General features: G+C 44.9%; 44 protein-coding genes and 1 pseudogene. 19 read left to right on the top strand and 26 right to left on the bottom strand.

From position 1 onward, the window contains the following. Positions 1–463: pseudogene (locus OSCI_RS20645) on the top strand (hypothetical protein); the annotation flags it as partial. 486 nt (positions 464–949) lie between these two features. Here the strand turns inward: OSCI_RS20645 and OSCI_RS20640 are convergent. From OSCI_RS20640 to ntcA, 13 genes are all read right to left on the bottom strand, one after another. After that, a complete protein-coding gene (locus OSCI_RS20640; RefSeq protein WP_007357070.1) occupies positions 950–1,627 on the bottom strand; it encodes an HpsJ family protein in 678 nt (225 codons plus the stop codon). A 42-nt stretch (positions 1,628–1,669) separates the two neighbouring features. Further along, complete coding sequence (locus OSCI_RS20635) at positions 1,670–2,347, bottom strand: cyanoexosortase A system-associated protein (protein ID WP_019487574.1); 678 nt, start codon at positions 2,345–2,347, stop codon at positions 1,670–1,672. Then, a complete protein-coding gene (gene crtA, locus OSCI_RS20630) occupies positions 2,341–3,192 on the bottom strand; it encodes a cyanoexosortase A (RefSeq protein ID WP_007357068.1) in 852 nt (283 codons plus the stop codon). The genes OSCI_RS20635 and crtA overlap by 7 nt, the downstream gene beginning before the upstream one ends. A 699-nt stretch (positions 3,193–3,891) precedes the next feature. Next, a complete protein-coding gene (rfbB, locus tag OSCI_RS20625) occupies positions 3,892–4,995 on the bottom strand; it encodes a dTDP-glucose 4,6-dehydratase (protein ID WP_007357066.1) in 1,104 nt (367 codons plus the stop codon). A gap of 159 nt (positions 4,996–5,154) precedes the next feature. Continuing rightward, positions 5,155–5,532 carry a response regulator gene (locus tag OSCI_RS20620; RefSeq protein WP_019487575.1) on the bottom strand — a complete coding sequence of 126 codons (378 nt, stop codon included), beginning with the start codon at positions 5,530–5,532 and terminating at the stop codon, positions 5,155–5,157. Then, the gene (locus tag OSCI_RS20615; RefSeq protein WP_007357064.1) at positions 5,525–9,199 is read right to left on the bottom strand and encodes a response regulator; all 3,675 of its coding nucleotides are present in this window, start codon (positions 9,197–9,199) and stop codon (positions 5,525–5,527) included. Before OSCI_RS20615 ends, OSCI_RS20620 begins: the two co-directional genes overlap by 8 nt. 9 nt (positions 9,200–9,208) lie before the next feature. Continuing rightward, positions 9,209–9,367, bottom strand: coding sequence for an ATP-binding protein (locus OSCI_RS32290; protein WP_234709964.1), 159 nt, complete (start codon positions 9,365–9,367; stop codon positions 9,209–9,211). Between the two features lie 46 nt (positions 9,368–9,413). Then, positions 9,414–10,187 carry an ATP-binding protein gene (locus OSCI_RS32285; protein WP_007357062.1) on the bottom strand — a complete coding sequence of 258 codons (774 nt, stop codon included), beginning with the start codon at positions 10,185–10,187 and terminating at the stop codon, positions 9,414–9,416. Further along, on the bottom strand, positions 10,184–12,829 hold the full coding sequence (locus OSCI_RS20605) for an MASE1 domain-containing protein (RefSeq protein WP_007357061.1): 2,646 nt from the start codon (positions 12,827–12,829) through the stop codon (positions 10,184–10,186). Before OSCI_RS20605 ends, OSCI_RS32285 begins: the two co-directional genes overlap by 4 nt. Before the next feature lie 236 nt (positions 12,830–13,065). Further along, positions 13,066–14,439 (bottom strand): ABC transporter substrate-binding protein, encoded by a 1,374-nt coding sequence (locus OSCI_RS20600; protein WP_007357060.1) that lies wholly within the window; start codon positions 14,437–14,439, stop codon positions 13,066–13,068. 159 nt (positions 14,440–14,598) lie between these two features. Beyond that, positions 14,599–15,546 (bottom strand): RsmB/NOP family class I SAM-dependent RNA methyltransferase, encoded by a 948-nt coding sequence (locus OSCI_RS20595; protein WP_007357059.1) that lies wholly within the window; start codon positions 15,544–15,546, stop codon positions 14,599–14,601. Positions 15,547–15,960: 414 nt separating this feature from the next. Further along, on the bottom strand, positions 15,961–17,625 hold the full coding sequence (locus OSCI_RS20590) for a DUF3084 domain-containing protein (RefSeq protein WP_234708783.1): 1,665 nt from the start codon (positions 17,623–17,625) through the stop codon (positions 15,961–15,963). Positions 17,626–17,689: 64 nt separating this feature from the next. Beyond that, positions 17,690–18,355, bottom strand: a complete 666-nt coding sequence (gene ntcA, locus OSCI_RS20585; RefSeq protein WP_007357057.1) for a global nitrogen regulator NtcA — start codon at positions 18,353–18,355, stop codon at positions 17,690–17,692. A 472-nt stretch (positions 18,356–18,827) separates the two neighbouring features. Between ntcA and fabI the strand changes: the two genes are divergently transcribed. The 5 genes from fabI to OSCI_RS20560 all read left to right on the top strand — a co-directional run bounded on the left by fabI (position 18,828) and on the right by OSCI_RS20560 (position 22,891). After that, positions 18,828–19,604 carry an enoyl-ACP reductase FabI gene (fabI, locus tag OSCI_RS20580; protein WP_007357056.1) on the top strand — a complete coding sequence of 259 codons (777 nt, stop codon included), beginning with the start codon at positions 18,828–18,830 and terminating at the stop codon, positions 19,602–19,604. A 193-nt stretch (positions 19,605–19,797) separates the two neighbouring features. Next, positions 19,798–20,436, top strand: a complete 639-nt coding sequence (gene hisB / locus OSCI_RS20575; RefSeq protein ID WP_007357055.1) for an imidazoleglycerol-phosphate dehydratase HisB — start codon at positions 19,798–19,800, stop codon at positions 20,434–20,436. Between the two features lie 416 nt (positions 20,437–20,852). After that, a complete protein-coding gene (locus OSCI_RS20570) occupies positions 20,853–21,749 on the top strand; it encodes a phosphatidate cytidylyltransferase (RefSeq protein ID WP_007357054.1) in 897 nt (298 codons plus the stop codon). 278 nt (positions 21,750–22,027) lie between these two features. Beyond that, positions 22,028–22,228, top strand: coding sequence for a hypothetical protein (locus OSCI_RS20565; protein ID WP_019487501.1), 201 nt, complete (start codon positions 22,028–22,030; stop codon positions 22,226–22,228). A 183-nt stretch (positions 22,229–22,411) separates the two neighbouring features. After that, positions 22,412–22,891, top strand: a complete 480-nt coding sequence (locus OSCI_RS20560) for an NAD(P)H-quinone oxidoreductase subunit N (protein ID WP_007357053.1) — start codon at positions 22,412–22,414, stop codon at positions 22,889–22,891. A gap of 70 nt (positions 22,892–22,961) precedes the next feature. On the opposite strand, the gene OSCI_RS20555 is transcribed toward OSCI_RS20560, so the two are convergent. From OSCI_RS20555 to OSCI_RS20540, 5 genes are all read right to left on the bottom strand, one after another. Then, complete coding sequence (locus tag OSCI_RS20555) at positions 22,962–23,471, bottom strand: transcriptional repressor (protein ID WP_007357052.1); 510 nt, start codon at positions 23,469–23,471, stop codon at positions 22,962–22,964. A gap of 29 nt (positions 23,472–23,500) precedes the next feature. Further along, entirely contained in the window at positions 23,501–23,770 is a 270-nt protein-coding gene (locus OSCI_RS28685; RefSeq protein ID WP_007357051.1) for a hypothetical protein, read from the bottom strand. Positions 23,771–23,967: 197 nt separating this feature from the next. After that, positions 23,968–25,443: a chlorophyll a/b binding light-harvesting protein gene (locus tag OSCI_RS20550; RefSeq protein WP_007357050.1), complete on the bottom strand. Its 1,476-nt coding sequence runs from the start codon at positions 25,441–25,443 to the stop codon at positions 23,968–23,970. 69 nt (positions 25,444–25,512) lie between these two features. Continuing rightward, entirely contained in the window at positions 25,513–26,592 is a 1,080-nt protein-coding gene (locus tag OSCI_RS20545; protein WP_007357049.1) for a chlorophyll a/b binding light-harvesting protein, read from the bottom strand. Positions 26,593–27,186: 594 nt separating this feature from the next. Then, positions 27,187–27,729, bottom strand: a complete 543-nt coding sequence (locus OSCI_RS20540) for a Dps family protein (protein WP_007357048.1) — start codon at positions 27,727–27,729, stop codon at positions 27,187–27,189. A 359-nt stretch (positions 27,730–28,088) separates the two neighbouring features. On the opposite strand from OSCI_RS20540, the gene OSCI_RS20535 reads away from it, so the two are divergent. Together OSCI_RS20535 and OSCI_RS20530 are read left to right on the top strand one after the other, a co-directional pair. Further along, positions 28,089–28,334: an Asr1405/Asl0597 family protein gene (locus OSCI_RS20535; RefSeq protein WP_007357047.1), complete on the top strand. Its 246-nt coding sequence runs from the start codon at positions 28,089–28,091 to the stop codon at positions 28,332–28,334. 60 nt (positions 28,335–28,394) lie between these two features. Beyond that, complete coding sequence (locus tag OSCI_RS20530) at positions 28,395–29,105, top strand: (2Fe-2S) ferredoxin domain-containing protein (protein WP_007357046.1); 711 nt, start codon at positions 28,395–28,397, stop codon at positions 29,103–29,105. Between the two features lie 198 nt (positions 29,106–29,303). Here the strand turns inward: OSCI_RS20530 and OSCI_RS20525 are convergent, their stop codons facing one another. Continuing rightward, a complete protein-coding gene (locus OSCI_RS20525) occupies positions 29,304–31,280 on the bottom strand; it encodes an iron uptake porin (RefSeq protein ID WP_007357045.1) in 1,977 nt (658 codons plus the stop codon). A gap of 641 nt (positions 31,281–31,921) precedes the next feature. Here OSCI_RS20525 and OSCI_RS20520 point away from each other — a divergent pair. Together OSCI_RS20520 and OSCI_RS20515 are read left to right on the top strand one after the other, a co-directional pair. Beyond that, positions 31,922–33,535, top strand: coding sequence for a glycosyltransferase family 39 protein (locus OSCI_RS20520; protein ID WP_007357044.1), 1,614 nt, complete (start codon positions 31,922–31,924; stop codon positions 33,533–33,535). Between the two features lie 7 nt (positions 33,536–33,542). Beyond that, entirely contained in the window at positions 33,543–34,484 is a 942-nt protein-coding gene (locus OSCI_RS20515; RefSeq protein ID WP_007357043.1) for a hypothetical protein, read from the top strand. Positions 34,485–34,787: 303 nt separating this feature from the next. Here the strand turns inward: OSCI_RS20515 and bioF are convergent, their stop codons facing one another. Beyond that, on the bottom strand, positions 34,788–36,032 hold the full coding sequence (bioF, locus tag OSCI_RS20510) for an 8-amino-7-oxononanoate synthase (RefSeq protein WP_007357042.1): 1,245 nt from the start codon (positions 36,030–36,032) through the stop codon (positions 34,788–34,790). Between the two features lie 65 nt (positions 36,033–36,097). On the opposite strand from bioF, the gene OSCI_RS20505 reads away from it, so the two are divergent. After that, the gene (locus OSCI_RS20505) at positions 36,098–37,033 is read left to right on the top strand and encodes a hypothetical protein (protein WP_007357041.1); all 936 of its coding nucleotides are present in this window, start codon (positions 36,098–36,100) and stop codon (positions 37,031–37,033) included. Positions 37,034–37,114: 81 nt separating this feature from the next. Here the strand turns inward: OSCI_RS20505 and OSCI_RS20500 are convergent, their stop codons facing one another. Next, the gene (locus OSCI_RS20500; RefSeq protein WP_007357040.1) at positions 37,115–37,345 is read right to left on the bottom strand and encodes a hypothetical protein; all 231 of its coding nucleotides are present in this window, start codon (positions 37,343–37,345) and stop codon (positions 37,115–37,117) included. A gap of 315 nt (positions 37,346–37,660) precedes the next feature. Here OSCI_RS20500 and ispG point away from each other — a divergent pair, with 315 nt between their 5' ends. Next, complete coding sequence (gene ispG, locus OSCI_RS20495) at positions 37,661–38,881, top strand: (E)-4-hydroxy-3-methylbut-2-enyl-diphosphate synthase (RefSeq protein ID WP_007357039.1); 1,221 nt, start codon at positions 37,661–37,663, stop codon at positions 38,879–38,881. A gap of 112 nt (positions 38,882–38,993) precedes the next feature. Here ispG and dnaG read toward each other — a convergent pair whose 3' ends face one another. Next, positions 38,994–41,018: a DNA primase gene (gene dnaG, locus OSCI_RS20490; RefSeq protein WP_007357038.1), complete on the bottom strand. Its 2,025-nt coding sequence runs from the start codon at positions 41,016–41,018 to the stop codon at positions 38,994–38,996. A gap of 116 nt (positions 41,019–41,134) precedes the next feature. Between dnaG and OSCI_RS20485 the strand changes: the two genes are divergently transcribed. Then, positions 41,135–42,352 carry a chromate transporter gene (locus OSCI_RS20485; RefSeq protein ID WP_007357037.1) on the top strand — a complete coding sequence of 406 codons (1,218 nt, stop codon included), beginning with the start codon at positions 41,135–41,137 and terminating at the stop codon, positions 42,350–42,352. Positions 42,353–42,583: 231 nt separating this feature from the next. Here the strand turns inward: OSCI_RS20485 and OSCI_RS20480 are convergent, their stop codons facing one another. Beyond that, positions 42,584–43,714: a leucine-rich repeat domain-containing protein gene (locus tag OSCI_RS20480; RefSeq protein WP_007357036.1), complete on the bottom strand. Its 1,131-nt coding sequence runs from the start codon at positions 43,712–43,714 to the stop codon at positions 42,584–42,586. 406 nt (positions 43,715–44,120) lie between these two features. Between OSCI_RS20480 and OSCI_RS20475 the strand changes: the two genes are divergently transcribed. After that, on the top strand, positions 44,121–45,059 hold the full coding sequence (locus OSCI_RS20475) for an NAD-dependent epimerase/dehydratase family protein (protein WP_007357035.1): 939 nt from the start codon (positions 44,121–44,123) through the stop codon (positions 45,057–45,059). A 254-nt stretch (positions 45,060–45,313) separates the two neighbouring features. Continuing rightward, a complete protein-coding gene (locus tag OSCI_RS20470; RefSeq protein ID WP_007357034.1) occupies positions 45,314–47,422 on the top strand; it encodes a serine/threonine-protein kinase in 2,109 nt (702 codons plus the stop codon). A gap of 124 nt (positions 47,423–47,546) precedes the next feature. Here OSCI_RS20470 and pgsA read toward each other — a convergent pair whose 3' ends face one another. From pgsA to OSCI_RS20455, 3 genes are all read right to left on the bottom strand, one after another. Further along, positions 47,547–48,062, bottom strand: coding sequence for a CDP-diacylglycerol--glycerol-3-phosphate 3-phosphatidyltransferase (gene pgsA, locus OSCI_RS20465; protein ID WP_007357033.1), 516 nt, complete (start codon positions 48,060–48,062; stop codon positions 47,547–47,549). Positions 48,063–48,233: 171 nt separating this feature from the next. Next, positions 48,234–48,941 carry a sugar transferase gene (locus tag OSCI_RS20460; protein ID WP_007357032.1) on the bottom strand — a complete coding sequence of 236 codons (708 nt, stop codon included), beginning with the start codon at positions 48,939–48,941 and terminating at the stop codon, positions 48,234–48,236. A gap of 370 nt (positions 48,942–49,311) precedes the next feature. Further along, entirely contained in the window at positions 49,312–53,940 is a 4,629-nt protein-coding gene (locus OSCI_RS20455) for a hypothetical protein (protein WP_007357031.1), read from the bottom strand. A 493-nt stretch (positions 53,941–54,433) separates the two neighbouring features. Between OSCI_RS20455 and OSCI_RS20450 the strand changes: the two genes are divergently transcribed. From OSCI_RS20450 to OSCI_RS20435, 4 genes are all read left to right on the top strand, one after another. Beyond that, positions 54,434–54,703 (top strand): hypothetical protein, encoded by a 270-nt coding sequence (locus tag OSCI_RS20450; RefSeq protein WP_039962685.1) that lies wholly within the window; start codon positions 54,434–54,436, stop codon positions 54,701–54,703. A gap of 126 nt (positions 54,704–54,829) precedes the next feature. Further along, on the top strand, positions 54,830–55,540 hold the full coding sequence (locus OSCI_RS20445) for a Crp/Fnr family transcriptional regulator (protein ID WP_007357028.1): 711 nt from the start codon (positions 54,830–54,832) through the stop codon (positions 55,538–55,540). Between the two features lie 67 nt (positions 55,541–55,607). Further along, the gene (locus OSCI_RS20440; protein ID WP_007357027.1) at positions 55,608–56,093 is read left to right on the top strand and encodes a universal stress protein; all 486 of its coding nucleotides are present in this window, start codon (positions 55,608–55,610) and stop codon (positions 56,091–56,093) included. Positions 56,094–56,154: 61 nt separating this feature from the next. Further along, the gene (locus OSCI_RS20435; protein WP_007357026.1) at positions 56,155–56,895 is read left to right on the top strand and encodes a DUF2232 domain-containing protein; all 741 of its coding nucleotides are present in this window, start codon (positions 56,155–56,157) and stop codon (positions 56,893–56,895) included. The last annotated feature ends 33 nt before the right edge of the window (positions 56,896–56,928 follow it).

Raw genomic sequence — 56,928 nt, 5'->3', positions numbered from 1 at the left:
AAAACTGATTACAATTGCCATTCTCGAAGCACTTTCTTACCGCTTAGGCCGAGACATTCCACTTTCGACTATGATGGGAGAATTACCCACGCCGGGATTTACAACATCTGCTTTAGAGAACTTTCTACCCGAAATACCGCTGACCCATCCCTTGAAAAGCCAACTGGAAAAAGAAGTACTCGACCTGTTAGCAAAAGGGCGCAATCAAGAATCACGTTACGATATTAAAAACTCCCCAGTTGCTACATTTATTATCAAATCCATCGGTTTTGCAGAAATTGAACACCTGTTGAAGAAAGCTAAAGATTTCTTTGCTGGTAATATGCGGTCTGAGGAATTTCTATCTTATTGCGACCCGGATGTAGTCGGGACAATTGCAACTGGAGTAATGAAACTTTTTGAGAGTCGTAAAATAGCTTTAGGTAAAGTTAAATTAACTGAGAAAGCACTTTCCTCGCAATAAGAGAAGGTAAAAAATAAGTTTGCCTCCCTTTATCTCAATTTCGTTGACAACAGAAAACTCCCTACCCACTTCTCAAAATGCAGTCTAGTAAAGAGCAGAGAACAGAAAATCATGACTGCTTTTTCCCTGAAACTAGAATGAATATGTGGTATTTATGTAAAAAGCTAGAGCAGGCGATTCACCTACTCTAGCATTACCCTGTGACCAGTAAACATAGCCAAAAAAAGCTGTAATCCTATACTTCACAGAGGTTGCAGCTTTTTTTGCCCCGTGAATTCTGAATCATCGGTTTGACCTACAACCTAGTGACTCAGAATTGCAGCCAGGGGTTCCCTAGCTTGCTTCAATAGGACTTCACAGGTCGTCGCAGAAACCGAGTTTTTGAGAGAATTTGTGCGCCAAAACGAAGTATTTTCGTCAAAAAACCCGGTTTCTTTAGTTGGGTGCGTAAGTCCTGTTCAAGCAACTTCTATCGCTAACAACAGCCTATCGAGCCCAGGATGTACCCTTCCAAAGGGTAAAAAACAAAACGCTAGAAATCAGGGCTCCCAGAACCCATTTAACAGAATTTTTCAGTAGTACCAAACGCTGGCTTGACTGCACTGTTTTACTTTGGTTCTCTAGCTGTTCCCTCGCCGGATTAATTCTGGAAAGAATTTGCTTTTTGAGCTCATCAGGATTTTCGCTATTTGTCTGTACGCCCAAGCGCGTCAATTCGGTTGCCAGATTTTTTAAATCTTCAGGTGTACCCTTATTTAGCCGCTCTTCAACTTGTTTCAATTGCGACAATTGCTGATTAGCTTGCTGCGTAATTTGCTGACTATTTTGGTTGTTAATTTTCACAGTATTAACAATTCCCAAGGGAATCATCAACAGAAAAAACAGCGACATGAGAATGCACAGCCAAGACAAAAACTTCAATACCAAATCTTCTAAGTCATAGCGGTCATACTCCTCACCAAAAAATATCAGCGCTAGTCCCAACAAAGGAACAGGAACTCGTTCAACCAAAGAGCCTATCGTCTGCAATTCCCAAACCGGGTTGAGAAAATTTGGGGGTGTAAAAGTCGCAATTATATCTAATAACGACAGTATCAATAGACCGTAGCCGACCCAACGAAGTCTATATATAGAAAAAGTTTGTTCCCCTTGAACTCCAGTCATAAAATTGGCACCTTTTGTAATAGAAATAGTTTTTGCCTTAATTTAAGGTGGTGGAAAGCGAGGCTGCCACCACTGATACCAGGAAACCCAAGTAGTTTCTAGGATTTTGTTAGCATCTGTCGGCGTTGTTTTATCTAAAGGAATGGATATTTGAGTCCACAAACAACGCCTGTCTTGAAGACGACTGACCTGACCTAACAGCATAGAAACGATCCGACTCAACTGCAAATCATAAGTATTGCGGTTGTATTTAAACTGCTCGCTCGTGACAGTAGAACCACCACGAGGGTTGATACAGGCACTCAGATATGCTCGATTTTGGTGCTGCAAAAGCCCGTGAAATCCGACCTCTTGATTGCTTACTATTGTTAGTTTACCAGGAGATGACTCAAAAACATTATGGGCTCTAATCAGGTTTTCAACATTGCCAATTGTGTCAACCACATAGCCCATTTTGATCTCCAAGGGGAGACTGTTTTGTTGATAGCGATATATCCTACCTGACTTGCTATCTGAATCCTCACTGATTACTAACGGGGTACTGTCAATCGCCTGCCATTCAGGTAAAGGTACTGACTGCGGGAACTCAAAGGAAGTCGAGCTAAGGTTGCTAGTGGGAGGATAAAAAATTGATTTTCCTGCCACTAAGAAAACGGCTCCCAAGGTGACAGTTAGAAGGGAACTCCTCAAATTTTTCCAGCGAGTAATGGCTATTAACATTTCTGTTCTTCCTTATTTTGGGGTTCTTCTCGCAGGACAAAAAACCAGCAGAATAAACCAAAAATTGCTACAGAAATCATTGAAAAAACCCATGAGCCGTTGCCTTCGTGCCAGTATTTGAAGGCTGCTTGCTGAGAAAAAGCCACGAGTATTGCCATCAAAGCTACCCGCGCTGAATTGACGATAAAGGCAATGATTACAGCTACGATGGGGACGATAATTTTCTGAGATCGCTTAGTCGGAAACATCAATAAGAAAATTAAAGTTAGCCCTAGTAACTGAAGGATAGCATTAATGCCTGAACAACCGTGATACACCTCTACAGAACCAGTAGGTAGCTTCAAAAGAACGCCGTCGCGAATTACGTTAAAGCCAAAGTAATGAAGGAGAAATGCTGAAAATTTAGCCGTGAGCAAAGCTACGTCAACTAAGGCTCCTATTAATCCGGGAGGGATGATTGTATAGCCAAGAATCAGAAGTTCCTGCCAATATTGTTTTAATCCTTTTACCCCAGAAGCGATAAGAGCTAGACTTAAACCCGACAGGAAAGGGGAAACTCTGATGAAAAATTCGTATTGAGAGACGGAGGCACTTTTAATTAGGATTAAAGCGATGAGGGCAATGCCAACAAAACTAGAGAAAATCCCGCTTTCAAAATTAATGCTTTTGTGCCTTTCCCAAATTAAAAATGCCGCTGCCCCCCAAAACAAAAACATTGTCCCTGATAAGTCAACATCGCCGGATCTCGAAGTTAGAGTAAGTTGCAGGGCGATTAAACCGGCTGCTATTCCTAATAGCAAATATTTAGGTTCTTGTAGATACTTCAGCCAGTTGGTTTCAGTCATTTATGCCTCCCGATTGTAGTTATAGCCTCCAAAATGGTTGTTATTAGCTCCTTTCACGCTTTACTGGTAACAGGTAGGGTTTTGTTTGCCCAATCCTGAATACCTGAGATTTTGAGCTGTTATTTACCTGTCAGGTTTAAGTCTCCTTTTTTACGCCGAGTTCTGATTTTTGTTACAAAATTTGACCTCAGTAACGCCGCCTTCTAAGCGGTTAAGGATATCCCCTAGAAAGCCGCGTTACTGAATATCTGGCCTCACTATCTTGGCGGTTACGATATATGGCAGTTTTAAATGTAGTAGGTACTGCTTTTAATCAGGCATTGGCAATTAGCCATTAGCCATTAGCCATTAGCCATTAGCCATTAGCAATCAGCCATTAGCCATTAGCAATCAGCCATTAGCCATTAGCCATTAGCCATTAGCCTACGATCGCGCCACTAAAAACTGCTATCTTTGTCTGATAGCAATAATTAATAGTATTCCCCTGTTGTGGAAATCTCGTAGACGAGCGATCGCACCCTTAAAAACAACAGCTTGTCCTTGAGTTCGGTAACTCTTTAACTGAGGGACTACATTCAAATTATCAGCCAGAATCACTCGATAATTCTACCCTTTGGATTAAGCTTCATTAAATCTTAATAAACTTGACAAATTAGAGAAAGGATGATAATAGAGAAGCAGATGATTATTTCTTCTTCTCTAAGCGTAAACCTGGCGATAATAAGCTTGATATTCCTCAGATAATAGCGGTTCCCACCAATCGCGATGAGCCAAATACCACTCTACAGTTAGCCTTAACCCTTCTTTAACTGTTACTGAAGGACTCCAGCCTAATTCTTCTTTAATTTTGGTGGCATCAATAGCATAGCGGCGATCGTGTCCGGGTCTATCTTTGACAAAAGTAATCAACTGTTCGCAGGGACGCGCTGGTAAATCACTCGCCAATTCATCCATTAATTGGCATAGCATCCTTACTAAATCAAGATTTTTTACTTCATTATTGCCACCAATATTATAAGTTTCCCCAGGTTTTCCCCGATGAATCGCACAATCCAAAGCGCGGCAGTGATCGATAACATAAAGCCAATCTCGCACATTCTGCCCATCTCCATAAACAGGTAGGGGCTTACCTAAAAGCATATTAATGCACATCAGGGGAATTAGCTTTTCTGGGAAATGGTAAGGGCCGTAATTATTTGAGCAATTCGTGATGATTGTGGGTACACCGTAGGTGTGAAAATAGGCTCTAGCGAGGTGATCGCTACCAGCTTTCGAGGCTGAGTAGGGACTATTGGGAGAATATGGTGTCGTTTCTGTAAAGGGTGGATCTTCTGGGTTGAGACTGCCGTAAACTTCATCAGTAGAAACGTGAAGAAAGACTCCCTGCGGCTTGTGAGGTGCGATGGAGAGACTTTGCCAATGGTGACGGAAAGCTTCTAAAAGGGTAAATGTGCCGACTACATTGGTGTGAACAAAGGCTGCTGGCCCTAAAATGGAGCGATCGACATGAGATTCAGCCGCAAAGTGGGCAACAGTATCGATGTTTTCTGTTTGCAGTAACGTATCTACCAAAGCGCGATCGCCAATATCGCCGACAACCAACCGAAAATTCTCGCCACCCTCCAAACTTGCTAAAGTTTGGCGATTGCCCGCATAAGTTAAAGCATCTAAGACTACTACTCTGTCATCAGGATAACTGCTGCACCAATGATGGACAAAATTCGAGCCAATAAACCCTGCCCCACCTGTAATTAATATCCGGCGTGGCGATCGCAATTTACCTTCGTTCCAACTGTCTGTCATATATAGTTAGGGGTTAGGGGCTAGGGGCTAGGGGCTAGGGAAGAAGAAAAGAAGGGAATAAGAATCAGCGGGCTTCAGCAATGAGCGAGTCTCTTAAAGGCCTTGGCGGTTGTTATATATAGATAGGATATCAGCGCGAATGCTTCGCCCCTACAAAAACTAATTTACTGCGCGGCTACTCAGTAACATCTCAATCTTCCCCAACAGACGGGGAAACTCCACCGGCTTAGTATCATAGTCATCGCAGCCAGCAGCCAAACACTTCTCCCTGTCCCCCGCCATCGCATGAGCTGTCAGGGCAATCACAGGAATAGTATTAGTTTCCGGCGTTGCCTTAATTTGCTGCGTTGCTTGCCATCCATCCAACACCGGCAGACTCATATCCATCAGAATCAAGTCCGGCACCTTCGAGCGAGCCATCTCCACTCCCTCAGCACCATCAACCGCAATTAACACCTCATGTCCTTTGCGAGCCAAGCGCCTAGAGAGCATATCCCTATTCATTTCATTATCTTCAACCAGCAGAATCTTAGCCATTAGTTTCCTCCTTCCTGGGCGTGCCCTGCCTGCGGCCAAGGCTGGCATTTATTAGAGCGCGAACATCCCGCAGGAGAGCATCTCGACTGTAAACTCCTTTCTGTAGGATCTGCTCCACGTAACCATTAAGGTGCAGGCGTTCTCCAGGCGTGAGGTCTTTAGCGGTGATGACGATGATTGGTATCGGGTCGTCACTTGCCGAGTTCTGAATTTCAGAAATAAACTGAAAACCATCCATTTCCGGCAGCATTAAATCGAGCAGGATCAGGTTCGGCGGCGCAAGAGCTAGCTGCTTAAGGGCAGCGCGGCCGCTGTCGGCTTCCGCCACTAGCCAGCCTTCTTTTTCCAGTATGCGCCGCAGCATTTCGCGGGTGGCAAGATCGTCTTCCACAATCAGAATTTGACCAGTTAAACTGCCGCTGGTAAAGTTTAGGTCGCGTCGGTATTTGCTCAAAAGATGAGCGAGGCGCTTGCCATCTACTGGCTTGGTGAGGTAATCCGATGCACCCAAGGCAAATCCCAGGCTTTTGTTGCCAACAAACGATAGCAGGATGACGGGAATATCGGCAAGATCGGGGTCAGCTTTGAGGGCTGCTAGCACCGCCCAGCCGTCCATTCCTGGCATCATCACATCCAGAGTAATTGCGTCTGGGCGCAGTTCTTTGGCTCGGCGTAATGCTTCGGTACCGGTGGCGGCGGCTTCGATCCGCAGTCCTTCACGAGTGAGCGATCGCTCGATCAGATCGCGAGCGATTTGGTCGTCGTCAACTACTAGCACTGTGCCAGAAGTAATCGGAGTTGGGGGCCGGTCGCTGGTTTCTGGTTCTGGGTTTTCGGCAAGGCGATCGCTAAATTCGCTGGGTAATACCACAGTAAAGACTGTACCCTCTCCCAATGCACTTTCTACGGCGATGTCGCCACCCATCATTTGGCAAAATCGTTGGCTAATAGCTAAGCCCAAACCAGTACCACCGTATTTGCGGGTGGTAGAAGCATCTCCTTGAGTAAAGGGTTGAAACAACTGCTTCAACTGTTGTGGATTCATGCCAATTCCTGTGTCAGCAACCCGAAAAATTAAAGAATCACAATCGTAAATTAAAAATTGCGAAAGTATATCTGGGTTTTGTAGAAGTCCTAGCAATGTCCCCTGACTTTGTTCGGGTATAAAATTGACCTCTGGGCTGGTCAATTTTTCATGTTTAACTCTTTCAACAGTAAGCGTAATCGTACCCTCCTGAGTGAACTTGGCGGCGTTGCTGAGCAGATTTAAAAGTATCTGCCGCATTTTAGTCACGTCCGCATACATAGTGCCGGTGCTGTTAGGGCATAATACTTTCAGAGTATTGCCGTTTTTCTCGACTAGGGGTTGGGCGGTGGCGACCACCCCATCAATTAAGGCAGGGATGTCAAAGTTTTCTAGGTAGACATCCATTCGCCCTGCTTCAATTTTAGAGATGTCTAGGATATCGTTGATCAAAGAGAGTAAATGTTTACCTGCGGTACGGATTTTATCAAGATCGGGGATGAAATCTTTGACTGCTAAATCTTCGGCTTCTTCAGCAAGCATTTCACTGTAACCGATGATCGCGTTCAAAGGCGTTCGCAGTTCGTGACTCATATTGGCGAGAAACGTACTTTTGGCACGGTTGGCGGATTCTGCGGCTTCTAAGGCTAATTGGCAGGATACTTCTGCTTTTTTGCGATCGCTAATATCTTCAACAGTGCCTTCGTAACAGGAGATCGCACCCCCCGATGCCCGAACTGCACGCGCGTTCTCGGAAATCCAAATAATACTACCGTCTCGGCGGTATACTTCTGACTCAAATCTCAAGATTTCATTCTGCGTCTCCATCGCTGCTAGAAATTCCTGGCGACGGTTTGGGTCTACATAAAGTTGGCTGCCAATATCTGTCAGTTGTGCCAGCATTTCTTCGGGGTTGCTGTAGCCGTAAATGTGGGCTAGGGCAGGATTGGCGCTGATGTATCGCCCATCGGCGGTACTTTGAAATATGCCTTCTACTGCGTTTTCAAAGATGCTGCGGTATTTAATTTCTGCTTGCCTTAGAGCTTCTTCTGCCCGCTTGCGCTCTAAGGCATTTGCCAGCATTTCTCCTACCATTTTAAATAGGGTTAATATTTCTGGCGATCGCGTTTTTGGGGATGGTTGGGCCTCGAATCCCAGGAACCCTACCAGTTCTTTACTACAGACTAAGGGAATAATAATTACCGATTGCATTTTTTCTGTAGCACTGTCCCAGGGAGGAGCAGAAAAAGTCTCTTCCCGATCGCGATCGCGCAGACAAGCAACTTCCGCTAAAATATTAGTCGGTTGGTTCTCTAGTTCGGGAATGTAAACATTTTCAAATCGATCGAGTTGTTCTACGATCCAGGGAATTTGCGATCGCCTCACTGTTTTGAGTCTGCCCTCTTGGTTCTCAATCCCCGCCGCGCACCATTCACACACATTTTCCAGTTGACTGCCATCATCAACAAATAGATATATATAACTGCGATCGACAGCACTTAATCTGCCAATCTCTTCCAGCGCTTGGTGAATGCCCAAATCTATCTCCTCTGGAGATAAACTAATAAAGTGGGTTGACAAATTAGTAATTAGCTGCTCAAATTGAATCCGATATTCCAGGTCTTTTTCTACTTGTTTGCGCTCAGTTACATCCCGAAATATCCATACCCGACCGACAATTTTTTTCCCGACTTGGGAAGGGTGAGAACTTACCTCTAAAATTCTCCCATCTTTAAATTCTAACAAATTGTTAATCTGTGCATCCGGCTCAGCCGACAATTTGATTGCAGTTTTGAGAAAAGCTTGGGGATATTTCAACTGGCGGATCACGAACGGGAGAGCTGTGGGCGGGCCATTGCCAGGTTGGGCTAAAAGCATGGCATTATCAACTAAACCCCACATTTCCACAAACTTTTGATTAAAATTACTAACTTTTCCCTGGCGATCTAGTGCGAGAATACCCGCATCTGTGGATTCAAATACTGCTTGTAACATCGAGAGCGATCGCTCTAACTCTCCCATCAAACGCTGGCGCTCTGCAATATCAAAAAACACTAAAACACCACTACCGTCTCCGCCTACAATCGGATTAAAAAAATAACAAACTGATAAAATCGTCCCATCCTGACAGAGGAACTTACCATCTGAGTTGCTGCAAGCCTGACCGATAGCGATCGCTTCCCTAAGAGATAATTGACTTTTCCGCGCCTTAATCTCACTCTCAGAGGCTCCTTCGTGTTTGTTTCCCCCTTCCCCTTGTACCCTCGTCCCCGCTTTCCCCAGCGTGACACCAATTCGAGCCAACAGAGGCGCACCCGCCAATTCTGAAAACCCCCACCCCAGTAAGCGTTCCCCTTCAGGGTTAATATAGAGCACATAGCCCCTAGTATCTAAAGTACAAAGTCCCACGCCTAAACTATCCAGTACCGCCGACAGTCCATCCACTTCCCACAAGCCAGAGGCTTCATAGTCCAGAGCCTCCGCCTCTGCATCGAGCGGTTTGGCATCAATTAACTCCTGTTCTTGACGGCTATAGCGATCGTTCACCTGCTCTAGAAATTGCTGCCACTGCTGTGCACCCAGAGGCGGGGACTCTAGGCTCAGGCCGAGCTCTTGAAGTTGGCGCTTGAGGTGAGGGTGCATAATTTATAGTTACGCTATATTTATTAATTTATTAGTTGTCAACTCATTTCTAGTTTTTAGAGGATAGTCCACATTGTCGGGAAAGAACAGGGTGAAAGTAGAGCCAACACCTACCTCACTTTCAACTATAATTTCATCCCCCATCATTTTACAGAACTGTTGGCTGATAGCTAGTCCCAGAACAGTAATTCCATACTTGCGGGTAGTAGAAGCGTCAGCTTGGGGAATGCTTGAAATATATGCTGGAATTGGTTATTAGCCATACCAATTCCAGATCGCGGACTTGAAAAATTATCAAGTTAGAGATGTAAGATGCGGAAATTTTGAGATAGTGGTGTTGGACTCCCAAGTCTTGGTAGTTGTGAGATGGCAGCGTTGCACTCGTAATGCTTCCCGGTTGAGACTGGAAAGAGCTTGGAGAAATTCCTTCAGTTTCCTTTGTTCCTGACAAAGTTAAACTTTCCGGGTAGGCTACGTCAAGGCGGTTTTGAGTGGGAAGAGGAAGCAAATTTCCCCCATCTCCCCGATTTCGCCGTCTTCCTATCTCCCCATCTCCCTGCTTTCTACTCCCTGAGAGCGTAATCGTACCTTCCTTACTAAATTTGGCAGCATTACTAAGCAAGTTTAGTAGCACTTGCCGCACTTTAGCTAACTCTAACTCTTGTTGTATGCGCTTGCGCTCGGTGATGTCTCGGATCGTGCTTTGGGTGGCGAGTTGACCTTGATAGGTGATGCGAATCGCGATCGGGTCGTAGTAATTTAAAAGCCCATAGCTAAATTTAAGTACGTCCTGGTTGAGAGTTTTATCCCACTCTCTAAGGTAAAGCAAGTTGCGCGTAAATGTCTGATCTTCTTTAAAATTAACTGCCAGGAGTTTCAAAAATATACAAGTTAAAATCAATACAAATCCGGCAGTAAACATTATTTGCTGCGGTCTGGTAAATTTAGTAAAGATATGATTGCAGAGGCGAACGAATAATAAACTCATAGAGATGCCTCTGAATCACCCATAGATGTTGATATTTGGTCTAGAGTAGCCGGTAGCCACATAGTAAAAGTGGAACCTTTATCTAACTCACTGTTAACACTAATATCTCCCCCCATCATCTGGCATAATTTTTTGGTAATCGTTAGCCCTAAGCCAGTACCGCCATATTTTTTAGTAGTTGAAGAATCTGCTTGCGTGAAAGGATCGAACACTCTTTCTAACTGTTCTGGGCTCATGCCAATTCCAGTATCGCTGACAGTAAAGACGATCCATTCTGTCAATTTGGGAGAGATACCTTCAGTTTGCTTCGTTACTCGCAAGCCTTCCTCCTTTCCCAAGCTGCGGGGTTTGGAGAGATTGCTTCCTTCCTCCCACAACTGCGGGGTTTGCAAAGATTGCTTCGTTCCTCCCAAAGCTTCGCCATGCTTAAGTGTGGAGTTAGAAGAAGAAATTCTCCTGCGTACCCCATCTTCCCCATCTCCTCCTCTCCGCATCTCCCCTGCTTCGCGGGTGACTCTCAGAGAGATCTCCCCAGATTTAGTAAACTTAGAAGCGTTGCTGAGGAGGTTAAGCAAGGATTGGCGAACTTTGGTCAAGTCTGAGTGGAGGTCGCCGATATCTTCAGCACAATTGATATTAAAGATATTGGAATTTTTGTCAGCGAGGGGTTTGACAGTTGCTACCACTTCCTGAATGAGCATAGGGATGCTGAAGGTTTCCCACTCTAGGCTCATTTTGCCTGCTTCTATTTTTGAGAAGTCGAGAATATCTTTAATAATTGCTAATAAATGTTTGCCTGCATTGTTAACTCTTAAAAGGTCGTCGGCGAATTCTTCTAAACCTTGTTCTTCGGCATCTTCTCGCATCAATTCGCTGTAACCAATGATGGCATTTAGAGGAGTTCGCAATTCGTGGCTCATATTGGCGAGAAACTCGCTTTTAGCACGGTTGGCGGCTTCAGCGGCTTCTTTGCCTTTGCGAAATTCATCGGCGCGTTTGCGTTCGGTGATGTCGCTTGCCATAATTAAGACGCACTGTTGTCTGCCGATGTAGATGGGTTCTACTGAGAGTAGCCAGTCCCGAATTTCGCCCGATTTTGTGTAAACGTTAACTTCCCAGTTTCTAGCGGAGTTTTGTTGTTGCAATTGTTGGGCGATGCTGTCGCGGTCTTCGGCATTGACCCACATTCGTAACTCCGTCCATGTACGACCGATGAATTCTTCGCGATGCCAGCCTAGTTGTCGCAGGAAACTGTCGTTAGCATCTACAAAACATCCGTCTTTGAGAGTGCTGATGCTGATGCCGACGGGACTGGAGTAAAAGGCTTTAGAAAATCTTTCTTCGCTCGATCGCAAGGCGGCTTCTGCTAGTTTTTGGTCGGTGATATCTTGGATGGTGCTGGCAATTCGGGCGCTGGTAACGGCGGCTTGTTCGCAGACTGTGCGATCGCTCCCGTCGGGCAGAATTAGTCGGTAGTCTATTCTATAAGCCTTTTTCTCGTAGATGGCGAGGTCGATCGATTGCCTGACTAATTCTCGATCGTCGGGGTGAACGTACTGTAAAAATTTCTCTTGGCTGGGTTTAAAAGCTCCAGGCTGTTGTCCAATAATCCGGTAAATTTCGTCTGACCACCGCAATTGGCCTGCTGTGATGTCTAAATCCCAGTTACCTAATTGGGCGATGCGTTGGGCGTTGGCGAGGCTGGCTTCATTGGCTCGCAGGGAGGCTTCTGCTTGTTGGCGTTCGGCAACGGTGGCGGCTAAAACGAGGGCGGTGAGGGCGATGACGGTGATGAAGGCTTGTAGGGATAAAATTGCCTGGGGTGTGCTGTTAGCGTGTTTGAGAAAGGGGCCAGAACCCCGGGCGATGCCCCAAATGGCAAAGGAGGAGAGGATCAGGTTGGCGATCGCGGTACTGCATTGACCAAAGCGGAAGGCTGCCCAAACTACTAGGGGAAAGGGTAGGTATTCTAGGGGATAGCGAGCGTAGGCGGCTCTGGTTCGGGAACAGAAGACGAGCCAGCAAATTGCTACTAGCACTAAAAACCAGATAACAGCTTCAACAGTGTGTCTGGGTTTTTGCGGGAGTTCGGGCCATTTCTGCCAAGTTAAGAGGACGGGGGCCACGAGTAAAATTCCCATTGCGTCTCCTAACCACCATGTCCCCCAAGTGCCGGCAAAATCGCTCCAATTAGATAAACCTAATAGACATTCGTTTAAAGTCCCGATACTGGAGTTGACGATCGCGGAGCCGAAGGAACCTAAGATCGCGAGTCCCAAAACGTCTCTGAGGCGATCGAGCTTAACTGAGAAACCGATATGGTGCAGCATGGCCACCCCAAACAGGGGTTGCAAGGTTCTACCGGTGGCTGATATTAATGCTGCTATCAAGTATCCGGGTTGCTCGGAAAGAGTGAATAGAAAGCCGCCGATTGCTACTCCCGGCCACAAGGAAGGCCCAAATAGCAGCAGTGCGGCCTGAGCAACTCCCGCCGCCGGCCACATGGGTGACACTTCTGAACTCAGCATCAGGCTGGAGATTGCAAATTTGGCAGCCAAAAAGTAGAGAGCGGCGATCGCGGCTACTGTTAGGAGGTATCGCCCAGTTTGTCCTTTAATAAAGTTAAGGAACTTTGTCTCCATTGGGATTTGCAGGAGGGGTAGGTCGTGGATGGGGCATCAAGAGCTGCGAGCCGCCCTGACAGCAGGGAAAAAATGCTTCTATAGCTGATGGTAGGCGATCTGTGGCCGATCGGGTAAGAACCGAAGGAAGAAGGAAGAGGGAAGAAGGAAGAAGGAAGAAGGAAGAAGCGCCCCCTTGAAACCCATCGCCAAAGTTTTGATTACAGTTACACAGTTAACAGTTAACAGTTAACAGTCTACCTATTGAAAATTAAGTCTAAACGCTTTTGAGAGTCCTTGAGGGCATCTTCCGGGCGGCGGCCTAAAAGGGTTGCTTCTATGGCACGACCTAAATTTTCGGACAGTCGAGAGTAACCGGAAATAATGGGTCGCGATCGCGCTGATTTCATCTGTTCTAGGAAAACTCGCAAAACTGGGTTGCGATCGACAAATGCCTGGTAGGTCTGACTTTCTCTTGATTTGAGATTAATTGGCAGATATCCAGTCCCTAAAGCCCAAGCTGTTTGGAATTCTTCACTTAGAACATACTCTAAAAATTCCCAGGCTGCTTGTTCTCTTTGAGGTGACGTTTTCATTAAATATAGGTTTTCTCCTCCCGTGACGGCCGCTGGGCGTTTGAGGATTGGTATCGGCAAAACGCCGTAATCTATGCCGCTTTGCTGCAATTGTAATAACGTCCAAGGCCCAGTAATTTGCATGGCAACTTTGCCGGCGATGAAACTATCGAGTTCGTAACCTCTCTCTGGGGCGGAAAGTGTTGCCGATCCATCTTTGAGGATATTTTGCCACAATTGCAAGGCCGCGATCGCACCAGGATTATCTATACTAGGAATTGCTAATTGGGTATTATCTACTTGTGTTCCCAGTTCTAATTTCCGATTAACAAATTCACCGCCAGCACTGAACATGAAGGGCAACCAAGTAAAAACTACCCATTCTCCTTTGCCTAGCGATAGCATCAGGCCGTATCGATCTTTACGCCCATCTTTATTTCGATCTTGAGTAAGAGTTTTGGCTGCAATTCTAAACTCTTCCCAAGTTTCAGGCAATTTTTTGATACCTGCTTGTTTAAATAAGCTAGGACGATAAAAAATAGCAGTATTGTTAGTACCCAATGGAATTGACCAAGTGTGGCCGTCGAGTTCCATTGACTCAAATAAAGCTGGATCGATTTCTACTTTCAGGGGAGATTTATCTAACCATTCTTCTAAAGGTCTAATTGCTTCTAATTCTACTAGCTGACCTGCAATTGTGGGATTGTACCAGAGTAAATCTGGTGGTGTATTTCCCACTACTGAGGTTAAGATTTTTGGCATCTGTTGGTCTGGTTGACCAACATAGAAGGCTTCGATTTTGATTTTGGGGTGAGTTTGATTAAATTTGTTTACGAGAGATTGAAATATGTCGCGATTTGGCGGCGGGTTGATGCCATGCCACAGGGTAAGATAAATAGGGTCGCTGTTTTTAGATTGGGAATTTGGATAATTTTGACAACCGCCTAAAATCAGTAAAGCGAGCGTCAAGATAATGGAAGAGATTAGTTTCCCTTGTCTTCGCCAGCGGCGAATGATTCGAGATTTAATTGTGCCAACAAATTGAGATAAAATCATTGTAAATCTTATTAGTCCGCGTAGGCGGACTTTGTTTGTCTAGCCGCGATTTCAATCGCCAGGATATTTTTAAAATTTGTAGTAAGGTGGGTGCTGCCATAATTTATATCTTACATTATATCTTACATTAAAAAATGTATTTTCCAAGCACCACCTACCCTACAACTTAAATCTGGTAGCATCTAAGAAATCTGCTGAGAGTTGATTTATCCGTCCTTCCTCTTGATTTTGAAATAGAACTGTAAAAGCACCTGCTCCTAGTCTATCTTGCGGCCACATCCGATAGCAATGTAAAGTTGTTAAATGAGATTGATGAGCTGCCAAATCAGGAACTTCAACTGGCTGAAATTGGGGAAACTTAGCGATAAACCATTCTGTGACTTGTTCATTTTCTGCGGGTGAGTAAGTACAAGTCATATAGGCGAGATATCCTTGCGGTGCTACTATTTTAGCCGAGTTCGCTAAAATTCTTTTTTGACGATTGGCATTACTATTTATGGTTACTGGATGGAAGCATCCGGGGGCTTTTTCTCCTTTAGCAAGTAATGATTGACCCGTACATGGGGCATCTACTATTACTAGGTTAGCAGTTTGAGGTATGATTTCTGCTAATTTTTCTGAATCGGCACTGGTGACAACGGATTGGCTAATTTGGCAACGCTTGAGGTTAGAGATTAACATTCCGATGCGTTTGCCAATAACTTCGTTAGATATGAGTAATTCTGGGTGTAATATTTTCCAAGCAAAGATACTTTTACCTCCCGGTGCAGCGCACATATCTAAGATTAGTTTAATTGGTTGAGATATAGTTAATAATAGGGAGGCGGCGAAGATTGAAGAAAAGTCAAGACAGTAGTAATGTCCGCTTTCATGAAGTTGATGTTTTCCTGGTTTGGTATTGATGGCAAGTCTATCTACAAATTCGGGTTGCCAAGTTGTGGGAGTTTCAACAGTAAAAGGGTGGATTATTGGTTTTGATTCTAGCCAAAGTATGCAGGGATTAAAGGGTTGAGGATTGACTATTGCTTGGATAAATCTTTCTTGTTCTGTGGTGTCGGTAAATAGGTTACGGGTGAGTTTTAGTAAGAGGTTAGAAGGTTTTTCCATATTTAAGAAGGTACGATCGTCTGTTAGAGATTTAAACTATTACTCTTAGAGGCAATCATTTTATCCTATCGCTATGAAACTACTCAATGGTAGGCAAGCTGAGATTTCCCTGCAAAAGCCAAACGGTTACTGTCTCAACCTAGAACATCTTAGAGGCAAGAATAAATAGGAATTACGCACCCAACTAAAGAAACCGGGTTTTTTGACGAAAATACTTCGTTTTTACCCAAAGATTCTCTCAAAAACCCGGTTTCTGGAGCCCCATGTGTAAGTCCTACTTAAGCTGAAGCCGCCAGGGGTTAAAACCCCTGTCTAATAAATGGTTAAAACCCCTGGCGGGTTTCAGAGTGAAGCAATCGCAGGGCCTAGAGATTGCTTCGCAGAACTCCCAATGACATTCTCATCCCATTAACATCATAGATGACTGTCAATCTTCTCAGCTCCCCCCTTCGCCGGCCCCACTGGCCCCGTACCAAAAAGTACCACCCCATTATCAATAGCCACCAAATTAATTTTCAGCGGCCCAGCCGTATAAGTCACATCAGCCGCGATCGCCTGCACATCCAAAGGCTGATCGTACTGCTGTAATTGCTCAATAAAAGCTAACAAAGTTTCAATCTTATCATCAGCAATTTGCACTCGCCCCCCAACAATCCCCATAAAATTAGCACGAAAATTGCAAGCATCGATCAACTTTTCCAGCTTTTTCCGCACATCTTCATCCGTCAAATTTGAGGGATTAATCGTAGTTCCCGCCACCACATCTCCCTCACGAAACACAACACGATTGATCTCCGCCTCCGCAAAAACCTGAATCCGTTTTTCACCCTGAAGATAATTCGCAGCCGCCAAAATTCGCACCACATAATCTTGACCATCCTTAATCTGAACCATCAACTGCTCAACCTCAGCCTTCGTAATATCAATTACCTGCTCATTGCCATTCGGTTTGCCAGGTTGAATCAACCGCACAGTCGCTCGATTAGCCTCCTGCAACAAGCGATCTACGGCTTGCTGGGCTACAGGTGGTTCCAGAATCCGCACCACGCCAGCGGCTAAAATTTGCCCCCGCCGAATCGCCACAGTACCGCTGCGAATTGCCTGAAAATCCCTCTCTAAAATTTGCACTTGCTGCTGCAAATAGGCTTGCTGATCCTCCAAAGAAGCTTGTTCTTCTCCCAACTTTTTCAACAGCGCTTCCCGTTCCGCAATTACCAAATCTCGCTCCGCAATCGCCTGTTCCCGTTCCTGCAAAAAGCGATCGCGCTGAGCAATTTCTGCATTACGCTCAGCAATATCGCGATCGCGCTGAGCAATATTCCGATCCTGTTGAGCAATAGCGCGATCGCGCTGAGCAATATCCTTCTCCCGCTGAGCAATATCGCGATCGCGCTGAGCAATTTGGGCCTTAACCCGTTCTCCCTGTTCCCTCAATTCTTCCTGTTCCGCTTGCAACTGAGCGATCTCCGCCCCCAGAGCCCTCTTTTGTTTAGAAACAGTTTTTAACTGACTCTGAGTTTGATTTAACTGCGACTCAGTGCGCGTCCTCGCAGCCTCCACCCTACTCAATTGTTCCTGAGTGCGGGATTTCGCATCCTCCACCCGATTCAGTTGAGTTCTCAGCGAATTTAACTTAGCCTCAGTCTCAGCTTGCTCAGCATTCGCCGCCTCCAAAGAACGATTAATCTCATCCAAACTCGCCCTTGCTTGTGCTTGAGCCTCCCTAGCCTTAGCCAGCTCAGCTTCCACTTGATTTTTAGCCTGCGTCGTTTGGTTGAGCTCCTTACGAGCAGTATTCAGCCGCTTCTGAATCTCATCAATTCCAAACACACCCGTTCGCAAAGGCTTACTCGCCGCGAACAAAATCCCCAGAGTAGTCCCCGACAAAATACTACCAGTCAGAACCGTAACCAAAACAGCCGTATTCCGGGGGCGGAGTTTGAAAAGACTAAGCCTAGCCTTACCAACTTTCGTACCTAAGCGATCGCTCAGGGTAGCGATCGCGCCCCCCAAAATTAGCATTACAATTACCAGGATATATCCGGCAGTCATCGAACCCTTAGATGAAGGAAGACCCAACTCTGAATAGATAAGCTATCGATTGATTCTAGAGAGCAGAAGTTCAGCCCTTCCTCCTTCTAATTTAAGTGAATTGCTGGCTTAGGGCTACCGGATTATGAACCGTGATCTTTTTCTTATGGATCGAGATCATTTTCTCTTGCCTGAGATCCCCAAGCAAACGAGTCACAGTCACCCGCGTCGAACCAATCGCCTCCGCGATCGCCTGGTGAGACAACTTCAAATCGATCGTAATCCCCTCCGCCCCCGGAACGCCAAAATCCCGGCACAGAATCAACAGGAAACTGACCAACCTCGATCCCATATCCCGGTGAGCCAGCGTCTCAATCATCATCTCAGTTTGCAAAATCCGCGAGGACAACCCCCGCAACATCACCATCGACAGTTCTGGATCGTCCTTAAGAGCCTTCTCCACCTGTTCAATGGGCACCGAGAGCAATTCCACCGGCGTAAAAGCCACCGCGTGGTAAAACCTGTCAGAACGATGTCCCGTAATCAGAGACAACACCCCAAACACACTATTTTCCCGTAGTAGAGCTACGGTAATTTCTTCCCCCGCCTCATAAACCCTAGAGAGCTTAACGGCACCTTTAATGAGAACATAGACGCGCTCAGCCGGGTCTCCAGGGAAAAATATAGTCTTCCCCCGTTCAAAGCTTTCGACAACGGGGGGAAACGCTCCGCCGCTAATTTGGCGGAACACGGCTGCTAGCGGTCTATCATGAGTCACGACTAGATCCTTTGTACTAACCAATGCAATTGATACTCACCCGAATCATCTTTCACTGACAGGATTTATCCTGCCCTTACCTTTTCTCCCCAAGCTGGACGCAAAGGGTGTTCAGGATATTTTGTTATAAAACGAAAGTTCCTTTGGACTCTCAGACATTATGTTCATAAAAAAGTTCGGTAAGTGGGAAACTCAGTGGCTTGAGCCCTGAGAGGGAAACGACGCGAATGATTTTAATTTAATATTAAATTAAACAAAACTTGTAATAACTTACACTTATCGGCTGTAATTTCACAAGAGACAAAGGTAACGAAGGTCTACCAGGCGATCGCGATCGCCATCGGGCGATCGCCTTCAGGTCAGCAGCCCAGAACTCAGTAACCTTGGATCGCGATCGCGAAACCTGTAACTGGAGTTAACAGAGGCAAACCACTTTTGATCATCGTACCAATTGCTTATAGAATATACTACTATGCTAAATTTGACTGGAAAAAACGCTCTTGTAACTGGCATTGCCAACAATCGCTCGATTGCTTGGGGCATTGCCCAGCAGCTCCACAAAGCTGGGGCTAATCTTGGGATCACTTATCTAGCGGACGAAAAGGGCCGACACGAAAGAAAAGTGGCGGAACTCGTAGAACCGCTCAATCCCAGTCTCTATCTACCTTGCAATGTCCAAGACGACAACGAAATCAAGTCTACTTTTGAGACAATCCGCGACAAATGGGGAAAATTAGACATCCTCATCCACTGTCTAGCCTTTGCTGGCAAGGATGAACTCTCAGGCGACTTCAGCAATACTTCCCGCAAAGGTTTCACTCAAGCTTTGGAAATTAGCGCTTACTCCCTAGTGCAGATGAGTGCGGCTGCTAAACCTCTAATGACTGAGGGTGGTAGTATTCTCACTCTGACTTATTTGGGGGGAGTGCGAGTAATACCAAACTATAATGTTATGGGTATTGCTAAGGCGGCATTAGAAATGAATGTCCGTTATTTGGCCGCTGAACTTGGCCCCCAAAATATTCGGGTGAATGCAATTTCTTCAGGCCCCATTCGCACTCTAGCTTCCTCCGCAGTTGGTGGCATTTTAGACATGATTCACCACGTAGAAGAAGTTGCCCCCTTGCGGCGAACTGTGACTCAAGTAGAAGTAGGAAATACAGCAGCTTTCCTATGCAGCGACTTGGCTAGCGGGATCACGGGTCAGATTTTATACGTGGACGCTGGTTACGAAATTATGGGAATGTAGTTAATTGTTAGTAGTTAATTGTTAACGGTTAACGGTTAACTGTTAACGGTTAACTGTTAACGGTTAACTACATTTGTGAATGATTATGCTTTAGTTAAAAGTAAGTAAAAATTTAAAATTTACAGGACTTACACACCAACAACTAACAACTAACAATTAACAACTAACAACTAACAACTAACAATTAACAATTATGCAAATTAGCGATCGCTCTTCTCTTCCTCCTGCCAACATCACCCACCAAGCTAGAGCCGCGTCCGTCAAACGCACCACTGGAGAAACAGATGTAACAGTCATCCTGAATCTGGACGGCATAGGCACTTGTAAGGCAGCGACAGGAATTCCCTTTCTAGACCACATGATGCACCAGTTATCTTCTCACGGCCTGATCGATCTAGACGTACAATCGATCGGCGATCTAGAAATTGACGACCACCACACAAACGAAGATGTGGGAATTACGCTGGGCCAGGCCTTGGGGAAAGCGCTAGGCGATCGCAAAGGAATTGTCCGCTTTGGTCATTTCATTGCCCCTTTAGATGAAGCTTTAATTCAAGTAGTATTAGACTTTTCTGGCCGCCCTTACTGTAGTTATGGATTAGAAATTCCAACTCAGCGGGTGGGTACTTACGACACCCAGTTAGTCAGAGAATTTTTCATGGCAGTATGCAATCATGCTCAAATGACATTGCACATTCGGCAGTTAGACGGAATTAATTCTCATCATATTATTGAAGCAACCTTTAAGGCTTTTGCCCGTGCTTTGCGGATGGCTGTGGAAATCGATCCCCGCCGTGCCAGTGCGATTCCAAGTTCTAAGGGAGTTCTGTAGATATATTGGTCAAAAATTTATAACCGCAAGAAGAAAAAAGAAGGATTTACGATCTAGAAGGGAAATGACCTCAAATTTTGGCCTTCTACTTTGTGAACTCTGCTTTGTGACCTCTGCTTTGTGACCTCTGCTTTGTGACCTCTACTTTTTACCCTCTGCCCTCTACCTTCTACATTTTGCCTGCTTTCCTAATTAAGTAGCTCCACCTAGTTAAACATAAGATAAGGATGGCTAAAAAGCTGACTGTATAAACATTCTTCCTTCTTCCTTCTTCCTTCTTCCTTCTTCCTTCTACTTAAAATAAGTGGCAAATGTAATTCTTAACCTTTTTTACGTTCATTTAACCTTCATACTAGATCTAAGAGCTTCAATAGCTGGATTGACCCGCCTAGCAGTCTGCAAGAGAAATTCGTTTTATGCCTTGGTCTCGTATCCTCAGTGGAATAGTTGCGATCGCCCTTGCGTTGGGAATGATTTTTTTAGGGGGATGGTACTTCACCATCGGCTTTGGGATTATTGTCTACCTCGGTCAGCAGGAATATTTTCAACTCGCCCGCGCCAAGGGTATTGCACCCGCTGGCAAAACTACCTTAGCCGTCAGTCAAGTTTTGCTAGTAACTGCGGCCCTGGCACCAAACCTGGTAGATGCCATGTTTGCCTTAGCAGGAACCTTAATCTGTTTTTACCTGTTGTTCCAACCCAAGTTGTCAACGATCGCAGACATTTCTTCCTCAATCTTGGGATTGTTCTACGGCGGTTATTTGCCCAGCTATTGGGTAAGGCTGCGAGTCGGGCTCGACCAAACTGCATCTGCCATGTCTCAGGCTGTGGCCAGTAATGCACCCATTAACGACTACTGGCCGGATTGGACAAATGCCCGCACTTTACCTTTAGGGTTAACGACGCTGCTATTAGCTTTCGGCTGTATCTGGGCCGCTGATATCGGCGCTTACTTCATGGGTAAATTCTTTGGTCGCACCTCCCTGTCCCACATTAGCCCCAAAAAGACGGTAGAAGGTGCTGTGTTCGGAGTGGGCGGTAGCGTTGCAGTAGCAGTAGCGGGATCTTGGTATTTGAACTGGCCAGGGTGGCCCTATACTGGCGTAGTTTTGGGTTTATTGATTGGCATCGCTAGTCTGTTGGGAGATTTAACGGAGTCCATGATGAAGCGAGATGCTGGGGTCAAGGATTCCGGGCAGTTGATCCCCGGTCACGGTGGTATTCTCGATCGCACTGATAGCTATGTTTTTACTGCGCCCTTAGTTTACTATTTTGTAACTCTGGCATTGCCGTTAATGGATTCTTTTTTCTGAACCAGAGCCCGATCTTGTTTAGGGTTGCGATCGCATCCTATTTTTCCAGCTCAGAGGATATGTTGGGATGTCTGATTTTGCTGCTAAAGTCACAGTCATTGATTTGTCTCACTCTTGATATTGACCCATATCACTCCGATCTTTTATTCCTATCACTGGCTATAAGGGACTTCCATCAGCCTTTAGGCAGAAAACTATCACATCGTCTTCATGATGGCAGTCACATACACTTTGCTAACTTTGCCCGATATTAAAGGCATAGATGTTTTTCACTGCTAATGACAACTCAAGCGTTTCTCCCAGAATTGATCATTTCAGAACTGTACTTTACAGCCTGGAAGTCAGGCGGTATTAATCGGAAGCACCGGCAACAACTTCAGTCGGCAATATTAACCAATTCCCTCAGCGAACCAGACCACAAAATTATTACTAGATTGCTGTACGCTGTACGTCGGGGATGGCTCTCAATAGTAGATTAACCTCAAATAGAGTGCTGGAAAAAAGATAATTACCAGCATCTCTACTTATAATTTTACTTATAATTTTATAGTACGATCTAAATTAAGTAGGGCGACTAGAGTTAAATTTAATAGGTTGTGTACAATATTTGCGTAGCTCGCAAGTAGCAACAGACAAAATTTAACAGAAAATAAGTCAAACCTATGACACTGATTATAACTGGCTCGAAGATGATTCGGGATTTAGAGAAGTCGGGTTCCCTGGCCGTCTACGTCCCCTTAGAGGGTGGATTTGAAGGGCGCTACCAGCGGCGACTTAGAGCTGCAAGCTACAGCACCCACAATATCACAGCGCGGGGTTTAGGTGACTTAGCTGCTTATCTAACAGGGGTTCACGGCGTAAGACCTCCCCACCTTGGTAAAAAAACTACTGGTAATGAGGCCTCAGTCGGCTATGTTTATTATCTGCCCCCAGTGGTAAATACTCAATTGGAGCACTTGCCCCCGAAAGCCAAAGGGTTGGTACTGTGGATCATTGAGGGGTTTGTTTTATCCCGTCAGGAAATTGAATATTTGACAGTTTTACCTAGTTTAGAGCCACGAGTGAAAGTAGTAGTGGAAATGGGAGGCGATCGCGCCTTTCGCTGGACTCCCCTAAAAGATGCCTTAATCGCCGCAGCTTAAACTCAAGCTGAATGCGATCGCGCCATTTTTAAAACAGTTGACAGTTAACCGTTAACCGTTAACTGTTAACTTAATTCTCCTGCCTTTGTGAGTGATGTCTCGAACACAGCCAATTGCTAGGAAGTAAAGAAGGCCAACCCTCCTGCAAAGCTTCTATACAAACTGTCCGAACCGTCAACTGGCAGTCAAGCAGTTCTACACCTGCTTTCTCAACCTGCTTATTACCAATCTTTAAAATTGATTCATCATTAAATTCAAACGTCTTATGACATTGAAGACAAACTAAATGATGATGGTGATGAGATTGAGGTAAATTCAGTTCATAATGTTTGTGACCCTCCGCCAGTTCTAGTTCCCGCAAAATGCCAATATTAGCCATTAAATGCAGAGTTCTATACACAGTAGACAAACCAATACTTTCTCCTCCCTCCTTCAAAATATTGTACAATTCTTCTGCACTTAAATGATTGCCTTCCGGCAAATTTTGAAATACATTCAAGATAGTTTCTCTCTGGGGAGTCAGGCGACATCCCCTTTGATTTAGTTCAGCTTTGAGTGAGTTAGTTTTGTAAAACGACATATCAAAATCCTCCAAACAAAATATTACGATTAAAACTTACTGCAACGTTGCTGACAAGCATTACAAGAACTGGTTCTTGGTTCAAAGTCAGAACAGCCAATCGCCTCCTCTGTACAAGCACTAAAAGGTCGCACCGTACATTTAAGGCGATAGTCATTAGTAAAAAACTCACAGTCAGAACAGGGAATTTTATGCAGCCGCGTGATTTGAGAAATACCCTCTCGTAATGCTTGCCAAACACTCCATAAAAATAGAACAAGTAGCGTCCAGGTACAGAAACAGTAAATTACAACATTCATAGATGAATTCTCTCAAGTTTATAAACAATTTCCATAAATCTTGATTAAGAAACAGAGTAAGGCAATTCGCCAAAACTCTGTTTCTGTAGCGGAAAACTAAAACAAGACTTACGTAAGCTTGACGTAACGCCGCCATCCTGGTGGTCAAGAAATCATACCTATTGGCGGCATTACGGATGATTTTTATAAGTCCTGTTTTAGTTCACAACGCCTCGCAAAATTGCATCAATACCCGCAAAGTTTTCTAGCAGTAAATAAGCTAAGAAAGCTCCACTAGAACCGCCAAGGACAAAACCACCCCGGAATAAGCTCCAATCTTCAGGTGTTTTTTGCCAATAGAAAACCTTGCCTTTTTCCCGCTTTCCATTCTCATAAATAGAAAGTAGTATTGACAAAATTAAGATTACTGCGAGGGCAGCAAGCAACCCAGCCAAAGGTGCTAAACTCTTTTGTTGCAAAGGAATCAATACTACAAAGATTCCCACTAGAAAATATCCGTGAGCTAAGCTTACTTCTAACCCTCTGACAATGGGAGATAAACCTTTGCGGTAAATCGGTAAATTCCGCAATAAAGTTACACTCACATCAGAAAAACTCATTGAACCCATTGCAGTTTCAACTTGAATATCGCTAGGAGATTGCTTCACAAACTCCCCAGAACGAAAATCAAATCCCACCGCTTTTGTCCGCACGCGCAGCGCGTGCCAAATGTGACCGCACAACACGACAACTGCTAAGACAAAGTGAGCAGTTGCCAGCCAAGTCCGCGAAGAAATTACAACCGCATCAGGGCCAGTTAAACCCACAGGGCCGTAGAAAACCTCTGGATAAACAGTGTTATTTACGGTTACGAAATAGGCTGCCAAAAAGCCCATATAAGCCAGAGCACCTAAGCTGTAAGAAAGATAGGCTTCACCCGACCAAAACAACACGCGCTCGGCCCAGCGAAAAGGCTTAGTAAAGATGTGCCAAAAACCGCCGCTAATACAGAGAATCCCCACCCAAATATGACCGCCGATGACATCTTCAAGATTGTTAACTGCGGCCATACCTTGCGAGCCCCAGAAACCGAAGAGATAGCCAAAAATCCGACCAGGATTGAGCGTAGGGTTAGAAATAACTCGGACATCTGCGGCAATGGGGTCATAAACACCGCCCCAAAACATTGCTTTCCCTACCAATAACCACGCACCTAAACCTAGCAGTAATAAGTGAATGCCAATGATAGTTGTCATCTTGTCTTTGTCTTCCCAGTCGTAACCGAAAGAGCCAAAAAAAGTATGATTTTTCGGCAAGATGCTAGGGCCAAGTAGGGAATGATAAAGGCCGCCAGCACCGAGAACAGCAGAACTAATTAGGTGCAAAACGCCGATGACAAAGTAAGGATAAGTATCGACAACTTGACCGCCCGCACTAACACCAAAGCCTAACCGCGCTAAGTTGGGAAGCAAGATTAAACCTTGATCAAACATCGGCTGCGCGGGGTTGAAATTGGAGAGCTCAAACAGAGTCATCGCCCCGGCCCAGAGTGTTATTAAGCCAGCGTGAGCTACATGGGCTCCTAAAAGTAGTCCTGAAAGATTGGTAAAACGGGCATTTCCCGCCCACCAGCCATACTCTTGTTCTGGGTTTTCTGTTGGTGGTACTGATGTTGAATCAGCTATTGCTTGCATTTGTACTAACTCCTAAATTGAGCAAAACTGAGGGATTATTGACCGCCCAGAATGGCGGCGTGACCATAGTTAACTGGCTGGATTCATCGCGACTTGGCGGCTTTCTGGCTGAATATCTTCGCGGGTGGCCTCGACAACTTTGCCTTGGCGGAAGTCAAATCCTGCGGCTCGCAAGGCGTGCCAAATATGCCCTTGTAACAGGAAGAAGGCCAGCCAGAAGTGGGCGTTTGCTAGCCAAACGCGAGAAGTGAGCATTTCGCCGCGATGGAAGTAAGGGAATTGCTCAAAACCGATATTTAAAGCCGGGCCAAAAAATTCTTCTGGGTAAACCAGGGTGTTAACTGAGACAAAATAGGTAGCGATAAACCCCATTAAGGCTAAGGCTCCCAGGCTGTAGGAAAGGTAAGCTTCCCCTGACCAGACAAACAGCCGTTTTGCCCAAGGGAAGGGTTGAGTGCTGATGTGCCAGAAACCGCCGCCAATGCAGAGGATGCTGACCCAAATGTGACCGCCGACAACATCTTCGAGGTTGTCAACTCCAGCAATCCAGTTTTTGCCGTTGACTCCGAAGAGGTAGCCGAAAATGGTGGCGGGGTTGAGGGTGGGATTGGAAATCACCCGCACGTTCTGGATTGTGGTATCATAAAGCCCACTAAAATACATGGCTTTGGCCACCAACAAGGCAGCACCTAGACCCAATAAAGTTAGGTGAATGCCAAGGATGGTGGTCATTTTGTCTGCATCTTCCCAGCGATACCCGAAGAAGGGGGTTCTTTCTTCTAGGGTTTCGGGCCCTTTGAGGGAGTGAAAGATGCCGCCGAAGCCGAGAAATGCTGAGCTAATCAGGTGTATGACTCCGATCGCGAAGTAGGAGTAGGTATCGACAATTTGACCCCCGGCTCCAACGCCAAAGCCCAGCCGTGCTAGATTCGGCAGCAGGATTAGGCCTTGTTCGTACATGGGTTGCTCTGGGTTGAAGCGGGAGAGTTCAAATAGGGTGTAGGCTCCCGCCCATAGGACGATTAGGCCTGCATGGGCAACGTGGGCTCCCAGCAGTCGGCCGGAAAGGTTTGTTAAGCGGGCATTCCCCGCCCACCAGGGAAAGGATTTTCCTTCGCCTGGAAAGGATTTTGCGACCATGTTGCTCATGGGTTCACCTCTTGAGTCAGTAGGTTTTAAGCTGGTTAAAGCTTATTGAAATTAATAATCAATAATTTCTTCTGGTTTGTCAAGGGCTATTTATAAAATATTTCATTAGTTATGGGGGAAATTAGCTGTAATATATTTTAACAATGGCTTTAATACTTATAGGCAAAGCATTTTAGAGCCGTAAATGCTGAGTAGGGGGTTTTTAAGGCAAAAAAAATTTTTAGAGGTTATTGACAAATAGTTCTAGTAAGTCTAGAGTGTTATTCAGATGGCTATGGATATGTTCCTCTCTGATAAGACAAGGTTAGAGAACAAGCTCGCTGCTGTTTGCGGTGGAAATTTTGCATAGGTGGGCAAACGGCTAGTTTTTCTAAACTTGGGAGTTAGGAAGCGAGAGTTTCGCGATCGCGGTTCCTTCGCTGTGGGCAGATGTTGCCAAATCCAGTTACATTTCCTTTCCAGCTCCAACACAAAAAGCCTGAGAGGTACAGCTCTCAGGCTCTTTTTTCTTATGTGTAACGCGGTTAGGACTACGTTTAACTTCTTGCTTGTTCCTTCTTCCCTTCCTTCTTCCTTCTTCCTTCTTCCTTCTTCCTAGTTCAAGCTCGACTGCACCAAAGTATCGGGCGCTAGGAAGTGAGCTAGATGATAAGCTCGCTCTTCTGTTTTGAGCAGGATTTTTTCGTATAAGTAGCGCGTACCGCGATCGCCTAAACTTTCCGCTTGTCCTGCTTGACGGCGTAACAAACTGATAATCGCTTGCTCCGCACTCAGATCGTGTTCGAGCATTTGGCGACAGGAATAAGCACCGTCAGCTTCCGGTTGGAAGCAGCAAAGTTCTGCTAACTTACTAAAACCAGCCGCAGGAATACCGCCCAAACCATTCAAGCGTTCGCCCAATTCGTGGACGTGATCTTGAGCATCGCCGTAACTGTCTTCAAAAAACTGGTGTAGAGAGTAAAATTCCGCTCCCTCAACAACAAAATGGTGCTTTTGATATTGCAGGTAAAGCGCCTGAAAACTTGCCAGCAGAGCATTCATCCCTTCACAGACTGGGGCTGTGACTGAATGTTCGAGCAAAATTGGATTGTCGGCAAGGTGGCCAAATGGGCGCACTGCACTGTGAGTTTCAGCCATAGTCTGTTCCCTCTCAATAGGCAGATTTATTGCCAATCCGCTTAGTTTACCACGCTAAATCACTGAGTCAAGCTCAGCCAAGCAGACTACTAGGAATACTTACAAGTTGGTAAATTTTTCTTGCAGGTCTATTGAGAATTACTCGCACTTGCGCTATAGTCTATAAAGTAACTATCTAACAGGCGTTCTGGAGAATCAGGACTTCATGGAAACCAAGAATATACAGGCAGAGAGTTAATTTTTTAAGATTTATACCTTCTTTCTTAACAATTCTCCCTCAGCTAAGCTCTTGTATGCCCTTGTTTTTCCTTTCTATCTTTGTCATCAGTCACAAAAATTAGTGCAAATGGATTTCATTTATGAATAAATCAGAGCTAGAATCAGAACCATGTCACATTGTTGAGGTTAGTTGGGTAGACCGCTGGCAAGTTTACCAGCGTTTGCAGGAGTTAGAGATTACCTGCTGGTGTGCTATTGATAAACCTTTGCGGGTGCAAATCAACAGTGCTCTGCAAGCTACTCAGTTAGAGAGTGTATTAAGGCAGTATAGATCCCCCCGTTGGGAGTTGGAAGCCTGTTTGGAAGGCTGCTGGAAAAGCAGCTAGTAGCGCTTGACTAGACGCAAGCAATTTGAAACGTTAACAACTTATAACCAATCTAGAACCATGTGTAAATCACGCAAAGAAGTATCAGAATTCAGCCTTGAGGGGCAGATCGTCGGTTCTATTCTTGAAGATGGTTACAAACTCTCCTACTTGCGAATTGCCGCAGCATCGGGGGAGGAGTATGTCGTCAAAATCTCTAAAGAGTTGCGTAAGCGTAGCCAGCCGGAGACATCGCCTCTGTTTCCAATTGCAAAGCGAGGTTTAGCGGTTCGGGTTGTAGGAGAGAAAAAACTCAACTTGGACAATGGCAAAACTAAACTGAAAGCTTATAGCATCACCCCCTTAATTGGTGGTAATTTCCAGGCTACCAAGCCTCGGAGTTTCGAGGATATATCTATTGAAAAACTGGCTTCGGCTTTGTCTGTTTCCTGTGGCGATCGCACTCCTATTATCCCTTACCAAGGGAGAGATGTTGACTCTGCCAAAAAGGTTACTCCCAAGGCAAATTGCCCTCAAGCTAAGGCTAAAATTTTGGTCTGTCAAAAGTCTGACTGCCAGAAGCGGGGCGGTAGAGCCATCTGTCAGGCCTTGGAAACGGCGTTAAGCGATCGCGGCTTGGAAGACCACGTAACTATTCAGGGAACGGGATGTCTTAAACAGTGCAAAGCAGGGCCAAACATTATTTTGATGCCAGATAAAACCCGCTATAGCCGCATCGAACCCGCAAAAATCCCTGGAATTATCGAAAAACATTTTGCTGTTAATGGTTAATAGTTAATTGTTAACTGTTAATTGTTAAACTGCCCGCGTTAGGACGTTAATTAATTGCTGCAATTCCTTGGTATTATTCCTTTTTTCTTCAGCTATATATGGCTAAATCTCAATAAAAAAGCGGCAATTTTCAGCCGCTTTTTTAATTTTAACTAGATCGGGACTTAAACATTCTCGACGTTTAGATACTGCTGATACCTAGAAACTAAAGGTAGTCCGCAAAACACCTACGAAAATTGTGTCACTGTCCTCACTGTGATTCGGATTAGTAATCACAAAAACACCGGGAGTAATTGAGATAAAATCATTTACTTGGAAACGATAGAAACCCTCAATGTGCAAGGAAGTTTCATCATCTTCTCGGTCGTCGCTATCCGTAACTTTTGGCGGTACGCCCACGACGAAACCTAATAGGTTGCCTCGCCGACCTAAATCTGGGAATGCTAGAGTAATAGCCGCGTTCATAATTGTGGCTTCATCGTTGCCTCCTCTTTCTTGGTTAGCACGGGTGTAGCCGAACCAACCGCCCAGATTAAAGCGCGTACTGGGTTTCCAATTAAATTGAGCGCCAAAGTTATCTGAGGAGGTAGCGCCGCTTCCAAAAGGCTGTTCAGCTAAGTTACTACCCGTACCGCCACCAACACCGACACTGCCACTTCGGAAGTATTTATGGGCGTAAGTCAGGCCCACGTCCAACCCTGACCCCAGAGAGAAGGCTAGCTGACCAAGCGCAGTGTAGGAACCAGTGAAAACTCCCCGACCTTCTTGGGGGTTAGGAGCATCCACATCATTAGCTAGGTAGGCTATCTGGGCTCGGAAGTTCCTGCTGAAAGCGTAATTGATACCCACACCAGCGCCTTCAGGGCCTCTGTACACGGCGGGGTTGCGCTGTCCAAATCGGGAAACAGAAGCGCTACCGCTACTGTTGAAGGGCGTGATCGTTTCGGCAATGTCGTCGATGGAGAGTCCTTTCGGGCCAAACCAGACTGTAGCGCGACCTGCGGGGAAACGATACCACGCTTGGTCGAGTGTAAAGTTGTTGCCATCGTCACCGTCAAAGCCTAAGCGGGCCATGTTGGTATTGTTCGCTCCGGGGCGATCGTATCGGGCAACGTTCCTGGCTTGCAAGCGGGTTCTCAATAAGTCTCGACCAGTAAAGCTGGTGTTGAGGTTGAGCCGCACCCGATAGCCCAGGTTAGTGCTGGTGCTGTCATCGTTATCGTCATCGTCGTCGTCATTGAGAGAAATATCTCCCGCGTAGCTATCGCTGACGGCAAAGATCGCTTCTCCGCTCAGCTTGGTGGTGGTGGAGAACTGATTGGCTTCGAGTTCAGTTGTCCGTGCTTCTAGTGCGTCCACCCGTCCGCGTAAGGTAGCCAGTTCAGCGGCAAATTCTTCTTGCAGACGTTGCAGTATGGCTAAGTCTTCTTTGGTGACAAAGTTACCAGTAGCTCCACCTATTAGCCGGGTAATCTGGTCTAAGCAAGCGTTCAAACCTGCGGCAAATTCGTAACGAGTTAATGCTCGGTTGCCTCGAAATGTGCCGTCGGGATAACCTGCGATACAACCGTAGCGCTCGACTAGGGATTGCAAGGCTTGGAATGCCCAGTCTGTAGGCTGCACGTCAGATAACTGGGAAACAGATGTCACCTGAGCCATACCGCTTGATGACCCAGATGCTTGACCGCTGGGCTGCATTGAGGGCGATGCTGGTAGGATGGGCCCGCCCATGGTAGAAGTTGGCGCAGCAGCGGGGACTTGAGCTATTGGTTCGGGGAAGGCGGTGGGGGCTGAAGTTGCCGGAGCCGTCTGGAGCGGGGTAGTTTGAAGTGAGAGCTCGGATGCTGGCGCAGTGGTAGCCGCATCTGGAATTAATTTGATGTCACTCCCAAGAATCTGGGCGTTACTGCTTGACTCTGTTGGTGCTTCGTTCTTAGTCTCTAGGGGGGTAACTGCTGCAATTTCCTCTGCTGGGGAAGCGCTGGTGTTTAGGGTCAGCGTTTCTGGGATGGCAATTGATTCAGCAACAGCGAGATCGGAAGCCTGAGCTGTCGCTACCTGGGTGGTTTCAGGGGTTGTGGGCGCTTCTTGCGCGATCGCAGCGGCACAGATGATTGAAGACATCCCCAACATGGCTGGAGATGCTAGTAATAGATTCCAAAAAGTTTTATTCATTATTCCTCACGCCCTCACACTCAACATCTAAATTTAGAATCAAGTTCCAACTGCTAGGTTGTCTTGATTTCTTACTTGATTGACAATATTCTTTTACTGCCTGGAAGGTAACGGTGTCAAGCTTTTTAACCTGAGCTTAAAGCTGACAGCAACTTAAGGGTAATTTTCTCCATTTTTGGGGGAGGAAGGGAGAAAATTTAATTCCCACCAATTGACAGGGTTTTATTTTGAGTACCAGCCGCGTTTTGCTTGCCCCCCTGTGCGTTGCGTGACTCCTACTCGCTAGTGCGATCGCCTATTTTTAGACTTCTGCACAGATGCCCTGACTCATAACTGGGTATTTTAACATAATTTTATTTTAAGTCAACGATCTGAATCGAGGTTAGCGTTCCTTTACTGTCTGCACCTGCTAGGATTCTGGAAGATTGGAGGCCAATGCTCGATCTAAAAGTAGGATGAAGGGATGGGGGCGATCGCGCTAGAAGTCAATGTGAGCTAGATTTAGACAAGATCGGCAACAATCGGTTTGGCTTTCTGCACCAATCTGCGGTTTTTGAGGACAACTTAGAACTTTCTATACTGGAAGGGACAACCAAGATTATTTGTGTTATACTTTTTCATAGTTATGTTTTCTAATAATTATGAAAAGCCAATTGCAGTTTTTCATCATTGTTTTATTGGTAATAGGAATATGTTTTCGGTTTACTAATCTTGGCAATAAATTTTATTGGTACGATGAAGTTTTTACTTCTCTGCGAGTATCTGGCTACACAGAAGTAGAAGTATTGAGCCAAGTAGCTAGCGGTCGCGTAATTCCTGCTAAAGATTTAATGCAATATCAGCAACCTAATTCTGAAAAAAACCTCGCAGATACAATTAGAGGTCTAGCAGTAGAAGAACCTCAACTCCCCCCGCTATATTTTATAATTACCCGATTTTGGGTACAAATATTCGGTAGCTCTCCCACCAGTACAAGAAGTTTCTCAGCTTTAATTAGCCTACTTGCTTTTCCTGGCATCTATTGGTTGTGTCAAGAATTATTTTCAGCCCCGAAAGTGGCATGGCTTGCAGTTGGATTAGTAGCCGTTTCTCCCTTCCATTTGCTCTACGCTCAAGAAGCACGTCCCTATAGTTTGTGGGCAGTAATAATTTTGCTATCCAGTGCTTCACTCCTACGAGCTTTACGGCTTCAAAATTGGCTCAGTTGGAGTATCTATGGAATAAGTTTAGCTCTAGGACTTTACACTCACTTATTTACAGGGTTAGTCGCCCTCGGTCATGGCATTTATGTATTTATTCAAGCTAACTTTCGCCTCACTAAGAGAGTATTAGCTTGGATACTATCATCTGTTATCGCTTTAATTACTTTCCTTCCCTGGCTAGTCACTTTAATTCGTAATAAATTGGCTGCTTCAGTGGCAACTGGTTGGTCAGAATTAGATACAGAAAGGCTGTTTTTAGTGAAGAATTGGGCGGGTAATATCGGTCGCGTTTTTATAGATTTTGGTCTAACATCTAAATCTCCTTTATTATATTTAATTCCGTTAACGGTAGCAACTTTTATTTTATTAATTATGGTGGGATATGGAATTTATTTCCTATGCCGTCAGACTCCAAAACGAGCTTGGCTATTTGTAGTGATATTGATTGGGGCTTGCGCTCTACCAGTAATGCTAGTAGATATAATAGAGCAAAGTATAATATCAACTAAGAGCCGATATTTGTTTCCGACTTACATGGGGATTGAAATCGCTGTTGCTTACCTGTTGGTAACTAAAATTACCATGCCATCTACAAAAGACTGGAAACTGCAAGTGTGGAGAGCAATTACTATTCTACTGCTAGGGAGCGGCTTGGTATCCTCTGCACTCAGCTTGCAAGCTGATAATTGGTGGAATAAGGAATCAGGCAGACAAAATCCCCAAATAGCTCGCATAGTTAATGAAACCCAAAAACCCCTTGTGCTTAGCGATACATCTAATATTTCTGTCGGTCAAATACTATCAATGAGTTATTTATTCGCGCCCAAAGTGAGTATGCAATTGTTTCACCTAAATTCCTCAATACCACGTAAAATTAAATTAGGAGAGGAACAAACAACTGCTAAAATCGTCAGCGCTTTTAGCGATGTGTTTATATACGGAAACCCTGACAAACTGCGCTCTGGACTTGAGCAAGAAGGTAAGTATAAGATCGAGGCTGTTGACTTGGGGGAAACCCAGAAAATATTGTTTTGGAAATTAGTAAAATCGTGAGGTATATATGGAAGACTTTGGCATTATCATCGCCTGTTGCGACCAAGATTATCTTTTTGCTAAAGGTTGCTGTGCCAGCATCCGGTATTTCTTGGGGGATGTTCCGATTTGTTTGCTGATTGATGGCTCGTTTTCAGTGGCCCCACTAGAAAAGTCCTATGGAGTGCGTGTTATCAATCACGATAACGTATCGAGCGAACTTCTGAGGAAGAGAAGTTTTGGCTGGGGAAAAACTAAAATGATTGCATTTTGGGAAAGCCCTTGGTCAAATTTTCTGGTGTTAGATGCCGATACAATTGTCTGGGGAGATATTCTTCAGTTTGCCGATTTTAATAATTTTGATTTTGTTATTGACCAGACTGAGGCCAATTACTCAGATGCAGATATTTCTAAGTTTTTCTTTGATGTTCCGGGGATTGAGAAGCATTTTCCAGATTTTCACTGGCAAGATTACCGCTCTCGCTATTTCTGCACGGGTACTTTCTTTGCTAAGCGGGGGATTTTCAGCTTGGATGAGTATGTAGAAATTTTGGATTTCATTGCTCAGTATCCAGGGATATTTAAGTATGGAGAGATGGGATTTTTGAACTTTATGATTTCGCGTGCGGCTCAGGAAGGTAGAGCGCGGGTGCAGAATGTAGATATGCAATTGTTAGTGCCCGATTTTGACCAGAATTTACTGAGAAAAAGGTTCCCAATTGAGGCGGCGGGGCCCGGAGGTGATGCTGCCGCGACTGTGATTCACTGGTGTGGGCCGAAGCCTACTCTTTCTACTTCTGAAGTTTACTCGGAACCGATGAATTTCTGTCGGCGTAAGTGCCAGGAGGATGCTTGGGGAAGGACTGGTTTAGAGGCGGAGATGGCTTTAACAACTGAGGATTTACAGCGGACTTTTTATGTTTATAAGAATAAGTTCAAGAAAAAGTTTCGCCAGTTGGTAGGTAAGTAGTATTGAGGCAGGAGGCAGGAGTTGGTGAGGGGGTAGGCACGGGGAACTACCATTGGTGTCAACTTAAGCCGAAAGCCCGCCAGGGGTTAAAACCCCCGTCTAATAGCTAAAGTCCTCTGAAGAGGACTAAAGAAAATTGTTAAATTCATTAGTCCTCTTCAGAGGACTTGATCTTTGAGACAGGGGTTTTAACCCCTGTCGGACTAAGGGTTTGAACCTAAGTTGACACCTATGGGGTACTACCCTACAAAATCGCGGTTTTTCCGAGAATGAAACCGCGCTTGGCTAGAGGGTTATATCTTTTCAAAAATGGGATACCCTCAAAGCTTCAACCAACTTTTCAATATGTACTGACTTATGAGTTGCCATCAGGGAGACGCGAATGCGACTAGAATTAACAGTTGGAGGTCGAATTGCGGGTGCGAAAATTCCCTGTTCTTTCAATTGCGTTCCTACTCCTAAAGCTTGAGCTACATCTTTTAATAAAAAGCAAAAAATTGGGGAATATGAATGGGTAATTGCTGATTGGTAATTTTCTTTGCTTTCGCTTTCTAAATTGGGGTGAAGATTCCAGTCGGTGTGATTTTTATCTGTATTTTTCCAGTTAGGAATCTGCCGATCGAGCAAGGTTTTAAGAGTTTCCACATTTTCCCATAATTTGTGGCGTAATTGTGGTTCTGCGCGGACAATATTTACAGCTTTTAAAGCAGCAGCCGTGTCTGCTGGTGTCAATCCTGTAGTATAAATCCAAGTAGGTGCTCGATTACGGAGAAAGTCAATTAACGAGCTAGAACCAGCGACATATCCGCCTAAACTTCCTAAAGCTTTACTGAGAGTTCCAACCTGAATTAATGGTTTTCCAGTACAACCGAAATGCTCGACGCAACCCGCACCATTATCACCAAAAACACCTGTAGCGTGCGCCTCATCTACTAATAGCATACAGCTAAATTCTTCAGCTATTGCCAATAATTGTGGTAAAGGACATAAATCACCGTCCATGCTGAAAACAGTATCGGTAATAATTAAACAGCGGCGGTAACGAGTGCGTTCCTCCAACTTTGTTCTTAAATCCTCAAGATCGCAATGATTGTACTCTAATACAGTCGCGCCGCTGAGGATCGCGCCGTTTTTAAGGCTAGAATGATTGTAGCGATCCGATAAAATCAAATCCCGCTTATTTACAAGAGATGCGATCGCACCTAAGTTAGCAAGATAACCCGAACTAAATACAATTGCATCTTCCGTTTGTTTAAAAGATGCAATCGCCAATTCTAAATCTCTATGTAACTGGCGATGTCCACTCAGCAATCGCGAACCAGAACTCCCCGTTCCCAATTCTTTAACAGCAGAAATTGCTGCTTGAATTAGCCTTTCATCACCCGCCAATCCCAGATAATCATTGCTGGCAAAGTTGACAAGTTCGCGACCTTCTAGCAAAATTGTAGCACCGGGGCGACCATGAATCGTTTGCACCGAGCGATACCATTCAGCTCGGTGAATAGTAGCCAGAGAATTGTCTATCCAAGCGTAAGCGTCAGAAGGCATAGTGGAAAAGTCCGGGAAATACGTTATATTATCTGATGTTAACTTCCCCCTCATCTGAGAAACTTATGCGAAGCCCTAAAAAATACAGGTTAGTCACCCGCAGCGATTTTGATGGTCTTGTCTGTGCCGTTCTCTTAAAAGAACTGGACATGATTAACGAAATTAAGTTTGTTCATCCTAAAGATATGCAGGATGGAAAAATTGAAGTGACAAGTAATGATATTACCACAAATTTACCATACATCGAAGGAGTTTATTTAGCCTTCGACCACCACCTCAGCGAAACTATCAGAAATCACGACATTCAAGATAACCACATTATCGATCCAGATGCACCATCGGCGGCGAGAGTATTGTATAGCTATTATGGCGGAAAAGAAAAGTTTACTGAGATTTCTGAAGCGATGATGGAGGCAGTTGATAAATCCGATTCTGCCCAATTTTCCCAAGAAGAAGTTTTGCATCCTGAAAATTGGGTGTTGTTAAATTTCTTGATGGATGCGAGGACGGGGTTGGGGAGATTTCGGGAGTTTAGAATCTCGAATTATCAGTTAATGATGCAGTTGATAGATTACTGCAAAGCTCATTCTATTCAGGAAATATTGCAATTGCCAGATGTGAAGGAGAGAGTTGACCTTTACTTTGAGCAAGAAGAGAAGTTTAAAGATCAAATCCCGCGATGTGCAAAGGCTTATCAGAATTTGGTCGTCTTAGATTTACGGAATGAAGAGGTAATTTATGCGGGCAACAGATTTACAATTTATGCTTTGTTCCCAGAATGCAATATCTCGATTCATGTACTTTGGGGACTGAAGCAACAAAATACAGTTTTTGCAGTTGGTAAGTCAATTTTTAACAAAACTTCTCAGACAAATATAGGGGAGTTAATGTTGAAATACGGCGGCGGCGGACATCAGAATGCAGGGACTTGTCAGATAGATAATGACAAAGCAGAGGAAGTCTTAAAAGAGTTGATCGCACAAATTAATCAGAATGGTTAATTAACATTGCTGGTAACGCCGCCCTCTGGGTAGTGAAACAACCGCCGGGACGACGGCGTTACAAAGTTGAATGAGTGAATTTTAAGATCCCTCATTTTCTGGCGAAGGTACGCTATTCCTAATTTCAGCACTCTTGCCTTTAACGGGTGGTAATTGTTCTACTAAACCCATGTCAAAAGCAGTATCTGGTAAATCTCCAACAATATATCTCCCTGGTTCAAACAATCGTCCCGGTGTAAAACAGGGCTGTTTGAGTTGAACTACTTCACCAGGGGCAAACATTCCTCGCCACATTTTCCGCTCAATTCCCATGATTTTGCACTCCTAAAATAATTAGCAATAGTAATAGTTGTAGCCGGAGGTTGGGTGTAACAAAGTGATATCCAATATCAGAATTGTAGCAATACTTTTCAGAATTGGGCATCGAATTGCAACAGTAAATCAAAATAAAAAGTTAATATCAGTAGATGAGATTACTGCGTGGCTAACAGGACTCAGAAAGTTGCGATCGCAATCTTACCTCTGTTTCTTCCCATCCCTGCGTCCAAACGGCCCCCTTCTATGGCACTCTAAAAAGCAGGAGACACAAATCAGAGATTTTCGCTACAAAAATCTACCCTGCATACCATGCAAACCTTACCCAACCCAACCAAACCCGCATCAAGCCAACCCACCTTTGACACCACCATCCACCGCCGCAAAACCCGGCCGGTCAAAGTCGGTAGCGTCACCATCGGCGGTGGCTACCCCATCGTCGTTCAGTCGATGATTAACGAAGATACCCTCGATATCGACGGTTCAGTAGCCGGAATCCGCCGCCTCCACGAGATTGGCTGCGAAATCGTCCGCGTCACCGTTCCCAGCATGGCCCATGCTAAAGCCTTAGCCGAAATTAAGCAAAAACTGCACGCAACCTACCAAGTAGTACCTCTCGTAGCCGATGTCCACCACAATGGCATGAAAATTGCCCTAGAAGTGGCCAAGCACGTAGACAAAGTGAGAATTAATCCGGGACTATATGTATTTGAAAAGCCGAAAGCTGATAGAAGCGAGTACACACCAGACGAATTTGACGAAATTGGCGCAAAAATCCGCGAAACCTTAGAGCCTCTGGTAGTTTCCCTCCGCGACCAAGGCAAAGCGATGCGAATCGGGGTTAATCACGGTTCCCTCGCCGAACGGATGCTGTTTACCTATGGCGATACCCCTGAAGGGATGGTAGAATCCGCCTTAGAATTTATCAAAATTTGCGAATCTTTGGATTTTCGCAATATCGTAATTTCTATGAAAGCCTCGCGAGTGCCTGTAATGTTGGCTGCGTATCGGTTGATGGCCCGCAGGATGGACGAGCACGGCATGGATTATCCTCTACATTTAGGCGTTACAGAAGCTGGCGATGGCGAATACGGCCGGATTAAGTCCACTGCTGGTATTGCTACATTGTTAGCTGACGGCCTTGGCGACACGATTCGCGTCTCACTTACGGAGGCCCCGGAGAAAGAAATTCCCGTTTGTTACAGCATTTTGCAAGCCTTGGGATTGCGGAAAACAATGGTAGAATATGTGGCTTGCCCTTCCTGCGGTCGCACATTGTTTAATTTGGAAGAAGTGCTGCACAAAGTGAGAGAAGCTACTAAACATCTCACAGGTTTGGACATCGCAGTAATGGGCTGTATTGTGAATGGGCCGGGGGAAATGGCTGATGCTGATTATGGTTATGTAGGGAAACAGGCGGGTTATATTTCTCTTTATCGCGGTCGGGAAGAAATTAAGCGAGTGCCTGAAGATCGAGGTGTAGAAGAGTTGATTAATTTGATTAAATCAGATGACCGTTGGGTAGATCCGTAGGTAAGAAATAGCTAGGGGCTAGGGAAAGATGGGGGAGCAACTTAATTAATCGGAGGGGAGATGGGGAGGATGGGTAATTAGCCATTACAGGACTTATGCACCCTGAGAAACCCTATACTATCCAGGGAACTGATACTAAATCATAAAAATTAACTCGGCGCAGCCGCTCTAATTCTTTAATCCATTCTTGTTCTACCCAAAATTGTTGATAATATCTATCGGCCTGTTCGCGCTGGGCAATTGCATCTGTCTTTTCCCACATATTCAAAGCCGCAACGCGGCGCTTTTGAGTAGTAATTTGCTCAATATAAGCGATCGCAGCTCGAATAGCTAATGGAGGTCGGAGAATGTGTTTCTCTGAAAGTTCATCTAAATGAAACAGGTGAGAAATTTGCTGTAGTTGCGTGGGGAATTCTAAATAATTATTTTGTAATTTTGATATTAACACAGATGCGTCTGCCTGTAAAGAGGTTTTATCCAACATTTTTAAATTCAAAAGTTGGAGCCACAAAAATCGATGATGAGACAGACTAAATTGTAAATCTCGTGCTTCTATAGCTTCTATTACAGCTTGACGATGTTCGGGAGAGTGGATATAAATACGCAACAAAAAAGCCTCTGGTTGTTCTAAAACGCTACGCTCTCGTGCCTGAGACAAAGCTTCTATTGATGATTTATTCTCACTTCCAGCGCGGCGCGACCTAACTTGCCTGCTTCCCTTGAGCTTATTTCTAATTAATGGTGGTAATGCTAAAGATTCATCCTGATTGAGTAATTTTGCCCAATAACTTACCACCTGATTTAGCAGAGTTTCTGCCAAGAATTTTACTCTTGTTGAATCTCCTTTACTGAGAATTTGAGCGCATTCGTAATTATAATGAGCTAGTTGATTATCATCGGTAATTTTAGTTAATAACTTTACCATTTCTTGAGTAACTTTGCCATACTGGTCGGCCTGCTTTAAATCGCAGTTAAGCAGGAGATTTTGAATCTGCCAATCCAGCCACAAAGGTGCATTTAGTAACAATTCGCTATACTTGTCAGCCGAATAACTTTTTAGGTATTCATCTGCATCTTTGCCATCGGGAATATTCAAAATCCGCAGTTGTACTTCTCCGCGACAAGCAAGTTTTTCTATTTCTCCAATTGCCCGTTCCGCCGCCTGAGTACCTGCTTTATCTGCATCGAAGTTAAGCACAATTTGCTTAGATTCAGTATACCGCAAAAGTTGCCGCACTTGATCTAAGCTTAATGCTGTACCCAGGGAGGCGACAGCATTAGCAATTCCGGCGGCGTGGAGGGCAATAGCATCGAAATATCCCTCTACTACTACGGCTCGATCTTGTTTGCTAATAGCAGTTTTAGCTTTATCCAAAGCATATAAAGTTTTCCCTTTATCGAACAATTCGGTTTCGGGAGAGTTAAGATATTTCGGCTGTTCGTCAGTCAGAGTTCTACCCCCAAAACCTATCACTCGCCCTTGCAAATCGCAGATGGGAATCATCAGGCGATCGCGAAATCTATCATAATAACCATTCCCTCCAGATTTTCGTGGTATAATTAATCCAGCTTGCTCTACCAATTGCAAGGGATAATGTTTCTGCTCCACCAAATAGCTATAAAGAGCTTCCCAACCAGAGGGCGCATATCCTAACTGAAATTGTTGGATAGTTTCTTCGCTTAACTTGCGCTCAACTTGTAGATATTCTAACGCTTTTTGTCCTTGCGACTGTCGCAAAGCGTGTTCGTAAAAACTAGAAGCTAAAGCCAAAATTTCATATAACTGCTCTCGTAAAGAAATTTGACGTTGTAATTCTTGCCGCTGTTCGGGTTCCAAAGTTTGTACAGGAACCTGATGTTGTCTGGCTAATTCTAGCACTACATCGCTGAAAGAACGCTTGCCTAATTCCATTAAGAATTTAAACGCATTTCCCCCTGCACCGCACCCAAAACAATAAAACATTTGCTTGCTGGGGCTGACAGTAAAACTAGGGGACTTTTCATCGTGAAATGGACATAAACCTACGAAATCTTTGCCTCTTTTTCGTAGTACAACGTGAGTGGAAATGACATCTACTATGTCAGCTCTTTGTTTAACTTCCTCAATTGTATCAGGATGCAGGCGGGGAATTTGCATATATCCTTCTGAGACGAATCAGAAATATTTATTTTTAATTTTACCATAACTACCAGGAACATCGAAAGTCGATATACTGGTTTTGTCAAGATTATAACAGATTTAGGAGCATCACTGTGACGGAAGAAAAAGAGGTTCACGAACAAAGAGAAGTGATTTCCTATAAGGCTTTGAATTCCCAACAACAACAGCAGCGATTAACGGAGCTGGTAGCGGTGTTTTTGCGACTAGGAACGATCGCTTTTGGCGGCCCTGCGGCTCACATCGCCATGATGGATAATGAGGTAGTAAATCGCCGTCAGTGGATGAGCCGCGAAAAACTCTTAGATTTGTTAGGAATTACGAATTTAATTCCCGGCCCCAATTCGACGGAATTAGCTATTCATATTGGTTACGAACGAGCCGGGTGGCGTGGTTTACTAATTGCAGGAAGCTGTTTTATTTTGCCTGCTATGCTCATTGTTTGGGTAATAGCAGTAATTTACGATCGCTACCAGACTGTTCCCCAAGTGGAATGGCTGCTTTACGGCATTAAACCTGCGATCGTGGCGATCGTACTTCAGGCTGTATGGAATCTGGGTAAAAAGGCAGCTAAAGACGTGCCGACAACGATTGCAGGGGTGGCTGCGATCGCAGGTTATTTTGCTGGAATCAATGAAATTTTGCTGCTAATTTTAATTAGTATTATTGTTATGCTAGTGAAAAATTGGCAATCCAGAGGACGCACAGTCGGAGCATTTTTATTGCCTTTCTCAGGATTTATAGCCCAGGTTAGCAATACAACAGCCGCAGTAACATCAGTCAGTTGGGTGAGCGTTTTTCTTTTCTTTCTTAAAATTGGATGCGTGCTTTATGGTAGCGGTTATGTATTGCTAGCATTTCTACAACAGGATTTAGTCGAGCGCCATCATTGGCTGACATCACAGCAACTTTTAGATGCCGTTGCCATCGGGCAAATTACACCTGGGCCTGTATTCACTACTGCCACATTCATTGGATATTTACTAGCTGGAAATGCAGGCGCGATCGCTGGTACTGTCGGCATTTTTTTACCAGCCTTTGTACTGGTATGGGTAGTTAATCCTTGGGTTCCTAAATTACGTCAATCTCCTTGGGCAAGTGGATTTCTAGATGGCATGAATGCAGCGTCTTTGGGGTTAATGGTAGGAGTCACTTATACTCTGGGACGAGTTGCATTGGTGGATTGGTTAACAATTATTGTAGCAATTTTGAGCGCGATCGCAGTGTTCCAATTTAAGATTAATTCAGCGTGGTTAGTGCTGGGAGGGGGGGCGATTGGATTGACTTCATACTTATTGGGATTTATGGGCTGAGGGGTAGCGTAGCCTTTTTTAGACATCACTCTTCAATACTCCGAATAGTTTTTGAGCAAGGACGCGATGCCTACGGTAAGCTTCGCTAACGCAACACAGGACAGAAGCAAAAATTTTTGTAATCGAAGTTGAAACTCATTTAGTTTATACATTATCTGTGCAAAAAGCTCCCTTTGCGATCGCGCCCATGCAAAGAAAACGGGTTTCTCTGAAAAATTGTTAGTTTCTCCACTAGATATCTAGCAAGTATTCCTTAACGGCTTCAATGCCTTGTTCGTAGGCAGCAGCGAGGTCAGGGTTTAGAGGGTTGTCATCAAGGTAAAGCTCTTGCAACTGGGAGAGAGAAGCGATCGCCTCTGGCACTTGTGTCAATTGGTTGTAGCTGAGGTCAAGCCCTTGCAAATGAGTGAGAGAAGCGATCGCCTCTGGCACTGCTGTCAATTCGTTGTCGCTGAGGGAAAGCCTTTGCAACTGGGTGAGAGAAGCGATCGCCTCTGGCACTGCTGTCAATTCGTTGCCGACGAGGTAAAGCTCTTGCAACTGAGTGAGGGAAGCGATCGCCTCTGGTAGTTCTGTCAATTGGTTGCCGACGAGGTAAAGCTCTTGCAACTGAGTGAGGGAAGCGATCGCCTCTGGTAGTTCTGTCAATTGGTTGTTGCTGAGGTTAAGTGAGCGCAACTGGGAGAGAGAAGCGATCGCCTCTGGCACTGCTGTCAATTCGTTGTCGCTGAGGGAAAGCCTTTGCAACTGGGTGAGAGAAGCGATCGCCTCTGGCACTTTCCTCAATTGGTTGTTGTTGAGGTAAAGCCATTCCAACTGGGTGAGGGAAGCGATCGTCTCTGGCACTTCTGTCAATTGGTTGTAGCTGAGGTTAAGCCTTCGTAACTGGGAGAGGGAAGCGATCGCCTCTGGCACTTCTGTCAATTGGTTGAAGTTGAGGTTAAGCGTTTGCAACTGGGAAAGGGAAGCGATCGCCTCTGGCACTTGTGTCAATTGGTTGTTGCTGAGGTAAAGCTTTTGCAACTGAGTAAGAGTTGCGATCGCCTCTGGCACTTCTGTCAATTTGTTGTAGATAAGGTTAAGCGTTTGCAACTGGGAGAGGGAAGCGATCGCCTCTGGCACTTCTGTCAATTTGTTGTTGCTGAGGTTAAGTATTTGCAACTGGGAGAGGGAAGCGATCGCCTCTGGCACTTTTGTCAATTGGTTGCAATCAAGGTCAAGCCTTTGCAACTGAGTAAGAGTTGCGATCGCCTCTGGCACTTCTGTCAATTCCATATAGCCAAGATCGAGTTTTGTTGCTCCCTCTTGCTGTGCTTTTTCAATGCACTGTTCAGCTTTTCGATATGCTTCATCCCGTGCCATTGCTAACTCCCTTTTACTGGATACGACAATCTTTAATAACTAACTAACAAGTAATAACTAACTAATGTGTGTTTCCTTCGTCTAAAATTCTGTATAATTATCTCACAAAAAGCTAGTAATGATTTATAGCAATACTTCGGACAGTTTGAGATTGCGATCGGCAGAATTTGGTTCAAAGGTACATTGTTGCGCTTCAGCGCTCTTTGAAGGCAAAGCCCAATAACTCTAACTTCCAGACTTTGCTAGGCTCGCGCCTGAGAAAACTGTCCGCAGTATTGTTATAATTCCGATGTAACTAGATTGATATCAGTCCTAGAGATGTTAAAATTATTGGCGATGAAGCTCACACAGCCGGACTTTCTTGGGAAAATCCAGCTCAATATACCAATAAGGAGAATCAAACAAAATGCGAATCTTAATGATGGGTGGCACTCGATTTATCGGCGTTTATTTAACTAAGATTTTAGTAGCCCAAGGCCATGAAGTGGTACTATTTAATCGCGGCAAAAAACCCGCGCCCGTTGACGGAGTACAACAAATTCATGGCGATCGCACCGATGCTTCCCAACTCAAAGAAAAATTATCATCAGAAAAATTTGATGCAATTTTTGACAATAATGGTCGCGAACTAAGCGACACTCAACCCCTAGCAGAGATATTTAAAAATCAAGTTAAACACTTCGTTTACATGAGTTCTGCGGGAGTTTATTTAAAGTCGGATCAATTACCTCATATTGAAGGTGATGCCACCGATCCAAAGAGCCGCCATTTGGGTAAATACGAAACAGAAACCTACCTCAAAGATGCTGGTTTGCCTTGGACTTCCATTCGCCCTACTTATATTTATGGGCCGCAAAATTATAACGATTTAGAAGCATGGTTTTTTGACCGGATTGTGCGCGATCGCCCTATTCCCATTCCTGGCAATGGAATGCACATCACACAACTCGGTCATTGTCAAGATTTAGCTAAGGCAATGGCTGCTGTCTTAGGCAATGAAAAAGCCATAGGGCAGATTTATAATGTATCAGGCGATCGCTACGTTACCTTTGACGGTTTAGCCCGCGCTTGCGCCGCCGCCGCTGGTAAATCCACCGATATAAAAATCGTACATTACGACCCCAAAAAATTTGATTTTGGCAAGCGTAAAGCCTTCCCCATGCGCGTGCAACACTTCTTTGCTTCAGTGAATAAAGCCATGAGTGAACTCAACTGGCAGCCAGAATTTGACTTAGTTTCAGGATTAAAAGATTCATTCCAGAATGATTATTTGACCTCTGGACGTGACAAAGCTGAGATTGATTTCTCAGTCGATGATGAAATCTTGCAAGCAGTTCAAAATTGACTTAATATTATGTAGGGTAAGATGGGCGCTGCATTGGTATCAACTTAATCTTAAACCGACCGTCTGGCAAGGGTTAAAACCCCCGCCTCACAGTTTAAGTCCTCTAAAGAGGACTATAAATTAGGACTTTTAAACTCATTAGTCCTCTTCAAAGGACTTAAGCTATTAGACGGGGACTTAAGTCCCTGGCAGTCTTTCAGCTTAAGTTGATACCAATACAGCACCCACCCTACAAGATTAACTAGGTAAATCTCATGCAGGGAACCACACTCGGCAGCCGCTACAACATTATCCGCCACTTGGGAGGCGGAGGATTTGCCCAAACTTACCTAGCTGAAGACAAACAGCTACCAGGTAATCACCGCTGCGTTGTCAAGCAACTTAAACCTCAAGCTACAGATCCCGCAACTTTACAAATAGCTAGACGTTTATTCGATACCGAAGCGCAAGTATTGTATAAATTAGGCGATCGCGATCGCATTCCCCAACTTTTTGCCTACTTTGAAGAAAATCAAGACTTTTATTTAGTTCAAGAATTCATTGAAGGTCATAATTTAAGCGAAGAATTAACCAAAACTTCCCTAAACCAAGGAAGGTTAAGCGAAGATGAAGTCATTTCTCTATTGCAAGAAATTCTGGAAATTTTAGACTTCGTACACCAGCAAAACGTCATCCACCGCGATGTCAATCCCCAGAATATTATCCGGCGAGATAGCGACGGAAAGTTATTTTTAATTGACTTTGGGGCTGTCAAAGAAATCACCACTCAAATCATCAATTCTCAAACAAATAATGGCTTGAGTGTGAGCATTGGTACTCCCGGTTATATGCCTAGCGAACAAGCTCACGGCAATCCCAAACCTAGCAGCGATATCTATGCAGTTGGCATGATTGGAATTCAAGCAATTACAGGGGAAGTTCCCCATCAATTACCAACAGATCCCGATACAGAAGAAATTATTTGGCAGACAAAAGTATCAGTCAGCCCTGAATTTACTAAAGTCTTAGATACAATGGTGCGCTATGATTTTCGGCAACGCTATGCTAATGCAGGTCTAGCTTTGCAAGCTATTAAAGAATTGAAAACTCCTCTTGGTGCTACTGCACCATTAATTCTACCTGCATCTTCGCCCAAGCCGACAAAAAAACGCGCCGATCTCTATTTAAAAAGCGGTCTAATTATTGGGCTAATTGGCCTCGGTATCGCTGCATCTGCTTATCTTGTTAATATCTTCAATTCTGCGAATGCTACTGAGTTACACACTAGAGGCAATACTCTTTATAATTTAAATAGATATGAGGAAGCGCTCGCAGCTTATAACCAAGCAATTAAGATCAAAGGAGACTATGCTGAAGTTTGGAAAGATAAGGCTAAGGCGCTCTATGAGTTGAAGAAATATAAGGAATCTAGAGAAGCTTGCGACAAAGCAATTCAACTCAATCCTGAATACTTAGAAGCCTGGACAGATCGGGGTTATACTCTCGATAAATTAGAGAAATATCAAGAGGCGATCGCATCTTTCGAGCGAGCTTTGGAAATTCAGCCTGACTATCCAGAAGCCTGGAAAGGAAAAGGGGACGCACTGTTAAATTTACAGCGTTATGAAGAAGCGATCGCCTCTTACGAGAAAGCTGTTAAATCTCAGCCAAATTTCTATGATGCTTGGTATAGTAAGGGAATAGCACACCAGAATTTAAAACAGTATCAACCCGCTTTTGATGCTTATAAACAAGCCGTAGAATTAAAGTCGGATAACTCTAAAGCTTGGTATAATTTAGGGAATGTTCAGCTAGAATTGAATAAAAATCAAGAAGCTGTAGAAGCTTATGAAAAAGCCGTGCGCTTTCAGCCTACTTATTATCAAGCTTGGTACAGTAGAGGTATCGCGCTGATGAAGTTAAGGCAATATGAAGATGCGGCAAAAGCTTATAAACAGGCGGTGACATTAAAAGGAAATTACTACCAAGCTTGGTATAATTTAGGCTGGTCGCTGCACCAATTGCGGCGTTATGAAGATGCGATCGATGCTTATAATAAAGTGCTAGATTTACAGTCAAGAGAATATCAGGCGTGGTATAATAAAGGGAATGCTTTATACAATTTGAAACGCTACGAAGAGGCGATCGCGTCTTATAATGAAGCCGTCTATGTCAAGCCAGACTATTATGAAGCTTGGTACAGTAGAGGTAATGGGCTGTTAGAATTAAAAAGATATCAAGATGCGATCGCATCTTACGATAAAGCAGTTAGGTATAAGCCAGACTACGGAGCAGCAATAGAAGGGAAAAAGCGGGCCGAAAGTCAGCTAAGTTTATCCGACATCACCCCCCAACCCCCTTCCGTACAAGGTTCCGAGGAGTAGCGAGATTATAGCAATCCTAAATCATTTGTGAATTTCTTACTCCCTCCCCTTAGCAAGGGGAGGGTTGGGGTGGGGTAAAAAATTTACGATTCATTTAGGATTGCTATAGGATAGTAAAATATAGTTAAACAGGCTCATTTTTTTCTGGCCATAAGTAAACTGCACCAGAAATCAACGTCAAGAGCACAGAAATCCAGAAAGCCACTAGAGAGGGAACTACCCAGACATCAGGTAGGGGAGCAATTAAAAGTGCGATCGCCACTATTTGACTCACTGTTTTTAATTTTCCCCAAATATTAGCCCCCGAAATTGCCGTTTTGCTCACCCGCCATCCCGCGATCGTCAACTCCCGTGCCAAAATTAAAAACACTCCCCAAGCAGGAACCTCCCCAAGTTGAATTAATACCAATAAAGGCGCAAGAACCAGCAACTTATCCACCAAAGGGTCTAAAAATTTACCTAAATCGGTAATTTGATTGAGTTTCCTAGCTAAGTAGCCATCCAGCCAATCCGTACCCGCCGCTAAGAGGAAAATCCCTAAACAAATCCAGCGAGTTTGGACAGTTGGTGACTGCAAACCATAGAGGAGAAAGGGGACTCCCAGCAAGCGAGAGAAGGTGATCCAGTTAGGCAAATTCATAGATTAGGGGCTAGGGGCTAGGGGCTAGGGGCTAGGGAAGAAGGAAGAAGGAAGAAGGAAGAAGGAAGAAGGGAAGAAGGGAAGAGAATTTAAGGAATTAGGAAACTACACTGTTCTAACTACCTTGGCGGTTGCTAAACAATTAAAATTGTTAACAGTTAACCGTACTTATTAACAAGCACCGCTTTTATTGAGCACAACCCAAACTGTTTTCCAAATCAAGCTGATGTCGTAAAGAACAGACCACTTATGCTGATAATCAACATCCATCCGTACAATGTCTTCAAAATCTTTCACAGTCGAACGTCCATTTGCTTGCCATTCACCGGTAATACCAGGCTTCACATTCAACCGCATCCAGTGGTGACTTTCATAATTAGCGACTTCATCCTGAGTTGGAGGCCGAGTTCCTACTAAACTCATCTCTCCCATCAGTACGTTCCAAAATTGCGGTAATTCATCCAAGCTAGTACAGCGTAAAAACCGTCCTACGCGCGTAATTCGAGGATCGTTCTCATTCTTGAAAATGTGACCCTTGGCTTCATTATTAACTAAATGCTTGAGCTTTTCGGCACCGACAACCATTGAACGGAATTTCCAAATTTTGAATAGCTGTCCGTTAAAACCGCAGCGAACCTGACTGTAAAACAGTGGGCCTGGGTTGTCGAATTGCATTGCGATCGCTAATGGAATTGCCACAATCGCAGTCAGGGCTAATCCTACCAAAGCTCCCAATATATCAATCAAGCGCTTTGTGAGGCTAGTTACAGATGGATGAACTGGCTCGTTCGACTGATTAACCCTGTAATTGTTGACCAGAACTAACGCATTGATTGCGGGTATTAGGGGGAAATTAGATGTGGTAGTCACAGCTTGCACTCTGTTTTTCTAAAGGTCAATTAGCCTTCTCGTAAATATCTTACGAGACTTACTTACGAGAGAGAGTATAGAAGTGTCCAACTTTGCACAATCTTTAAAAATACCCTTGGGTATTGTAAAGTTATTGTATATTTATTTTTGAGAAAAATAAGATTCTAGTGAAATTACGGAGAAATACATAGGTAGAGATCGATGTGAATTAAATACATTTCTTCCTAATGCTTTGGGGGGGATTCCCCATCATGGGTGTGAGGTTTTGTACTCAACTGATTTGAAATCTGCTTTAGTTTTTATAGGACTTATACATGAGGCATCCCCAATCCTCTTAAAAAAGCGGACTTCAAGTTCTCTCCTTTTTAAAATGGCGACTTTAAAGACCTATTAGAGATTGAGATAGAGGCTCCTCTAGCTTTTGCTGGCTGCTTGCCATCAACCTACCTACGTATTCGCGCATATACTTAGCCTGCTCTTGATTGAGTCGATATTGGCGATTGCCTACCTGCTCAAACAGCGGTGCGGCTCCCATCATTGCTAACTCAGGATTTTCCCTAGATGCAGAACTCAGCAAGAGTGCATCTTCTTTAGAAGGCAATAAGCCTAGAGGCAATTGACCCTCTAAAATTGGCAGAATCCTTGGTAAGCAAGTACGAGTATTGAGCCCTCGGCGCTCCAAAGCCTGCGTAATTTCACTGATACCAAGAGGAGTGACGGTAAAGGCCTGCATCAGTTCCCATAGCAGAAAATAATCGCTGTACTGCTGGCGGGGTCTATCTAGAACTTGAGGATAAAGAGGTAAAGTTGCTAAACCCCAAGCAACGCGACCAATTTTGGATTTTGGGGAAGGAGAAACAGAAGGAAGATTAGCAGGGCGATCGTGAATCACGATCGCATTAGGGAGTTTCTGGCGTAACCAACGAGCGATCGCCGACCAAGAAGCATTTCCCCCCGTACAAATAGCTTGATTAATCGCTACCGGGGACATTCCAGCTTGACTGAGCATCGCGTTAACTTCGCGATTCAACTGCTGAACGAAAGGCACTAACACCTTAGTTTCCAAATCTCGCCGCTTGACTTCCCAACGGCGATCGCCAATCTCCAAATTAAAGCGATCTTGGTCTTGTAAAATCACCTTCAAATTTGCCGCCGCCGCCAAAAGTTCTAATCCCAAAGGCGAACTCTGTAACCGCCCTTGCAATTGGCATCGCGCCGCCACATCCGCGTAACCCCCTCGCGGTAATTGAGTTAACGGGTCAAAAGATTCATCCTTCAGTAGCAATTGACAGATAATATCTTGGTCAAGAGCATTGCCACCATAAGCAAAGCTGTGACAAGTAAAGTGTGAATAAGTTAAATTTTCTAGATTTTCAGGCAAATCTACCAAAGCTAATTCCGTAGTTATCGCCCCAGAATTAATAATTAAAGTACCCCCCGGTGCGATTTTAGAATTGAGGTTGTGAATTTTAGATTCAGCTTCCCCCAAATTCGGTGTTAATTCCGAAAGTAAAGTCGCGATCGCATCCTCAACCACAAAAATCTGAGAACTCTCCGTTACCAATCCCGCACCTAGCACCGCTTCCCGGAGGTTGTGGCGGTAAGCATCACCCCAGCCAGCCGGAGTCCCCAAAATCACACCCCCCAACTGCCGCAGTGCAGCATCTAAAATCGAGGGTTCTAGTCCCACAGCGTGCAATCGCAAACCTAGAACATTTTCCCTCGCCGGATTTAATCCCTCTAACAGCGCCCCCAAACCGTGTAACAGCCAAGCCAGAGAAACATCCTCCTGCTGCGACCACTGCAACATCGGCTCAAATAGAAAACCCCCCTCACCCTCTGTATTCCCCTCCTGTAAAGCAGAACTCACATAGGGTATACCCACCTTCAAATAGTGCTTAAAATTTTGTAGTAACAGTCCCCCATCTTCCAAAGGCAGTCCTGGCTGACCCACAGACTTAACAACCACCTTCCCCGCTAATAGAGAAACCACAGCAGGAATCCGAAAGCACTCCGATTTAGGATTTTGGGCATCCACCTCCCAATAGAGGGGATAAACCTCTTTACTGTCACGGTTTAACAGAGCCACCGAGAGCATAGTTGTACCAAAATCAATCCCCAAATACCAGTTAGAGCTTCGAGGAGTTGGAGATTGGGGAAGAGGAATCGGAAAAATCGGGAAGGATGGGGGAGATGGAGAAGGTAGGGAGGATTTCACTTCCCCATCTCCCCCATCTCCCCCATCTCCCCCATCTCCCCCATCTCCCCCATCTCCCCCATCTCTTAGATCAAATAACCCTACCTTTTTTTTTTCACCGCCTGGAGTTTCCAGACTGCGCTTTACTTGACCTGTAGTTTGGACTTGTCGCGAATTTAGATCCGGTCTAGGGGGGTAATTAAGCGGCGTTGCCTCCGCCTCCATTAAGCTTGATAAAATATCTTCCAGAGTCATATTGGAAGAATCGCCTTGAAAAAATTCAGGGGCTGCGGTTTCCACCTCTACAGCATGGGGCGCTGCTGCGACTGGCATCTCGAAAACTTCTGTAAATAAGTCATCAAGAGTGGTCATTTCTTCTTCCGCAGAGACGATAAAGGGATTTTCTGCTTCCACTTGAGAGAAATCGCTAAAAGTAAATGGTTCTGGACTGGCAATGCTGCTGGCTTCTTCGGGGAGAGCGCTATCCATGCCTTCTAAACTGAAAAGGTCAGCCTGCAAACGTTCTAGGCTATTACGATCGAGCAAGATTGCCTGTTCTTGCTCCTCATCTGGTGGTTCTACGGGCAACAAATTCTCGTCTGGGGATGCTTGGACATAGATATCGGCATCCCACTCTGCTAGCGCGTCATATTCGGTACTTTCCTCTGAACTGCTGGCCGCAGGGGTCAGGTTTTTGGGCTTTCTGAGTTCTTTTGAGGAGGTTTTTGAGGCTGTGGCTGTGCTTGGAGGCGGGCCCTTTACAGGCTTTACTGGAACGTTCTCATTCTCATCTCCGAATACATTGCTCAGATCGGCAAGTGTTTCCCTACTAGCTGGGCTATCAGGCGGGGATGGAGCTGCGGGTGCTGGTGGTTCGGGATCGAGTTCGAGCAAGGTTTCGCCAAATAAGTCTGCATCTGCGATCGCTGGGCTATCGACGAAATTACCAGCGACAAATTCTGAATCTTCCGCGACTAGAAAATCTTCTAGCAAATCCTCGCTCTCCACATTAGTTATAGTTGGTTCAGGACTTGGCTCTGGTTCCCTATTGGGAGATTCTAATAGAAAATCTTCCAGATAGTCTTCGCTTTCAGTATTAGTTAGGGTTGATTCAGGAATTTGTTCCGATTCTACATTAGGAGATTCTAGTAGAAAATCTTCCAGATAGTCTTCGCTTTCAGTATTAGTTAGGGTTGATTCAGGACTTTGTTCGGGTTCCACATTGGGAGATTCTAATAGAAAATCTTCCAGATAGTTTTCGCTTTCAGTATTAGTTATAGTTGATTCAGGAATTTGTTCGGGTTCCACATTGGGAGATTCTAGTAGAAAATCTTCTAGGGAATCCTCACTATCAACATCAGCCAGAGTTGATTCCGTCATTTGCTCTGGCGCATTGCGATCGCTGACTTCTGTAGACTCGAAAAGTGAGACAGTGGAAACTTCGCCCTTCCTACCCGAACCTTTCTCTGGTTGCTTTGAGACTTCTACAACAGGGGTGAAGAGGCTGTCATATAAATCTTCCAGTTCGCCGCTTTCCTCAGTCATCATCGCCTCAGATGGCGTTTCAGAGCTGGAGGATTCTAGGCTCAAAAAATCATCTTCTGGGGGAATAGGAGAATGCTCTTGAGTACCTGAGTGCCTGAGTTCTTCTCTATTGTGTCTCAACTGTGCAAACTGAGGAGACAGTTCTGTTCCCGGATAGGGCAGTTTTTCCTCTTCTCCGATCTCGCCCCGATCCCTTTCAATTCTAGGCGTTGGTTCTGGGCGCGACCTAACTACCAAATCCTCCTGTAAAGCTACCTCATTTTGATTGAGGGTACTTATGGGTGCTGTGGGGGCGACTGGACGGGTTGCGGTTTCTATATTGGCGACAGGAATTGAGGATTTTACATAAGATGAAGCCTCTCGACCTAACTGTTCTGCCAAGTGGCTAACTAAAGCTGCAAACATGGCTTCACCCTGCTGCCCCAAGCTGTGCATTTTTTCAAGTCCCTGGGACAAGGATTCTTGATAGGTTTGCAGATTCCTTTGCAGTGCCTCAAATACAATGGTTAGGGTGGAATCGAGCCTCATTAAGTCGCGATCGGATTGGGCTTGTAACAGCCGTATTTGCTCAATACGCTGGGCGGGGGTGAGCAGTGGTAGTTCCCCTGCATTTGCGTCCCCGGTTGCGGAAGCTGAGGTCAACTGTGGCGCAGATTCCGTGCCCAAGAGATTGTTTTGTAAGAACTGAGCTTCTAGGTTACTAAGTGCTTGGGCGACATCGCGAGCCAAACTTTCTTGCAAGCGTGCCATTAGTACCTGCAAGAATTCGGAAATAATTTGTTGCTGGTTAGCCTGCTGCTGAGCTAGAGAGTATTGATCTTGCCGTCGCTGCTCTAGCTGTTTAATTTCAGAGGTGAGGGCTTGCCGTTCTTGCCGTAGAGCTTGTATGTCGTCTTGTAGTGGCTGCGTGAGATTGGTACGCAGAGAGTTCATTTCTCCGATTACGGCTTGCAAGATTTGCCCCGCCGTTGAGCGAATATCGCTATCCGTAGGTGGGGGTGTTGTGGGTTGGCGATCGCGGAGATCTGGGAGTTCGCGATCGCCTTGCTGTAACCCAGCTTCCTCGGCCACATCGCTGTGAGTCAGGTTTTCATTTACAACCTGTGTAGCCTTCTGTTGGGATAAATAGCTGCGAATGCGATCTAAGACTTGGCGCTGGTGGATGGTTTCGACCGAAGCCATCCAAGGTAGGCGCGGGCTGGGCTTGCTGAGTACCTCGTCAATATCAGCAAGAAGTGCCTGAATTTGATCCTGTTGAGAATTCAAGGGTGGAACCTCTACCAAATGCGGCTAGTGCGATAGATTTTGACTCATGCTGGAGATTTTGACTCTCCCCTAGCGATCGCTGAGGGATTCATTGCCATTTAGGGTAAAACCCTACTAGGGATGTCAAAGTCCCTTTAACTATTGTGCCTAACTATTTTTGAGATGTTAGGATACTGCATACTTGAAATTCATCATTACTCTTACCTGTAGCATTACTGGCTACTTTATCATGGCTGGTTTTAACCTGCGGCGGCTTTTCATCTGCTAACTCCTAACTCTGTACAATCAGTCTAATCCCTCTTCCTCCCTCACGCTCGTTACCTCAAGCTATAGGAGTTTCCACCGACGGGGGTTTGGGCAGGCGACGAATGTACTCCCTCAACACATGAGACATCGTTACATCTTTGTGGTTAGCGAATTCTTTTAGTTTTTCTAGTTCATATTGGGTAAGCCTTAAGACTAATTTTTTATCTTTATTCATGGCTAGACATTAATGGTACAATATTTGGATGGTAACATGGGAAGTTATTTGGGATTTGCCCCATTTGGCAAGAGTGATAGCAAACCTTTGGGCTATCATGACTGTGGATTTTCCTTTGATGTTGACTTCTGGCAGGTTAATTTGGCCTTTGGCTGCACTCAACTCTCGCCAGTGTTGCCCCTGCGCTGTCGGCACTCTTTGGACTCACCTGATGGGAAAATCACATATCATTTTTATTGGTTGTTGTCAAGGCTAGGGAATCTGGAAATTTCAGGTGTTTAAATGTTGCGCCTAGCTGCAATGATAGCTTTGGGCTATAAGTTCTCGGAACCGCTTTCTTGGAAAGTGGGCCGCTATTTCTAACCTCCACCGCCTCTCTTTCGCGCGTTTATTAATAAAAATGGCCTCATGGATGACCGCTACCCCCCCCGTGATTCCCAGTCAAACGTTCACCAATTAATGCTCTCTACTGCTTTTTTTTCAGGCTTGCCTGAGACTGTAACTGATAGAGCAACTGTACACATCGTTACCCGCAGCCATCCGGCCAACCAGGTGATTTTGCTGGAGAACGACTGGGGCAGTTCAGTGTATTTTATTTTGGATGGTTGGGTGAAAATTCGCACCTACAACTTGGATGGTAAGGAAGTAACGCTCAATATTTTGGGCAAAGGAGAACTATTTGGCGAAATGGCGGCGCTTGAAGAAGCCCCGCGCTCCACAGATGTAATTACTCTGGCTCCGACTTTAATTGGTAATATGCCAGCTCAAGATTTTGTGCAATTAATTCATTCCGAGCCCTTGGCTGGGATTCGATTGGCTCAACTGATGGGGCGACGGCTACGGCAAGTCAACCGAAGGCTGAGGTTGCGCGAGTCAGACAGTACCTCACGAGTGGCAGATATTTTGTTGTTTTTGGCAGAAGGTCAGGGGAAATCCTCTTTACAAGGAGGAACGGAGATTCCCAACCTCCCACACCGAGAATTAAGCAGTCTGAGTGGCTTAGCGCGGGAAACTGTGACGCGGGTACTGAGTAAGCTGGAAAAAAAGCAGTTAATTCGCCGCGATAAGGATGTCCTTTGTATTCCAGATATGCACGCCTTAGAACGCTTGTTAGTATAAAAGTTGGAGGCTTTGGCAGTTAATAACTTGCTAACTGCTAATTGCTAGTTGCTATTCAGGAGAAACTATGACTTTTCACAAAATTTTTGTGGGCTTAGATGATTCAGAGTTAGGTCACAAAGTCTTTGCTCAAGCTTTAGATTTAGCGGTAGCAAATAAAGCTGAAATGATGTTATTTCATGCTGTCGTCATTAACCAGTTTGGAGAAAGAGGAACCGCGATCCCGGTCGATCTAGCGATGAATTTTGAATTAGCAGAACAAGCTTATCAAGCTCAAACTGTGCGAATTGAAAAGCAGTTAGAACAAGGTCGATCGCTATTAAGTCATTACTATAGTGCAGCGGCCAACCAGAACATTAAAGCAGAATATGACTGCCAGACGGTTGAGGATGCTGGTCATTCTATTTGTGAATTTTCCCAGAATTGGGGCGCGGATTTAATTGTATTAGGAAGGCGCGGCCGCACAGGGTTGGCAGAAGTAATGCTTGGCAGTGTCAGCAATTATGTTTTACATCATACTAAGGGTTGTGTTTTAGTGGTTCAATCCCATTAATAATCAGGATAGGGGTGGCATCGATCGGGTCTGAAATCTAAATTCTAAATTCTAAAATCGGATGAGTGATTATTTTGACGCTGGCAAAGGATCTAGCCCCGTGAATTCGCCCAAAACTGAGAGCGAAAATTATGGGATAGAAGATTCAGAGCCAAAGGCGGAGCCTGCTATATCGGGCGATTTTTCTGGCCCTTTGAGTATGGTAGAAACGGCGTTTCTCGCCAGTACCGCTAGTTTAATTTGGCTGGTGAATTACTATTTTCCGATGGGCCCGCTGCTGCGGATTTTTTTCCCGGTGCCGATCGCTCTAGTATATTTGCGATGGGGTCAGCGATCGGCCTGGATGGGGGCTTTAGTTTCTGGGTTGTTGCTGTCTGTACTGATGGGCCCGACTCGCAGTATTTTATTTGTAATCCCTTTTGGGCTGTTGAGCGTGCTTTTGGGCGGACTATGGCGGCGGGGAGCTAGCTGGTCTGTTTCGATTGGTTTGGGCGCTATTGTGGGTTCTTTTGGTTTCTTTTTCCGGTTTTGGTTGCTTTCGCTACTGCTGGGGGAAGACCTCTGGCTTTATATAACCAGTCAAGTTACTGAGCTCGTAGAATGGGGATTTGTGAAGTTGGGGGTGCTGGCAGTGCCAAATCTGACTTTGGTTCAGGCGATCGCAACAGGGATGATCGTGCTTAATAATATTATCTATCTATTCGTTGTACATCTAGTAGCTTTACTACTTTTAGATCGGTTGGGAAACCCTATCCCTCGTCCGCCAAATTGGGTACAAGTGTTAATTGATTATGAGGATTAATGGCTAATAGCTAATGGCTAATGGCTAATAGCT

This window comes from Kamptonema sp. PCC 6506 (assembly GCF_000180455.1).
In the GTDB taxonomy this organism is placed as follows: Bacteria; Cyanobacteriota; Cyanobacteriia; order Cyanobacteriales; family Microcoleaceae; genus Kamptonema; species Kamptonema formosum.
This window is presented reverse-complemented; position numbering and strand designations above follow the sequence as displayed.

Bases quoted from the DNA above. Each gene is read 5' to 3' on its own strand.
- OSCI_RS20470 (WP_007357034.1), top strand. From the start codon at position 45,314: ATGCAGGGAACCACACTCGGCAGCCGCTACAACATTATCCGCCACTTG.
- OSCI_RS32285 (WP_007357062.1), bottom strand. From the start codon at position 10,187: ATGAGTTTATTATTCGTTCGCCTCTGCAATCATATCTTTACTAAATTT.
- OSCI_RS20530 (WP_007357046.1), top strand. From the start codon at position 28,395: ATGTGTAAATCACGCAAAGAAGTATCAGAATTCAGCCTTGAGGGGCAG.
- OSCI_RS20605 (WP_007357061.1), bottom strand. From the start codon at position 12,829: ATGGAGACAAAGTTCCTTAACTTTATTAAAGGACAAACTGGGCGATAC.
- rfbB (WP_007357066.1), bottom strand. From the start codon at position 4,995: ATGACAGACAGTTGGAACGAAGGTAAATTGCGATCGCCACGCCGGATA.
- OSCI_RS20635 (WP_019487574.1), bottom strand. From the start codon at position 2,347: ATGTTAATAGCCATTACTCGCTGGAAAAATTTGAGGAGTTCCCTTCTA.
- OSCI_RS20505 (WP_007357041.1), top strand. From the start codon at position 36,098: ATGCGAAGCCCTAAAAAATACAGGTTAGTCACCCGCAGCGATTTTGAT.
- OSCI_RS20515 (WP_007357043.1), top strand. From the start codon at position 33,543: ATGGAAGACTTTGGCATTATCATCGCCTGTTGCGACCAAGATTATCTT.
- OSCI_RS20525 (WP_007357045.1), bottom strand. From the start codon at position 31,280: ATGAATAAAACTTTTTGGAATCTATTACTAGCATCTCCAGCCATGTTG.
- OSCI_RS20480 (WP_007357036.1), bottom strand. From the start codon at position 43,714: ATGGCACGGGATGAAGCATATCGAAAAGCTGAACAGTGCATTGAAAAA.
- bioF (WP_007357042.1), bottom strand. From the start codon at position 36,032: ATGCCTTCTGACGCTTACGCTTGGATAGACAATTCTCTGGCTACTATT.
- OSCI_RS20640 (WP_007357070.1), bottom strand. From the start codon at position 1,627: ATGACTGGAGTTCAAGGGGAACAAACTTTTTCTATATATAGACTTCGT.
- OSCI_RS20435 (WP_007357026.1), top strand. From the start codon at position 56,155: ATGAGTGATTATTTTGACGCTGGCAAAGGATCTAGCCCCGTGAATTCG.
- OSCI_RS20540 (WP_007357048.1), bottom strand. From the start codon at position 27,729: ATGGCTGAAACTCACAGTGCAGTGCGCCCATTTGGCCACCTTGCCGAC.
- dnaG (WP_007357038.1), bottom strand. From the start codon at position 41,018: ATGCAAATTCCCCGCCTGCATCCTGATACAATTGAGGAAGTTAAACAA.
- OSCI_RS20475 (WP_007357035.1), top strand. From the start codon at position 44,121: ATGCGAATCTTAATGATGGGTGGCACTCGATTTATCGGCGTTTATTTA.
- OSCI_RS20615 (WP_007357064.1), bottom strand. From the start codon at position 9,199: ATGCACCCTCACCTCAAGCGCCAACTTCAAGAGCTCGGCCTGAGCCTA.
- OSCI_RS20600 (WP_007357060.1), bottom strand. From the start codon at position 14,439: ATGATTTTATCTCAATTTGTTGGCACAATTAAATCTCGAATCATTCGC.
- OSCI_RS20450 (WP_039962685.1), top strand. From the start codon at position 54,434: ATGGTACAATATTTGGATGGTAACATGGGAAGTTATTTGGGATTTGCC.
- OSCI_RS20555 (WP_007357052.1), bottom strand. From the start codon at position 23,471: ATGTCGTTTTACAAAACTAACTCACTCAAAGCTGAACTAAATCAAAGG.
- OSCI_RS20570 (WP_007357054.1), top strand. From the start codon at position 20,853: ATGCCTTGGTCTCGTATCCTCAGTGGAATAGTTGCGATCGCCCTTGCG.
- OSCI_RS20440 (WP_007357027.1), top strand. From the start codon at position 55,608: ATGACTTTTCACAAAATTTTTGTGGGCTTAGATGATTCAGAGTTAGGT.
- fabI (WP_007357056.1), top strand. From the start codon at position 18,828: ATGCTAAATTTGACTGGAAAAAACGCTCTTGTAACTGGCATTGCCAAC.
- OSCI_RS20595 (WP_007357059.1), bottom strand. From the start codon at position 15,546: ATGGAAAAACCTTCTAACCTCTTACTAAAACTCACCCGTAACCTATTT.
- OSCI_RS20520 (WP_007357044.1), top strand. From the start codon at position 31,922: ATGAAAAGCCAATTGCAGTTTTTCATCATTGTTTTATTGGTAATAGGA.
- ispG (WP_007357039.1), top strand. From the start codon at position 37,661: ATGCAAACCTTACCCAACCCAACCAAACCCGCATCAAGCCAACCCACC.
- crtA (WP_007357068.1), bottom strand. From the start codon at position 3,192: ATGACTGAAACCAACTGGCTGAAGTATCTACAAGAACCTAAATATTTG.
- OSCI_RS20550 (WP_007357050.1), bottom strand. From the start codon at position 25,443: ATGCAAGCAATAGCTGATTCAACATCAGTACCACCAACAGAAAACCCA.
- hisB (WP_007357055.1), top strand. From the start codon at position 19,798: ATGCAAATTAGCGATCGCTCTTCTCTTCCTCCTGCCAACATCACCCAC.
- OSCI_RS20445 (WP_007357028.1), top strand. From the start codon at position 54,830: ATGGATGACCGCTACCCCCCCCGTGATTCCCAGTCAAACGTTCACCAA.
- OSCI_RS20620 (WP_019487575.1), bottom strand. From the start codon at position 5,532: ATGGCTAAGATTCTGCTGGTTGAAGATAATGAAATGAATAGGGATATG.
- OSCI_RS20500 (WP_007357040.1), bottom strand. From the start codon at position 37,345: ATGGGAATTGAGCGGAAAATGTGGCGAGGAATGTTTGCCCCTGGTGAA.
- pgsA (WP_007357033.1), bottom strand. From the start codon at position 48,062: ATGAATTTGCCTAACTGGATCACCTTCTCTCGCTTGCTGGGAGTCCCC.
- OSCI_RS20565 (WP_019487501.1), top strand. From the start codon at position 22,028: ATGACAACTCAAGCGTTTCTCCCAGAATTGATCATTTCAGAACTGTAC.
- OSCI_RS20545 (WP_007357049.1), bottom strand. From the start codon at position 26,592: ATGAGCAACATGGTCGCAAAATCCTTTCCAGGCGAAGGAAAATCCTTT.
- OSCI_RS20560 (WP_007357053.1), top strand. From the start codon at position 22,412: ATGACACTGATTATAACTGGCTCGAAGATGATTCGGGATTTAGAGAAG.
- OSCI_RS28685 (WP_007357051.1), bottom strand. From the start codon at position 23,770: ATGAATGTTGTAATTTACTGTTTCTGTACCTGGACGCTACTTGTTCTA.
- OSCI_RS20535 (WP_007357047.1), top strand. From the start codon at position 28,089: ATGAATAAATCAGAGCTAGAATCAGAACCATGTCACATTGTTGAGGTT.